General features: G+C 60.6%; 45 protein-coding genes, 3 tRNA genes and 2 pseudogenes (2 of these 50 only partly in view). 35 read left to right on the top strand and 15 right to left on the bottom strand.

Going from position 1 to position 57,671, the window contains the following annotated elements:
* Positions 1-15, top strand: partial view of a ketol-acid reductoisomerase gene (gene ilvC / locus CAQUA_RS06525; protein WP_196823994.1) — the 3' portion only. 1,002 nt of this gene lie to the left of the window's left edge; 15 of the gene's 1,017 nt are visible here — the last part of the coding sequence; the start codon falls outside the window, past its left edge; its stop codon occupies positions 13-15.
* Positions 16-227: 212 nt separating this feature from the next.
* Here the strand turns inward: ilvC and CAQUA_RS06520 are convergent, their stop codons facing one another.
* Both CAQUA_RS06520 and CAQUA_RS06515 read right to left on the bottom strand, forming a co-directional pair.
* On the bottom strand, positions 228-758 hold the full coding sequence (locus tag CAQUA_RS06520; RefSeq protein WP_196823995.1) for a hypothetical protein: 531 nt from the start codon (positions 756-758) through the stop codon (positions 228-230).
* A 192-nt stretch (positions 759-950) separates the two neighbouring features.
* Complete coding sequence (locus CAQUA_RS06515; protein WP_196823996.1) at positions 951-1,475, bottom strand: hypothetical protein; 525 nt, start codon at positions 1,473-1,475, stop codon at positions 951-953.
* Positions 1,476-1,858: 383 nt separating this feature from the next.
* Here CAQUA_RS06515 and CAQUA_RS06510 point away from each other — a divergent pair, with 383 nt between their 5' ends.
* The 8 genes from CAQUA_RS06510 (at position 1,859) to CAQUA_RS06475 (ending at position 12,446) form a co-directional block, all read left to right on the top strand.
* Positions 1,859-2,716 (top strand): cation diffusion facilitator family transporter, encoded by an 858-nt coding sequence (locus tag CAQUA_RS06510; protein WP_196825541.1) that lies wholly within the window; start codon positions 1,859-1,861, stop codon positions 2,714-2,716.
* 17 nt (positions 2,717-2,733) lie between these two features.
* Positions 2,734-4,473 (top strand): DUF262 domain-containing protein, encoded by a 1,740-nt coding sequence (locus tag CAQUA_RS06505; protein ID WP_196823997.1) that lies wholly within the window; start codon positions 2,734-2,736, stop codon positions 4,471-4,473.
* A 59-nt stretch (positions 4,474-4,532) separates the two neighbouring features.
* The gene (gene serA / locus CAQUA_RS06500) at positions 4,533-6,116 is read left to right on the top strand and encodes a phosphoglycerate dehydrogenase (protein ID WP_196823998.1); all 1,584 of its coding nucleotides are present in this window, start codon (positions 4,533-4,535) and stop codon (positions 6,114-6,116) included.
* A 194-nt stretch (positions 6,117-6,310) separates the two neighbouring features.
* On the top strand, positions 6,311-8,617 hold the full coding sequence (locus CAQUA_RS06495) for a carbon starvation CstA family protein (protein WP_196823999.1): 2,307 nt from the start codon (positions 6,311-6,313) through the stop codon (positions 8,615-8,617).
* Positions 8,617-8,871: a YbdD/YjiX family protein gene (locus CAQUA_RS06490; RefSeq protein WP_196824000.1), complete on the top strand. Its 255-nt coding sequence runs from the start codon at positions 8,617-8,619 to the stop codon at positions 8,869-8,871. The genes CAQUA_RS06495 and CAQUA_RS06490 overlap by 1 nt, the downstream gene beginning before the upstream one ends.
* Before the next feature lie 10 nt (positions 8,872-8,881).
* Positions 8,882-9,910 carry a 3-isopropylmalate dehydrogenase gene (locus tag CAQUA_RS06485; RefSeq protein ID WP_196824001.1) on the top strand — a complete coding sequence of 343 codons (1,029 nt, stop codon included), beginning with the start codon at positions 8,882-8,884 and terminating at the stop codon, positions 9,908-9,910.
* A complete protein-coding gene (locus CAQUA_RS06480; protein ID WP_231375358.1) occupies positions 9,910-11,544 on the top strand; it encodes a cell wall-binding repeat-containing protein in 1,635 nt (544 codons plus the stop codon). The genes CAQUA_RS06485 and CAQUA_RS06480 overlap by 1 nt, the downstream gene beginning before the upstream one ends.
* Positions 11,545-11,648: 104 nt before the next feature.
* Positions 11,649-12,446, top strand: coding sequence for a fumarylacetoacetate hydrolase family protein (locus tag CAQUA_RS06475; protein WP_196824002.1), 798 nt, complete (start codon positions 11,649-11,651; stop codon positions 12,444-12,446).
* 99 nt (positions 12,447-12,545) lie between these two features.
* Here the strand turns inward: CAQUA_RS06475 and CAQUA_RS06470 are convergent, their stop codons facing one another.
* Entirely contained in the window at positions 12,546-13,667 is a 1,122-nt protein-coding gene (locus tag CAQUA_RS06470; RefSeq protein WP_196824003.1) for an isochorismate synthase, read from the bottom strand.
* A gap of 172 nt (positions 13,668-13,839) precedes the next feature.
* Here CAQUA_RS06470 and CAQUA_RS06465 point away from each other — a divergent pair, with 172 nt between their 5' ends.
* The 12 genes from CAQUA_RS06465 to leuD all read left to right on the top strand — a co-directional run bounded on the left by CAQUA_RS06465 (position 13,840) and on the right by leuD (position 25,627).
* Positions 13,840-14,880, top strand: a complete 1,041-nt coding sequence (locus tag CAQUA_RS06465; RefSeq protein ID WP_196824004.1) for a CE1 family esterase — start codon at positions 13,840-13,842, stop codon at positions 14,878-14,880.
* Between the two features lie 92 nt (positions 14,881-14,972).
* Positions 14,973-16,469 carry a glutamate--tRNA ligase gene (gltX, locus tag CAQUA_RS06460; RefSeq protein WP_196824005.1) on the top strand — a complete coding sequence of 499 codons (1,497 nt, stop codon included), beginning with the start codon at positions 14,973-14,975 and terminating at the stop codon, positions 16,467-16,469.
* Positions 16,470-16,590: 121 nt separating this feature from the next.
* Positions 16,591-16,662, top strand: a tRNA-Gln gene (locus CAQUA_RS06455).
* A gap of 49 nt (positions 16,663-16,711) precedes the next feature.
* Positions 16,712-16,784 (top strand) — tRNA-Glu (locus tag CAQUA_RS06450).
* Between the two features lie 87 nt (positions 16,785-16,871).
* A tRNA-Glu gene (locus CAQUA_RS06445) sits at positions 16,872-16,944 on the top strand.
* A gap of 212 nt (positions 16,945-17,156) precedes the next feature.
* Entirely contained in the window at positions 17,157-17,726 is a 570-nt protein-coding gene (locus tag CAQUA_RS06440) for a DUF6230 family protein (protein ID WP_196824006.1), read from the top strand.
* Positions 17,716-18,168 (top strand): DUF6114 domain-containing protein, encoded by a 453-nt coding sequence (locus tag CAQUA_RS06435; RefSeq protein WP_290178000.1) that lies wholly within the window; start codon positions 17,716-17,718, stop codon positions 18,166-18,168. The genes CAQUA_RS06440 and CAQUA_RS06435 overlap by 11 nt, the downstream gene beginning before the upstream one ends.
* Entirely contained in the window at positions 18,165-19,007 is an 843-nt protein-coding gene (locus tag CAQUA_RS06430) for a hypothetical protein (RefSeq protein ID WP_231375363.1), read from the top strand. The genes CAQUA_RS06435 and CAQUA_RS06430 overlap by 4 nt, the downstream gene beginning before the upstream one ends.
* A gap of 592 nt (positions 19,008-19,599) precedes the next feature.
* Positions 19,600-20,613 (top strand): pyridoxal-phosphate dependent enzyme, encoded by a 1,014-nt coding sequence (locus tag CAQUA_RS06425; RefSeq protein WP_196825544.1) that lies wholly within the window; start codon positions 19,600-19,602, stop codon positions 20,611-20,613.
* On the top strand, positions 20,610-23,492 hold the full coding sequence (locus tag CAQUA_RS06420) for an FAD/NAD(P)-binding protein (RefSeq protein WP_290177997.1): 2,883 nt from the start codon (positions 20,610-20,612) through the stop codon (positions 23,490-23,492). Before CAQUA_RS06425 ends, CAQUA_RS06420 begins: the two co-directional genes overlap by 4 nt.
* A gap of 88 nt (positions 23,493-23,580) precedes the next feature.
* Positions 23,581-25,011: a 3-isopropylmalate dehydratase large subunit gene (leuC, locus tag CAQUA_RS06415; protein WP_196824007.1), complete on the top strand. Its 1,431-nt coding sequence runs from the start codon at positions 23,581-23,583 to the stop codon at positions 25,009-25,011.
* 28 nt (positions 25,012-25,039) lie between these two features.
* The gene (leuD, locus tag CAQUA_RS06410) at positions 25,040-25,627 is read left to right on the top strand and encodes a 3-isopropylmalate dehydratase small subunit (protein ID WP_196824008.1); all 588 of its coding nucleotides are present in this window, start codon (positions 25,040-25,042) and stop codon (positions 25,625-25,627) included.
* A 116-nt stretch (positions 25,628-25,743) separates the two neighbouring features.
* Here leuD and CAQUA_RS06405 read toward each other — a convergent pair whose 3' ends face one another.
* Positions 25,744-26,745, bottom strand: a complete 1,002-nt coding sequence (locus tag CAQUA_RS06405) for an NUDIX hydrolase (RefSeq protein ID WP_196824009.1) — start codon at positions 26,743-26,745, stop codon at positions 25,744-25,746.
* Positions 26,746-26,891: 146 nt separating this feature from the next.
* On the opposite strand from CAQUA_RS06405, the gene CAQUA_RS06400 reads away from it, so the two are divergent.
* Together CAQUA_RS06400 and CAQUA_RS06395 are read left to right on the top strand one after the other, a co-directional pair.
* Positions 26,892-27,893 carry an NAD(P)H-dependent glycerol-3-phosphate dehydrogenase gene (locus CAQUA_RS06400; protein ID WP_196824010.1) on the top strand — a complete coding sequence of 334 codons (1,002 nt, stop codon included), beginning with the start codon at positions 26,892-26,894 and terminating at the stop codon, positions 27,891-27,893.
* A 49-nt stretch (positions 27,894-27,942) separates the two neighbouring features.
* Positions 27,943-28,968: a D-alanine--D-alanine ligase family protein gene (locus CAQUA_RS06395; protein WP_196825546.1), complete on the top strand. Its 1,026-nt coding sequence runs from the start codon at positions 27,943-27,945 to the stop codon at positions 28,966-28,968.
* 11 nt (positions 28,969-28,979) lie between these two features.
* On the opposite strand, the gene CAQUA_RS06390 is transcribed toward CAQUA_RS06395, so the two are convergent.
* A complete protein-coding gene (locus tag CAQUA_RS06390) occupies positions 28,980-30,008 on the bottom strand; it encodes a DUF3515 domain-containing protein (RefSeq protein ID WP_196824011.1) in 1,029 nt (342 codons plus the stop codon).
* A gap of 20 nt (positions 30,009-30,028) precedes the next feature.
* Between CAQUA_RS06390 and CAQUA_RS06385 the strand changes: the two genes are divergently transcribed.
* From CAQUA_RS06385 to coaD, 6 genes and pseudogenes are all read left to right on the top strand, one after another.
* Complete coding sequence (locus CAQUA_RS06385) at positions 30,029-31,027, top strand: thiamine-phosphate kinase (protein ID WP_196824012.1); 999 nt, start codon at positions 30,029-30,031, stop codon at positions 31,025-31,027.
* Complete coding sequence (locus tag CAQUA_RS06380) at positions 31,024-31,668, top strand: uracil-DNA glycosylase (RefSeq protein WP_196824013.1); 645 nt, start codon at positions 31,024-31,026, stop codon at positions 31,666-31,668. Before CAQUA_RS06385 ends, CAQUA_RS06380 begins: the two co-directional genes overlap by 4 nt.
* A gap of 11 nt (positions 31,669-31,679) precedes the next feature.
* Complete coding sequence (locus CAQUA_RS06375) at positions 31,680-33,329, top strand: DAK2 domain-containing protein (RefSeq protein WP_196824014.1); 1,650 nt, start codon at positions 31,680-31,682, stop codon at positions 33,327-33,329.
* A 15-nt stretch (positions 33,330-33,344) separates the two neighbouring features.
* Positions 33,345-35,495 carry an ATP-dependent DNA helicase RecG gene (locus tag CAQUA_RS06370; protein ID WP_196824015.1) on the top strand — a complete coding sequence of 717 codons (2,151 nt, stop codon included), beginning with the start codon at positions 33,345-33,347 and terminating at the stop codon, positions 35,493-35,495.
* 27 nt (positions 35,496-35,522) lie between these two features.
* Positions 35,523-36,086 (top strand): annotated as a pseudogene (gene rsmD, locus CAQUA_RS06365) (16S rRNA (guanine(966)-N(2))-methyltransferase RsmD); the annotation flags it as partial.
* A gap of 136 nt (positions 36,087-36,222) precedes the next feature.
* Positions 36,223-36,708: a pantetheine-phosphate adenylyltransferase gene (gene coaD / locus CAQUA_RS06360; RefSeq protein ID WP_196824017.1), complete on the top strand. Its 486-nt coding sequence runs from the start codon at positions 36,223-36,225 to the stop codon at positions 36,706-36,708.
* Between the two features lie 961 nt (positions 36,709-37,669).
* On the opposite strand, the gene CAQUA_RS06355 is transcribed toward coaD, so the two are convergent.
* From CAQUA_RS06355 to CAQUA_RS06330, 6 genes are all read right to left on the bottom strand, one after another.
* Positions 37,670-38,455 carry an amino acid ABC transporter ATP-binding protein gene (locus CAQUA_RS06355; RefSeq protein ID WP_269208570.1) on the bottom strand — a complete coding sequence of 262 codons (786 nt, stop codon included), beginning with the start codon at positions 38,453-38,455 and terminating at the stop codon, positions 37,670-37,672.
* A 3-nt stretch (positions 38,456-38,458) separates the two neighbouring features.
* Positions 38,459-39,436 carry an amino acid ABC transporter permease gene (locus tag CAQUA_RS06350; protein WP_196824018.1) on the bottom strand — a complete coding sequence of 326 codons (978 nt, stop codon included), beginning with the start codon at positions 39,434-39,436 and terminating at the stop codon, positions 38,459-38,461.
* 3 nt (positions 39,437-39,439) lie between these two features.
* Positions 39,440-40,324 carry an ABC transporter substrate-binding protein gene (locus tag CAQUA_RS06345; RefSeq protein ID WP_196825548.1) on the bottom strand — a complete coding sequence of 295 codons (885 nt, stop codon included), beginning with the start codon at positions 40,322-40,324 and terminating at the stop codon, positions 39,440-39,442.
* 125 nt (positions 40,325-40,449) lie between these two features.
* On the bottom strand, positions 40,450-40,818 hold the full coding sequence (locus CAQUA_RS06340; RefSeq protein ID WP_196824019.1) for a hypothetical protein: 369 nt from the start codon (positions 40,816-40,818) through the stop codon (positions 40,450-40,452).
* Positions 40,819-40,862: 44 nt separating this feature from the next.
* Positions 40,863-42,428, bottom strand: coding sequence for a phytoene desaturase family protein (gene crtI, locus CAQUA_RS06335; protein WP_196824020.1), 1,566 nt, complete (start codon positions 42,426-42,428; stop codon positions 40,863-40,865).
* Positions 42,425-43,267, bottom strand: coding sequence for a phytoene/squalene synthase family protein (locus tag CAQUA_RS06330; RefSeq protein WP_196825549.1), 843 nt, complete (start codon positions 43,265-43,267; stop codon positions 42,425-42,427). Before CAQUA_RS06330 ends, crtI begins: the two co-directional genes overlap by 4 nt.
* A gap of 202 nt (positions 43,268-43,469) precedes the next feature.
* Between CAQUA_RS06330 and CAQUA_RS06325 the strand changes: the two genes are divergently transcribed.
* Positions 43,470-44,300: a cutinase family protein gene (locus CAQUA_RS06325; RefSeq protein ID WP_196824021.1), complete on the top strand. Its 831-nt coding sequence runs from the start codon at positions 43,470-43,472 to the stop codon at positions 44,298-44,300.
* Positions 44,301-44,518: 218 nt separating this feature from the next.
* On the opposite strand, the gene CAQUA_RS06320 is transcribed toward CAQUA_RS06325, so the two are convergent.
* Positions 44,519-45,787 (bottom strand): dicarboxylate/amino acid:cation symporter, encoded by a 1,269-nt coding sequence (locus CAQUA_RS06320; RefSeq protein ID WP_231375764.1) that lies wholly within the window; start codon positions 45,785-45,787, stop codon positions 44,519-44,521.
* Between the two features lie 364 nt (positions 45,788-46,151).
* Here CAQUA_RS06320 and CAQUA_RS06315 point away from each other — a divergent pair, with 364 nt between their 5' ends.
* Positions 46,152-47,375, top strand: coding sequence for an amidohydrolase (locus CAQUA_RS06315; RefSeq protein ID WP_196824023.1), 1,224 nt, complete (start codon positions 46,152-46,154; stop codon positions 47,373-47,375).
* Positions 47,376-47,423: 48 nt separating this feature from the next.
* Here the strand turns inward: CAQUA_RS06315 and CAQUA_RS06310 are convergent, their stop codons facing one another.
* Together CAQUA_RS06310 and CAQUA_RS06305 are read right to left on the bottom strand one after the other, a co-directional pair.
* The gene (locus CAQUA_RS06310; protein WP_196824024.1) at positions 47,424-48,740 is read right to left on the bottom strand and encodes an MFS transporter; all 1,317 of its coding nucleotides are present in this window, start codon (positions 48,738-48,740) and stop codon (positions 47,424-47,426) included.
* A 159-nt stretch (positions 48,741-48,899) separates the two neighbouring features.
* Positions 48,900-50,009: pseudogene (locus CAQUA_RS06305) on the bottom strand (IS3 family transposase).
* Positions 50,010-50,392: 383 nt separating this feature from the next.
* Between CAQUA_RS06305 and CAQUA_RS06300 the strand changes: the two are divergent.
* From CAQUA_RS06300 to CAQUA_RS06285, 4 genes are all read left to right on the top strand, one after another.
* Positions 50,393-52,390, top strand: a complete 1,998-nt coding sequence (locus CAQUA_RS06300; protein ID WP_196824025.1) for a hypothetical protein — start codon at positions 50,393-50,395, stop codon at positions 52,388-52,390.
* 194 nt (positions 52,391-52,584) lie between these two features.
* On the top strand, positions 52,585-54,312 hold the full coding sequence (locus CAQUA_RS06295) for an alkaline phosphatase D family protein (protein WP_196824026.1): 1,728 nt from the start codon (positions 52,585-52,587) through the stop codon (positions 54,310-54,312).
* Positions 54,313-54,560: 248 nt separating this feature from the next.
* Complete coding sequence (locus CAQUA_RS06290; protein ID WP_196824027.1) at positions 54,561-54,989, top strand: cupin domain-containing protein; 429 nt, start codon at positions 54,561-54,563, stop codon at positions 54,987-54,989.
* Positions 54,990-55,149: 160 nt separating this feature from the next.
* The gene (locus CAQUA_RS06285) at positions 55,150-56,544 is read left to right on the top strand and encodes an NAD-dependent succinate-semialdehyde dehydrogenase (RefSeq protein WP_196824028.1); all 1,395 of its coding nucleotides are present in this window, start codon (positions 55,150-55,152) and stop codon (positions 56,542-56,544) included.
* Between the two features lie 507 nt (positions 56,545-57,051).
* Here CAQUA_RS06285 and CAQUA_RS06280 read toward each other — a convergent pair.
* On the bottom strand, positions 57,052-57,671 hold the 3' portion of the coding sequence (locus CAQUA_RS06280; protein ID WP_196824029.1) for a hypothetical protein. 346 nt of this gene lie beyond the right edge of the window; only the last 620 of its 966 coding nucleotides appear in the window; the start codon falls outside the window, past its right edge — the gene reads right to left on this strand; the stop codon is at positions 57,052-57,054.

Genomic DNA, 57,671 nt, shown 5'->3' with positions numbered 1-57,671 from the left:
GACACCGCTCACTAAACCCAGCTGGCCCAAATCAAAAAATTGGCCCGAACCGGTAGATTCGCCGGTTTCGGGCCAATTCTTCTTTTATCGGCTTCCCGCTGCCCCGGGGTCTGTGAAAACGTTTAATGATTTCCCGCTGCAAGGAAAACTGACCTGGGAAAACGAGGGTTTGGCGCGAGCAAAACGCAAACGTTTTCACAGAGCGTCATGGGGTAAGGTCAGCTCGGCTACTTGACGTCCTGTTCCTTGATCGGCGTCTGCGCCTGATCCTGGACGACGAGCTTGTTGATCTTGTCGCCCCATGCCGGCGGGTTGTTCTTCAGGGCGTCACCGAACAGGGTTGCCAGGGTGGAGGCGTCGCCGAGGCCCTCGTTGGCCTCAGTGTTGAGGTTCGTGGTGAGGAACAGGGTGCCGTCTTCCACGGTGACCGCACGGACGCTGGCGCCAGCGGTCGGTGCGTTCGGATCTTCGGCGGCGTCGCCGAACTGCTGGGTGAGGCCCAAGCCGAGGACATCCTTCGCCCACTCGTCGAGCTCGGTCTGGTTGATGCCGGCACCGGTGGTGGCGCCGTCTTGGCTGTCGGCTGAAGCTTCGTCGCTAGGCGTAACAGTGTTAGTGACAGTTTCGCTTTCCGTGGCCTCCACAGAGCTGGTTTCGGTGGCGGTGCCATCGGTTGCGTCGTCGTTGGAGCACGCGCTCAGGCCAGCAAGTGCTAGGGCAGCAGCAGCGGTTGTTGCGATGATCTTTGTGTTCTTCATTGTGTGTCCTTCTTTTTGTCGGTATTTATCGGTATTTGTCGTCGATCGGCACGGCGAAAGAGGGGCGCCGCAGATTGCTTCTCAAGCTGGGGGATAATGTGCAATGCCCCGCACCCGATGACGGGGTACGGGGCGAATAGCAAGCGGAGCCGCGCCGTGATTAGGCGCTAGGCCGCGGGCTTTGGCCAAGTATTACTGGACCGGAGCCTCAGCGGGAGCTTCCTCGACCGGAGCAGCCGGGTTCTCGGCAGGAGCCTCAACCGGTTCTGCGTCTTCAGCCGGTGCTTCGCCCTCAGCCGGGGTAGCAGGCTCAGCCGGAGCAACAGTCTCTTCCTCAGTGACCTGGACGGTGGAGGTGCCGGTGATGGACTCCTCGGTGACGGTCTCGGTGTTGTCGGACTCGCCGTTGTTGTTGTTCATCAGGGAGTAGATCAGGAAGCCGAGCAGCAGCAGAGCCAGAAGGCCGAGCAGCCACTTCCACCAGCCGCCGTTGTTGTCGCTCTCCTCGGCAACGGTGGAGCCGCCGGTGGTTGCCGTGCGGGACTCGGTGCGCTCAACGGGCTCGACACGCTCAACGCGGGTCTCCGGGTCGCGGATAACTTCGTCGTTGTTAACGCGCTCGCCGTGGCCGATGCGGTCAGCGCCGTCAACGTCCAGGTTGTCAAGGTTGTCGAGGTTCGGGTCCTGCGGATCGCGGGGGATGCGGTTGTCAGCCATTGTTATGAGCCTTTCTAAATAATTTGTTCGTTTGAACGTCAGGTGCACCAAGTCGGTGCAACACTGAAGCCACAGTAACAACGTTCACGGGTCCACTATCGCGGCGTGTCGTTCCGCAACCACGTCGGGGACGTCCATGGCGGCGGTGTTTTCGCAGCGCAATGCCGCAATCGACACGAAGCACGTTTTCAATACGTTGTCATTAAGAGCCAAAGTGTCATAGAATAGTGACCATGACTGAACACAATTACGCGTCGAGAAGCCAGGGGAGAGGTCGTCGGGCCGCTCACGGGAATGGGCACGGGCATGGTCATGCCCACGGCAATGGACGCGATCATGCCCACGGCAATGGACGCGATCATGCCCACGATCATGACGCGCCGATGTGGGCGCTGGGCACGGCGCTGGCGATTACGGCGGTGGTGTTCGTGGCGGAGCTGGTCGGTGGCTGGCTGTCGGGTTCGATGGCGCTGATGGCGGATGCGATGCACATGTTGTCGGATTCAACGTCGTTGGCAATTGCGTTTATAGCGGTGTTCATCGGTTCCCGGGTGAGGTCGGCGCGGGCAACCTATGGTTACCGCAGGGTTGAGGTGCTTGCGGCGGCGCTGAACGCGGCGACGGTGCTGCTGGTGTCGGTATGGATTGTGTACCAGGCTTTCGGGCGGTTTGGTGCGGGCGCGGAAGTGGACACGCGCACGATGATCATCGTCGCGGTGGTCGGTCTGATCGCTAACGTCGCGTCCGCGTGGGTGCTAAACGCGCAGCGGGAAAAATCGCTCAACGTCGAAGGCGCTTTCCTGCATGTGATAGTGGACCTTTTCGGGTCGGTTGCGGTGATCATCGCTGGTGGGGTGATTGCGCTCACTGGCTGGCAGGTAGCGGATGTCATCGCTTCGCTTTTGATTGCGGCACTGGTGGTGCCGCGTGCATGGCAATTGCTGAAGTCGTCGACAAGCGTGTTGCTCGAGCAGGTACCTGAGGGCATTGACCCGCGCCAGGTGCAAGAAGAGCTGGAAGGGCTAAGCGGGGTCGAGGCCGTGCATGATCTCCACCTGTGGTCAACCAACGGGAGTGACGCGTTGTGCACCGCGCACTTGATTACCCGGCTCGCTGAGCCATTTAGGCTGCTTGACCTAGCGCAAGAGCGGCTCACCGCCTTAGGAATCGCCCACGCGACGATTCAGATCGAGCGCCCAGAGCACTCCGCGCACGAGACGTTCTGCGAGCCTGGCCAGTAGACCTTAGAGTTGGTGCCATGGCTTTCACCACGCCGAGTTACTCACTGACAGATCTCTTTACGCGCGCGGAGCGGGGCGAACTTCAGCTCCCGGATTTTCAAAGGGGATACATCTGGGATGTTGATCGCACGCGAGCGCTGATTTCCACCGTGCTGCGTGGCTACCCCGTCGGCGCGTTCTTGGCGCTGGACACGCGTGGGGTGGAGCCACGGTTCAGGCCGCGGCCCCTACCGGGCGCCCCCAGTACGGACGCGGAGCCAGGGCTTTTGCTTCTCGACGGTCACCATAGGCTCGCATCCCTGTACCGCGCGTTCCGTGGCGATGGCTTGGTGGACGTGCTTGACTTCCGCGGCGGGCGCATCAAGCGTCACTTTTACGTGGACGTGGCTGCGGCGGTGTCGACGGACCCGATGCCGGAGGAAGCCGTTTTCGCGGTGGATACGGATGGGATCGTGCGGTCCCACTTCGGGCCGGAGATTGAGGGCGGGCTGTTTGACCGTGAGGCGATGATCCGCCACCGCGTGGTGCCTGTGAATTCCTTGCTGGGGGACAAGGGTTCGGACTTGTTGTTCGACATGGCAGCGGCATGCAGTGATGCGCAGCTGCGTGAGCAGATCAAGGAATTCCACAACCGTATCGTGCGACCGCTGGCCGGATACACCATTCCGGTGACGCGCTTGGACCGCCGGACGTCCCAGATCGGTGTGGGCCAGGTCTTTGCGCAGGCCAATAGTGCCGGGGTCAAGATGGACGTCTTTGAGCTGCTCACCGCCAGCTTCGCGTTGGAGGACCCGCAGTTCATCCTCCTGGATCACTGGGAAGCCATTGCGAAGGAGCTCTACGCCCGACCCGCGCTGGCGAAGATCGACAGGATTGATTTCCTGCGCGCGGTCTCGCTTCTGGTGAGCAGTAGTAATGGCCCGGCGCGTGGTCACCGCGGTGACATCTTGAATCTTAAGCTGGGGGATTACCTGTGGGCAGCAGACCGGATGCGTGATGCGTTCATCCAGGCCGCGGAGTTTTTGGAGGAGCGCTGCATTTTCACGGTGGAGCAGGTGCCGTACACGGCGCAGCTCGTTCCACTGGCGGTCATTCTTGCCCGTTTGACGGATGCTGGTGTGTTGACTGGGGACGACACCACGGCGATTGACCGTGTCAACTGCTGGTTCTGGAGCGGCGTGTTTGGGGAGCTCTACGGGGCGCACGCGCCGTCGATACGCGCGGGCACAGACGTGGACCAGGTCACGGACTGGGCGGTGGGACAAACCGAGGATGTGCCGAAGACGATCCAGGATGCGGAGTGCACCACGGAGAGCCTGTTTAGCGCTGATGAGGATTCGGGGATCTACCGCGGGTTGTTCGCGCTGCTCATGGCGCGCGGCGCGCTGGATTGGCGCACGGGTAAGGCTTTTGACGCCGCGACGGTGGATGAGCTCGAACCCGGCTTCTACCCGGTGTTCCCGCCGCAGTTCTGCCACGCCAACGGCGTGGATGATCGCCTAGCGCATTCCGTGTTGAACCGCACGCCTTTGGGGCGCCGGACCGAAGCGGTGATGGAAGGCGGCGACCCGAAGCGCTACCTGTCGCGCCTCCAGTCGAAGGCGATCATGGAGGATGAGGAATTTGATTCACTGCTTTCCACGCACGAGCTTGTGCCCGAATACCTGTTTAGTTCCAACTGGCAGGCGTTTTTCGACGATCGCCTGACGCGTTTCCGCGGGATGATCGAATACGCAATGGACAAGCCGGTGCGCTAGTCTTTGCAGGGTATCAACCCGATCGCATTAAACACGCTAATTTTAAGGAGTGGATCGAAGTGTCCAAACCCGTCGTCCTTATCGCTGACAAGCTTGCGCAATCTACAGTTGACGCGCTCGGTTCTGAAGTGGAGGTGCGTTGGGTAGACGGTCCGAACCGCCCCGAGCTGCTCGCCGCAGTACCGGAGGCGGATGCGCTTCTGGTTCGCTCTGCGACGACCGTCGATAAGGAAGTGCTTGAAGCCGCTCCGAACTTGAAGATCGTGGGCCGCGCGGGCGTGGGTCTGGACAACGTGGACATTGAGACCGCGACTGAACGTGGCGTGATGGTTGTCAACGCCCCGACCTCCAACATCCACTCCGCATGTGAGCACGCGATCGCTCTGCTGCTGGCCACCGCGCGCCAGATCCCGGCGGCTGATGCGACTCTGCGCGACGGCGAGTGGAAGCGCTCCTCGTTCAAGGGTGTGGAGATCTTTGGCAAGACGATCGGCATCGTTGGCTTCGGTCACATCGGCCAGCTTTTCGCCCAGCGCCTGGCTGCGTTTGAGACCACGATCATCGCGTACGACCCCTACGCGAACCCGGCTCGTGCCGCACAAATGGGCGTCGAGCTCGTGGAGCTGGAAGAGCTTGTTTCCCGCGCTGACTTCGTGACCATCCACCTGCCCAAGACCAAAGAGACGCAGGGCATGTTCAATGCTGAGCTGCTGGCGAAGGCGAAGGAAGGCCAGATCATCATCAACGCTGCGCGTGGCGGGCTTGTCGACGAGCAGGCGCTTGCCGACGCGATTACCAACGGCCCGATCCGTGGCGCTGGTTTCGATGTCTACGCTTCCGAGCCGTGCACCGATTCGCCGCTGTTCGCCCTGGATGAGGTCGTTGTGACCCCGCACCTGGGTGCGTCCACGGCTGAAGCGCAGGACCGTGCGGGTACGGACGTTGCGTACTCCGTGCTCAAGGCACTGGCTGGCGAGTTCGTTCCGGACGCTGTCAACGTCGTTGGTGGCCAGGTCGGTGAGGAAGTCGCATCCTGGCTGGATCTGTCCCGCAAGCTCGGCCTGGTTGCCGGCAAGCTGCTGGAGGAGGCTCCGGTGTCCGTTCGCGTGACCGCACGCGGCGAGCTGTCTACGGAAGAGACTGACACCCTCACCCTGTCCGCTGTGCGCGGCCTGTTCTCCGGCATCGTGGAGGAGCCGGTGACCTTTGTCAACGCGCCGGCAATTGCCAAAGCCCGCGGCCTTGAGGTTGATTCCGCGAAGTCCAGCGAGTCCCGCGACCACCGTTCCTCGCTTGAGGTGCAGGTTGCGTCCGCTACCGGCGACACCGTGACGCTGGAGGGCGCCCTGACCGGCACGGAGCGCGTGGAGAAGTTTGTCCGCCTCGGCGGCCGTGGCCTGGATATGCGTGCCGAGGGCCGCAACCTCTTCCTCAGCTACACCGACAAGCCGGGCGCTCTGGGCGAGGTCGGCTCCAAGCTGGGCCAGGCTGGCATCAACATTGAGGCTGCAGCCCTGACCCAGGCGTCCAAGGGCGACGGCGCGTACCTGATCCTGCGCGTTGAGTCCGAGATTCCGGCTAACCTGGAAGAGCAGATCGCCGCCTCCATCGACGCGAAGAGCCACCAGCTCGACCTGGATTAATCCGCTGATTCTGATTTGTTAATCCGCTGATTCCGACTTACGGCCTGCCCGCGAACGGCAGGCCGTTTTTCGTACCCTGAAGGGACTTGTGAATATAATTCAGCCAATATGACCTAAAACACTCTTTTCGTAACCAAAATCATGTGAAGATTACCGCGACCACACGATGAACAATCGAACATGAAGGGGTACGAATGAGCACAGCTGTCAATGACGCTCGCACGCCATCGTCCGGTGATGAACCGGACGTAGTGCCGCGTGAGCGCTTAGAAGTCACGGTAACGCCCGATGGCGTTGAACACGTCGTTGGCGTGAAGCCCGCGAAAATCATCGGTACAACCGAGCGCATCGTCATCGGAATTCTTTCGGTCCTTGGCGCGTTTGGGTGGGGCGCGATCGCTTTGAACCGCGGGGAGACCATCAACTCAGTGTGGCTGGTCCTCGCCGCGATTGGTACCTATGCAATCGGCTTCTCCTTGTATGCGCGGTTGATTGAGTACAAGGTGGTCAAGCCGCGTAACACCCGGGCGACTCCTGCGGAGTACGTCGATGACGGCACGGACTTCGTGCCCACGGACCGCCGGGTGCTTTTTGGACACCACTTCGCAGCGATCGCCGGTGCGGGCCCGCTGGTGGGTCCGGTGATGGCCTCGCAAATGGGCTACTTGCCCGGCACGCTCTGGATCATCATCGGTGTGGTCATCGCCGGTGCGGTGCAGGACTATCTGGTGCTCACGATCTCCTCTCGTCGTAAAGGTCGCTCGCTGGGCCAGATGATTACAGATGAAGTGGGCAAGGTTGGCGGCTTCGCCGGCACCCTGGCCACGATGATGATCATGGTGATTGTGATCGCCGTGCTCGCGCTCGTGGTGGTCAACGCCTTGGCCGAATCCCCGTGGGGTGTGTTCTCGATCGCGATGACCATTCCGATTGCCCTGTTCATGGGCGTCTATACCCGTTTCTTCCGCCCGGGTCACGTCGCGGAAGTGTCTCTGATTGGCTTCGTGCTGTTGATGGCCTCGATCATTGGCGGCGGCTACGTAGCGGAGACCAGTTGGGGTGCGGACGTGTTCACGCTGTCGAAGACAACGCTGGCCATCTGCGTGCTGGTCTACGGCGTCATCGCTGCGGCGCTGCCGGTGTGGCTGCTGCTTGCACCGCGTGATTACCTCTCCACCTTCATGAAGGTCGGCGTGATCGTCATGCTGGCTATTGCGATCCTGATTGACCGCCCAGAGATTAAGATGCCTGCGGTCACCGAGTTCGCGCGCAACGGTGAGGGACCGGTGTTTTCCGGAAACCTTTTCCCGTTCCTTTTCATCACTATTGCCTGCGGCGCGCTGTCTGGTTTCCACGCTTTAATCTCCTCCGGAACCACGCCGAAGCTCATGGAGAAAGAAACCCATGCCCGCGTCATCGGATACGGCTCCATGCTCATGGAATCATTCGTGGCCGTCATGGCTCTGATTACCGCAACCATCCTGGATCCGCACCTTTACTTTGCGGTGAACTCCCCGGCGGGCCTGACGCAGAAAAGCCCGGATACTGCCGCGGAGTTTGTCAACGGCCTCCCGATCCCCGGTGACGGGATTACGGCTTCGGAGCTGACGTCGATGGCGCAGGCCATTGGCGAAGAGACCGTGATTTCCAAGACCGGTGGCGCGCCAACGTTCGCGATGGGTATGTCGCAAATCATGACGGACGTCATCGGTCACCCGGGTCTGCAGGCCTTCTGGTACCACTTCGCCATCATGTTTGAGGCGCTGTTCATCCTCACCGCCATCGATGCCGGCACCCGCGTGGCCCGTTTCATGATGGGCGACATTTTGGGCACCGTTCCTGGTCTGAGCAAGTTCAAGGATCCCTCCTGGCGCGTCGGCGGTTGGATTGCAACTCTGGCCGTGTGTGCGATGTGGGGTGCCATCTTGGTGATGGGTGTTTCTGACCCGCTGGGCGGCATCAACGTGCTGTTCCCGCTGTTCGGCATCGCCAACCAGCTGCTCGCTGCGATGGCACTGTGTCTGATCACCGCGGTCGTGTTCAAGAAGGGGTTATTCAAGTGGGCATGGATTCCGCTCATCCCGCTGGTCTGGGACCTGGTGGTTACCATGACCGCCTCCTGGCAGAAGATCTTCAGCGACAACCCCGCGATCGGCTACTTCGCGCAAAACGCCGCCTTCAAGGACGCCCGCGCACAAGGTCTGCAGGAGTTCAAGACAGCTAAGACTCCGGAAGAAATCGACATTGTCATCCGCAACACGATGATCCAGGGATGGTTGTCTGTATTCTTCGCCGTGCTCGTGCTCGTCGTCGTCATCGCCACAGTCGTCGTGTGCCTCAAGGCCATCCGCGCTCACTCCGCGGGCCACCCGCCCCAACTTTCTGAGGAAGAGCCGATCCCGTCGACGTTGTTCATCCCGCGAGGCCTCGTCGCAACGCGCGAAGAGAAGGCGGTTGCCAAGGCCTACGGGCTTGATCTCGCGTCCTCTGGGGGGCACTGATGGCACTTCGCTTATCGACGGCACCCCAGCCGCGAACAACCACCCGTCATGCCCGGGGCTGGGCGAGCGCTACCGTCAAAGTGCTGGCTTCCGTGCGGTGGTACGTCAAGGAACTGATGGGGGACAATGATTACGCGAAGTACTGCGATCACTTCCGCGCACACCACCCGGGAGAGGAACCGCTGAGCGAGCGCGAGTTCTGGAAGGCACGCTGGGCGCACCAGGACGCGAATCCACAGGGGCGCTGCTGCTAGGCTCGCACTCATGTCAAACGCCTTAAAAATTGCTGTCATTGCCGGCGACGGCATCGGACCCGAGGTCATGGAAGAAGGCCTTCGTGTCCTTCGTGCCGTCCGGAACGATGTGGAGTTCACGGACTACGACCTCGGCGCGCGCCGTTACCTGCGCAACGGGGAGCTGCTTACTGACGATGACTTGGCGAGCCTCCGTGAGCATGACGCGATCCTGCTGGGCGCCATCGGTGATCCGGATCGCGTCGCGCCAGGCGTTTTAGAGCGTGGGCTGCTGCTGCCCCTGCGCTTCAAGCTTGACCACTTTGTCAACCTGCGCCCGTCCAAGTTGTACCCGACGGCCGTGAGCCCGTTGGCGAATCCGGGCGACATTGATTTCGTGGTGGTCCGTGAAGGCACCGAGGGCCTGTACTGCGGCAACGGAGGCACGTTGCGCCAGGGCACCCCGCACGAGGTTGCTAGCGAGGTCTCCCAGAACACCCGCTTTGGCGTGGAGCGCCTAGTGCGCCACGGTTTTGCAACCGCCATGGCGCGGCGTAAGAAGCTCACGCTCGTGCACAAGACCAACGTGCTGGTGAACGCCGGTGGCTTGTGGCAGAACACCGTCGATGACGTGGCAAAGGAATTCCCGGAGGTCGAGGTGGATTACAACCACATCGATGCCGCCACCATCTACATGGTGACGGACCCTGGCCGCTACGACGTGATTGTGACGGACAACCTCTTCGGCGACATCCTCACCGATCTCGCTGGTGCCGTTGCAGGCGGCGTGGGCCAGGCGTGCTCCGGCAACATCGACGCTTCGCGCGCCAACCCGTCTATGTTTGAGCCGGTTCACGGTTCCGCACCGGATATCGCGGGCAAGGGCATCGCAGACCCGACCGCGATGATTCTTTCCGTTGCGATGATGCTTCGCTGGCTTAACGACGAATCCAATGCCGTGCGCATCGAGGACGCTGTGTCGGCTGACGTGTCCGAACGCGGCGGGGAGCCGATCTCCACGACCGAGGTCGGCCAACGCATTGCATCTAGGCTCGCGTAATGGACTCCGTTCCCAGCGCTAGCCCACACCCGACGCCTAGCCCACGGACCACGCCCGGCAGTGCGTCGTCGCGCCGCGATAAAGCCCGCGCCTTGCTGGCGGGCATGACGGCGGCGGGGCTGTTGTCGGCGGCTACAACAGCAGCGACGGGGACATCGCTGACGGAATCCTTGGGGCTCTCCGGGACACGCGGTTCAGCGCAGTCAACCGCCAGTGATGACAAGGTCGCGCGCGGCAGCGAAGTCATCGCTGATGCGGACGGCTCTGGCGTTGAGGTCTCGCAGCGCTTCTTCGAATCCTCAGACACGGTCGTTGTGTCATCCCCGGCGCGTGAGGACCAGCTACGCGCCGCGGCGATCGCAGTGGAACTGGGAGCGCCCATGCTCACCCGGTACCCGGCTAAAGAAGCCGGTTCTAATCCGGGACAAAAAGCCAGTCCCGGAACGGGGGAGGCAGTCGATGCCGAAATCGCGCGTCTTGGGGCAACGAACATCATCACCGCGCCGCTTTCCGACGATGCGCCGGGCACGGTACGCGGGGTCACCATTGCCGATGTCGAACCCGTGCGCGCGGGAAAGGGATCGCAGGTGCAAGGTGTCGTCGATAAGCGGCACGGCGGCCGCGATGCTGTAGCGATCTTTGCTACGGAGACCACGTCCCTTGCTGCGGCCGCGACGACGACCGCCAGTGGGCGCGCGGTGAGTGTCCTCCCACATGCTGATCCGCGCGCCACGGCTGAGTCGATGAAGGCCGTTGGGGCGAAGAGCTCGCTCGCGCTTGGCCGGCAATTTGGAACCAATGAGGATTACGCCGACCGCGTGAAACTCGCCAGCAACGGCGAACTGCCCGGCGGTGGCGGACTAGTGTTTCCTGGTCGACGGATGATCGCGCTGTACGGTCACCCGTCCGGACCCGCGCTGGGAGCGATGGGGGAGCAGCCGCCAAAAGAAGCCGTCGAGAGGCTGAAAGGGCTCGTCGATGAGTACCAAAAACTCACCCCTGAGCCGGTGATTCCAGCCTTTGAGATCATCGCGACGGTGGCGTCGGAATCTCCTGGGGACGACGGCAACTTCACTAATGAAACCGACCCGAAAGAACTGATCCCGTACATCGACGCGATCACTGAGGCGGGTGGCTACGCTGTGATCGACCTGCAGCCGGGGCTGGGGCGGTTCATCGAGCAGGCGAAGATCTACGAGAATCTGTTGAAGCGACCCAACGTGGGGCTGGCGCTTGATCCAGAGTGGAAACTCAAACCCGGCCAGCGACCCGCCGAGCAGATCGGTTCTGTCCAGGCCGAAGAAATCAATGAAGTCACGGCGTGGCTGGCCAAGTTCACGCGCGACAACAACCTGCCACAAAAGGCGCTTTTGATCCACGAGTTCAACGTGGCCATGTTGCCTGACCGCGAAAACATTGACACGAGTGCGCCCGAGCTGAGCTTCGTCCTCCACGCCGACGGCCACGGCACCGCCCACGACAAGTTCGCAACGTGGGACGTTCTGCTCCAAGGGCTGGACCCAGCGTTCTTCGTGGCGTGGAAGAACTTCTTCGACGAAGACCAACCGATGTTCGACCCCACCCGAACCTTCACTGAGGTCAAACCCCGCCCGTGGTTTGTCAGCTACCAATAAGGCGGGCCTGACCCAACCACCTTCGCGTTTGTCAGTTCAGCCGTACTGATAGGGCGGTGCTACCTATAGCTGAGTGCCGATAGGCGTGGCGTATGCTCTTCTGCATGCGTTTTGGACGAATTGCCACACCAGAGGGAATGGCCTTTGCGGTCATCGAAGGCGACGGCGACGCAGCCGTTGCAAAGCAGATTGCAGGCACTCCTTTCACGGAGCCTGAGTACACCGGTAAAGAATGGAAGCTCACCGACGTGCGCCTGCTGGCGCCGATGCTTCCCTCCAAAGTGGTGGCAATTGGCCGTAACTACGCCGACCACGTCGCGGAAGTTTTCAAACAGTCCGCGGAACACCTGCCGCCAACGATGTTCCTCAAACCGGCCACTGCCGTGATCGGTCCGGATGCAGCAATCAAAATCCCCGAGTTTGCCACCAAAGTTGAGTTTGAGGGTGAACTGGCACTGGTCATCGGCCAGACGTGCAAGAACGTCAAGGCTGAAAACTGGAAGTCCGTCGTCCGCGGCGTCACCATCGTCAACGACGTGTCCTCGCGCGATCTACAGTTCGCCGACGGCCAGTGGGCACGCGCCAAGGGCATTGACACGTTCTGCCCGCTCGGCCCATGGATTGAAACCGACCTGGACAAGTTCGATTTCTCCGACCTGCCGATCAAGGCGCACCTCACCCACGACGGTGAAACCGCCACCAAGCAGGACTCCAACTCCAACCAGATGATCTGGGATCTTGGCACCATCATCGAGTTCATCACCCAATCCATCACCCTCCTGCCCGGCGACGTCATCTGCACCGGCTCGCCCGCCGGCACTGCCGAGATGGTCCCAGGCGACCGCATCGAAATCGAAATCGCCGGAATCGGAAAACTGAGCAACCCCGTCGAGCGGGCGTAGCTCCTCGTAGCTCCGCTTCGCTTCGCTATCGCGGAGCTACGAGGGGGGTGCTTCGCTAGCGCGGAGCTACGAAAAGCGGCGAGTTACGCGAGGGGGGGCTTAGGCTTCGAGGCCTAGCGCGCGCAGGATCGTGCGCAGTTTCGCGGTGGTCTCTGCTAGCTCGCTCTCTGGAGACGAGGAGGCCACCAGACCGCCGCCGGCCCAGGCGCGGGCGGTCGTGCCGTCGCCGGAGACTTCTGCACAGCGGATGGCCACCATGTATTCGCCGTCGCCGTCAGCGTTGCACCACCCCACGGCCCCGGCATAAAACGAACGGTCCGACTCAGCCGTCGTGATCAGTGCTTCGGCAGCGTGCTGCGGTGAACCGCAGACGGCGGGGGTGGGGTAGAGGCGGGCGGCGAGATCAAGGGCATTGGGGGAGTCGTCTTTTAAAACACCCGTGATCGGCGTGGCTAGGTGCCACATCTCATTGGTGTGAGTCAGCACCGGTGAATCGGGGACGTTGAGTTCAACGCATAAGGGAGTGAGAACCGCACGGATGTGGTCGACAACGTAGGCGTGTTCTTCCAAGTCTTTCGCGGATTCCGCCAGAGCTTCGCCCGCGGCCTGATCCGCTTCCGCATCGTCGAAAATGCGCGGCGCGGACCCGGCTAGCGGGTAAGAGGAGATTGCCCTTCCCTGTTTGCGGATCAGCTGTTCCGGTGAAGACCCGACGAGCATCGCGCCGATCCGACCCGCGGGGCTCAGATCCGCGATGAACCCGTCGCGGGTGTACGACAGGTCAATGAGGCGTGCGGCGACTAAGCGTGGATCGACCGGTGGTGAAAACGCGATGTCTACCGCGCGAGCCAGGACCACTTTGTCCAGTAAGGATTCATTGATGGTCGCAACAGCTGCTTCAACGCGGCGCAGGTGCTCATGCGGGGATGGGTCCATCCCGATGATCTCTGCGTGAAGGACTGAGCCAGGCCCCATCCGATAATAGGGGTGAGGTTCCAGCGTGCCTGCCTCATGCAAAACGTTGGTGGGAACGGTCAGTGCCGCCGGTGCATCGCGGTCAAAGGGCAGCGCCCCAACTACGTATTCGACCTCGCGCCGCTCAAGCGCCGTGATTGCATCCCACGTGTCCACGAACGTCCGCTGAGATCCCTGCGAGCGCAGCGAACCGCTCGCGCGCGAGAGCAGGAAGTCCGGAGCGGTAGCGGGGCGGCTATGGGGCATGGGGGTCGATCTTAGCGCTCACACAATGCGCGCTTGCGGTTGGTTAGGACGAAAGCGCTGATTGGCTGTATTCTTCCTCATTGTTTCCTGTTGACCGTCGCGCTAAATGTAACTAATGTGACATGAGTTATTGATGTGACTAACCCCGGTCACCGCATCAAGTGAGGAACCCATGAACTTTAAAACCTTCGTACGTCGCGCGGCGATCGGTCTGAGCACCGCCGCTGTGGCTCTCGGCGTGGCTACTGCCCCTGCTGACGCGCAACAACTCCCGCCGCTTCCGCCGCAGGTTGTTGACGCAGCTCATGCATTCAACTCTGGCTGGAATGACATGGCCCGCCAGGTCAACGGCGCGTTGCCGCAGGGCTCGTCCGTTCCTGTGAACCCGATTCCGGTCCCGCCGCGTCACGTTCCGGCCCCGCCGACTGGCTGGCGTGCTCAGGCCCCGCAGCCGGTGGGCAACGGCCGCAACGGTGAGATCCGTGCAGCGGGCCGCTCCTACCTCATCTGGGTTCCGCCAGGGTACAACCCGTCCCGCTCGTGGCCGGTCATGGTCGGCTACTCCGCATTCGAGGACACCACTGAGAACTTCCGTAACTACTCGCGTTTGCGTGAGTCCAACGTCGGCCGTGACGCGATCATCGTCTACCCGCGCAACATTGGCCGTTCCTGGGAGGGTTCGCCCACCGCGTCGTCCCGCCCGGGCCAGGACATCGCGTACGTTCGCGCGATGATCAATGACCTGCAGCGCTACTACAACATCGACCGTGGCCGCATCTACGCCACGGGCTTGTCGACGGGTGGTGGCATGGCCGCCGTGACCGGCTGCCACATGGCTGACCTGTTTGCTGGCGTGGCGCCGGTGTCCGGTGCGTTCTACGCCCCGACCAACGCGAACTGCCAGAACATCCCGATCGCAATGGTGATCATGCACGGTACGCACGACACGCTGACCCCGTACCACGGCGGTAACCGCCGCGGCACCCGCCTCATCGGCGTCCCGGAACTGTTTGGTTCTTACGAGCGCCGCAACCGCTGCCAGGTGGGGCGCCTGCAGCACTCGCCGGTCCCGCCGAACGCCACGCGCGTTTCCTCTACCGGCTGCGTTAAGCCCACCCAGATCATCAAGATCAATGGTGGCTCCCACACGTGGTGGCACAGCCCGAACTCTGCGAACGAGATGTGGGCAGTGCTCTCCCATGTTCGCAAGTAAAGCGAGCTAGCCGATACGGTTTCAAACCTCCCGCGGGTGTGCGCAGTGCGCACACCCGCTCGTCGTTAAGCGGATGCTTTGGGCCATGTAGCATGGCTTTCATGACTGAAGCACCCGTACGCGTACGTTTTTGCCCCTCGCCGACTGGAACGCCCCACGTGGGATTGGTCCGGACGGCGCTTTTTAATTGGGCGCAGGCCCGCCACACGGGCGGAAAACTCATCTTCCGCATCGAGGACACGGATGCGAAGCGCGACTCAGAGGAGTCCTACCACGCGATCATTGACGCGCTGACGTGGCTGGGCCTCGACTGGGATGAGGGTGTGGAAAAAGGCGGCCCGCACGAGCCCTACCGGCAGTCCCAGCGCATGGACATCTACGCTGATGTTCTGCAGAAGCTGATTGATGCCGGTGAGGTCTACCCCGCGTACTCCACGGCCGACGAGGTGCGCGAGCGCCACATTGCCGCGGGCCGTGACCCGCAGTTGGGCTACGACAACTTTGACCGCGACTTGACGGACGAGCAGATCGCGGAATTCAAGGCCGCCGGCCGCGAGCCCGTCTGGCGCCTTCGCATGCCGGCGAAAGAGTGGGCGTGGCATGACCTCGTGCGCGGGGACATGGTGTTCAAGCCTGAAACCCAGCCGGACTACGTGGTGGCGCGCTCCAATGGTGCGCCGCTGTACACGCTGGTCAACCCCGTCGATGATGCGCTGATGGGCGTGACCCACGTGCTGCGCGGCGAGGACCTGCTCTCATCCACCCCGCGGCAGATTGCGCTGTATGAGGCGCTGCAGCGCATCGGCGTGGCGGAGCGCACCCCGGAGTTTGGCCACCTGCCGTTCGTGATGGGGGAGGGCAACAAGAAGCTTTCCAAGCGCGACCCGGAATCCAACCTGTTCAACCACCGCGAAAACGGCATCATCCCCGAGGGCATGATCAACTACCTTGCGCTTTTGGGCTGGTCTTTGTCCGCGGACCAGGACATCTTCAGCGTCGAGGAATTCATTGCTGCCTTCGATGTTTCAGACGTGCTGGGTAACCCGGCGCGCTTTGACCAGAAGAAGTTGGAGGCGATTAACGCCGATCAGATCCGTCTGCTTGACGCGGATGATTTCCGCGAGCGGCTGCGCGCCTACCTGAGCGAGTACACGGACTTCCCGGCTGATTACCCGGAGGATAAGTTCGCGATCGCGGCGGACCTTGTGCAAACGCGCATCAAGATGCTTGGCGACGCGTATGGGTTGCTCAAGTTCCTGGTCACCGCCGACGAGGACCTCGTGCTTGATGAGAAGGCGGCGAAGAAGAACCTCAAGGACGATGCCGTGCAGCCGCTGGATGTTTCGATCGAGGTTTTGGAAGGTCTTGAGGAGTGGAACACGGCCGCGATTGAGGCTGCGCTGTCCAAGGCGTTGATTGAGGACCTTGGTCTGAAGCCACGCAAGGCTTACGGCGCCCTGCGCGTGGGCATCTCCGGGGAAGCGATCTCGCCCCCTTTGTTTGAGTCCATGGAACTGCTTGGTCGCGAGTCCACGCTAACGCGCCTTCGCGCTGCCCGCGCGGTGACGCCGTACGTGCCTGAAGCCTAGACCATTTCCGGCATCCACCAGCGGATTTGGTTCTGCTTGCGGGTGCCGGTTATAGTAAACGACGTTGTTTTCAACCGGGTGAGTAAAGCAAAAAGCTTCACTTACAGGGTTAAGAACACGATGGCCTATGGTGTAATTGGCAACACTACGGTTTCTGGTACCGTCATTCTAGGTTCGAGTCCTGGTAGGCCAGCTGCAGAACAATCACCGCGGTGATTGAGCTGCATGACTAAAAAGTCCTTGCCCCGTTCGTCTAGCGGCCTAGGACGTCGCCCTCTCACGGCGGTAACACGGGTTCAAATCCCGTACGGGGTACAACGCTTCACTGTATTTTTAGTGACTGTAGTTATACGGTCCTAAGACGGTGCGGCGCAGATAGAAGCGGATTGTTCCGCTGTCCTTGCCCCGTTCGTCTAGCGGCCTAGGACGTCGCCCTCTCACGGCGGTAACACGGGTTCAAATCCCGTACGGGGTACAACACAGTAGGGCACCCGGATGGCACGTTCCATCCGGGTGTTTTGCTTTGCTCCATGTCACTTCAGCACCTCTGCTCTTAGAAAAATCTAAGAAATTCGCGGTTTTTCGTTTAAACTTCCTTCCAATCGTGGTAGTTTCCAACAGCAAACGGATTGCGCACATGCGTCAGTCCGCAACCCTGGAACGACTCTCAACTGGAGGATGGGCATCATGGGACACACGAAGCGTCTGCGTTTTGCGGGAATTCTTGGCGCGGGCCTGTTGGTTCTTGCCGGCGAAGGGGTGGCCATGGCGCAAAACGGCGTATCGGCGGGCATCTCATTGTCCAACACGATCTTCCAGCAAACCGTGGGGTCCATCAACGCGGAAGAGATGCAGCTGTTCGTCGATACCGAGTCAATGGCCAACGGCGACATCCCCGTCACGCGCCTGCGCATGAAGGAAGCAACAATCACTGACCTGTGCATGGAAGCCCCAGTGAGCCTTCCCGGTTTGGGGGAGAAGAAGTTCGTGATGAAGGTCGACGGCCCCAACACGCAGGCCACGAACCTGGTCATTGGTACCACCAGTCTTGACGGCACGATGACCCTGAAGAACCCGCAAATCGGCGTGGACGCCTCCACGATGTCCAACCGTGCGCAACCCGGTGCGTTTGGTATCCAAGCCGCCGGTCTGGATGCAGGCACGCAGCGGATCAAAGCGTCGTCGATTACCGCGGATGTGCTGACCGCGGCGGGCTCCAAGCTTCGTGTTGTGGGTGGCAATGAAGGTGGCTGCTAAAACCCAGAACCCACAGACCAACCTGAAGGCCAAAAACAAGCGCTTTTCCACCTGGCGCGGGAGCCGCCCGTTCGGTGCCGGTCTGTGCATGATCCTCGGCGGCACGGTGATTCTTACGCCCGCCTACCTCTCGCTGGAAGTCTCCAACATCCAGATCCAGATCAGCACGATCTCCGGCGTTTCCACCCTGCTCATCGGCGTCCTATTAATCACCTGCGGTCTGATGACCTGGTTCAAACCCGACGCTCGAATCCTCACCGGCATCACCGCCTTACTACTCGGCTTCGTCGCTTTGCCCACGTCCAACTTCGGCGGCTTTGTCATCGGCACCCTGTTCGCCCTCGTCGGCGGCGCCCTAGCGCTGTCATGGGCACCCGGTCGACGCGCCACACCTATCGACGAAGAACCTAACGGCCACACCCTCCCGGAGGATCACCCATGAAGCCCTCCCGCCAAATCGTCGGTACGCTAGGCGTGATCGCTTGCGGGCTGGGCCTTGTCGTAGGGGTGCCGCAGGTTGCGAAAGCGCAGTTCCCGAACATCCCCGGGGTTCAACTCCCGCAGCCACCCCATTTGGCGCCGCCACCGGCGAACCCCTTCCCGCCAGCACCCGACGTGTTGCCGCCGCCTGGCCCGCCGCTGCCCGCCCCACAACTGCCATTACCGCAGCTTCCCGCAGCTCCGCTCCCGCCGCCGGCACCTGGAATGGAGTGGTTGCCGCCGGAACTTCACGGCAAGGGGATTGAACCGGGCAAGATCGGTGGCTTTGATTTCACACCACCAGAACCCATCCCGGGCATGTTGACCCCCACCGGCAACCCGTTCATCATTCGTGCTGATTCGACGACTCTAGTGGGCAACGTCAAGCTGTCCTACGTCCAGATCGACACGCTGCAGGGGCCGCGACCAGCGATCCGAATCGACAGCGACCGGGTGATTTTGGACAACCTAAGCGTGCAGTTCCCGTCTAGTAATCCCGCTTTCCCGGCGATGTGGCAGCGCACCGGCAAAGGCGTAACCACAACGCTGAACGGCAACTTCCACATCATCGTGACCAAATTGACGGTGACCCCGCAGATCGCAGGAATACAACTGCCGATCCCAATCACCATCGACTCCACCTGGGCCCCGGAGCAGATTCGCGCCGAGCTAACGAAGGTGGGGTCCGGGCTACCCGACGAACTGTCCAAGCTCATGGTGATGAAGAACGGCGAAATGGAGACCTACTTCGTCTCCGCAGACGATCTGCGCGCGGAAGAAGCGATGACCATCTCTCCTTAGGGCCCAGGCCGGTCCCCACCACCCCCAACCGGGTCCCACCACGCCCACAACGGGTCCACCGGCCCCCACCACGCCCACAACCGGGGCGCCTGACGATGCTGACACAGCCGCGACCCATAAGGAAGATTGCAAGGTTTTGACCTGCAGGTTTCGAGTTTCCATGGCAAATAGTGCCGCGGAAGTGTCAGCATCGTCAGGACGCCACCGGTCGTAGAACACCGGCCCAAACCATGGCTGACGATGTTGACACTCCCACGACGCCGAACTGGGCTTTTACCCCTCTATGTCGGCCAAATCGTCAGGATCGTCAGGATCGTCAGTCGGAACCCAAATGCTCGTCTTCAAATGCTCGTTCTGGACCCCGGAAACCCAAATGCTCGTCTTTAAATGCTCGTTGTGCGAGTAGGTAAATGGCGCAAATGCTCGTTGTACGTGTTGTTGTAGCAATACGGGGCGGTCTGAAACGAGCATTTGCGGTTGGGACGGCCTGGAACGAGCATTTGCGGTGGGTGGGACGAGCATTTGCGGTGGTGGCGGGGACGAAGAAGACGGTGGCACCGGTGATGGCGGGACTTCGCATAAGCTGGACGGCATGTGTGAAAATTGCATCGAGGGGCCTGGCCTGCTCGATACTGTCGGTGCTACGCCACTCATCCGCATTGATGATGCTTTCCAAAATGGCCACAGCGATCCCGGCGTTCGCGTGTGGGGCAAGTTGGAATCCTTCAATCCGGGTGGCAGCGCCAAGGATCGCACAGCCCGTGCGCTGGTGCAGGCGGCGGTTGATCAGGGAATCCTTGGGCCCGGTGCAACGGTCGTGGAGTCCAGCTCAGGCAACCTGGGTGTGGCGCTTGCTCGTGAGGCTGCGATCGGCGGTTGGGATTTTCACTGCGTCGTGGACCAGCGAACGAATACCACGACGTTGGCGCACATCAAGGCGTTGGGTGCGACGATCCATCCGGTCACGCAGCCAGACCCGGAGACAGGGGACTGGCTGGCAGCACGGCGGAAGAAGGTCGCCGAACTCATCGATGAGTTGGGGGCAATCAACCTCGATCAATATTCCAACCGGGCGGCGTTCACGGCGCATAGCCAGGGCACGATGAAGGAGATCGTGGATACGCTTGGCCACGCGCCCGATTACCTGCTGGTTGCGGTGAGTACCACGGGGACGGTGGGCGGCTGCCTGCGTTCCATCGCGGAAAACGGGTTGGACACCAAGGTGATAGCCGTGGACGCGGAGGGTTCCGTGCTGTTCAACGGTGCGCGCGCCGACCGGATTCTGCCCGGCTTTGGTGCGGGCGTCGTGCCGGATCTGTCGCGTGAGGTTACGCCGGACCGCGTGGTTCGCGTGGGCGCCCGGGACTGTATCACTGCGGCGCGAAACATGGCCGCGGCCACAGGCTTCTTGCCGGGTGCCTCAGGCGGCGCGGTGGCGAGTGCCGTGGCGGCGTTGTTAGATGATCTCGCGGGGCAGCCCGAGCGCGGCGCGGACCCAGTAGACCCAGTAGACCCAGTAGACATCGTGGCGATCTTCCACGATGACGGCCGCGCGTACCTGGATACGATCTATGACGATGATTGGGTGGAGGAGAACGCGCCGTGACTGACTCGCAGACGCTGAAAGTAGGAATCATCGGGGGCGGACCGCGGGCGTTGTGGGCGGCTGAAGAGCTCTTCGAACTCGCGCGTCAGCGCAGCCTGAGCATCGACCTGACCGTTTTCAACGACGGTATTTTAGGCGCGACGGGCCCCTATGCGTTGAAGCAACCGCAGCAGTGGCTGGTCAACGTCCCACACGACGCGATCACCACGCGATGCGGCTCGTTTGCCGAATGGACCGATGCACCCCACCCCGCCCCGCGTACGGAGGTCGGTCGTTTCCTCGTCGAATCGTGGCGCGCACTCATCGATCACACCCCGCGGCGGTGCACGTTTGAGTGGGTCGTCGGCACTGTCGCCAGTGTCGCGCCGGACGGTGACAGGTGGCAGGTTTCAGTCGCTGATGAGAGCATGCTTTTCGACGAAATCCTCCTCGCCACCGGCCACGCCCACGACTGGCCGGGGTCGCTAGCGCACTCCGGTGTTTTCGGTTCACTTCCAAGCGCCGGTGAAAGGAATACTCCGCGCCTAATCGCCCCGGCAACCGTAAAGGATCTGCGCACCGTTACCAGCGACGATGTCGTGGTAGTTCGGGGCGCAGCGCTCACCTTCATTGATATTGCGCGGGTGATCGACGCCGCCGCGATCTACCCCGTGAGCCGGTCGGGGCGGTTCATGGAGGTCAAAGCGGACCCGGGCGTGGAGATAGAGGATCTGCTGGACGTCGCTATGGATGCGATCAGGAACGCCAGCGACCTTACACAGGTGATCGCGGCGATCGAGACCTTCGCGGTGGGCATCCTGGCGCGGGCGGCCGAGTCCGCCGGGCAAGGCGCTGCGAGCACTGCAGCGAGCACAGTCGCGAGCACAGCCACGAGCACTGCTGCGGTCCGAAGCGTCCTTGCCGGCACCGATAAAGGCGACCCAGTGGAGGATCTCCGAGCCTCCGTTGCAGGTGCTACCGGGCGCGGACCGCTCACTGCGGGACAGGCTGTGGGTTTGGCGTTCCGCAAGGCGTACCCGGCGCTGATCGAGCGCGCGTCCTTTGGCGGGCGCGACAGCCTGGCAGGTGCGGGCCCGGAAGATGAATTCGCCGTGTTCACAAGGCGGATGGAGCGAGTTGCATTCGGTCCGTTCGTCGAACCAGCGGCGGACCTGCTGTCCCGCATCGATGCCGGTGTCATTCGCCCCGACCTGCTCGGGCGCGGCGGAAGTGACGAAGATCTTCTCGCAGCAGCACACAACGTCGGTGCCACAGTCGTCATTGATGGCGTCATCGCCCCGCCAGGAGTAATCCCGGGAACGCTCGTCCATGCGCTCGTGGACGCGGGGATTGGCGTCACCGATCCGTCGACACGCGCGCTGCGCATCGAGCGCGACGGCACTCTGGCCGGGCAGCGGCACATCGCTGCGGTGGGACGCGCCACCGAGGGTGTTGTCTTAGGCCTCGACACGCTCAACCGCACCCAGCACGATGAGATTCCGCGCTGGGCGCGCCGGGTTGCCGCCCGCGCGGCGCAGGGAACCCCCGCGGCGGACACACAACCAGCGCACGGGATTCCGCCGCTGACAGCACGCACGGAACCGTGGGTGGACCAGCTGGTTGCCGACTACTTAGAATGCGATCGGCTTCTCACCGAGTTTTCCAGCCCCATCAATGTACTCAACCCGGGGCCGATGCTGGCCAACGTCGATGAACTCGTCACCGCCGGTGCCGACTGCGGAGTTGAGGTCAAAGTTTTCTTCGCCCGGAAGGCCAACAAAGGCCTAGTCTTCGTCGACACCGTGCGCGATGCTGCCCACGGCGTGGATGTGGCCAGCTTCAACGAGCTGTCGCAGGTGCTTGGCCGCGGCGTGCCGGGGGAGCGGATTATCGTCTCGGCGGCGGTGAAAACCGACGCGTTGCTGCGCCTCGCCATCGACAACGGCGTGGTCATTTCCGTGGACAATGCCACTGAGTACCACCGCGTCGTGGCGCTCGCCCGCGAGGCAGACCGAGTCGCCCTGATCGCTCCGCGTCTCGCCCCCGATCCCGCCACGATGCCCCCGACTCGCTTCGGGGAACGCTCCGACCAGTGGCGATCGACGCTGCGTGAGACGGATCCGTCGATAAGCGTGCGCGGCGTTCACGTCCACCTCCATGGATATGCGGCAGCGGATCGCTCGGCCGCGCTGCGCGAATGCATGGTGCTTATCGACGACCTTCGGTCCAGCGGCCACATCCCAAAGTTCATCGATGTAGGTGGGGGTGTGCCGATGAGCTACCTCGACGATGAGGAGCAGTGGCGTGATTATCACGACGCGCGGGACGCGTTTCTGTATGGTTACGCCGATCCGTTCACGTGGAAGTCTGATCCGTTAAATAACACCTACCCGTTTTATCAGCGGCCTACGCGTGGGCCGTGGCTGAAGGATGTGCTCAGCGGTGGTGTCGCAGAAGACCTGCGCGCCCGCGGCCTGCGGCTGCATCTTGAGCCGGGTCGGAGCCTGCTTGACGGTTGCGGTGTGATTCTGGCGCGCGTCGAATTTGTGAAAACTCGCAGCGACGGGCTGCCACTCGTTGGCCTGGCGATGAACCGGACTCAGTGCCGTACCACTTCCGATGACTACCTGGTGGACCCGATCCTGATCCCCCGTCCGGACGTCGAACCTCGTTCGGACGAGGTTGAAGCCTTCCTTGTCGGCGCGTACTGCATTGAAGACGAGCTGATCTTGCGGCGCCGTATTCGTTTTCCGCAGGGGGTGGCGCCGGGGGATATCATCGCGATCCCGAATGCGGCTGGGTATTTCATGCACATTTTGGAAAGTGCGTCGCACCAGATTCCGCTGGCGAAGAACGTGGTGTGGCCCCCGGGTGAGCTTGACGCGATCGATCGTTTGTAAAGGTGCGCGGGCCGCTTTGTATAATTTCTGCAGTGCGGACGCGATGCGTCCCATGCGCGACAAATTGATCATGTTGGAAAGGTGAGCAATGGCGGAGCACACAGACCAGCCTTTAACCCTGGCGGAAAAGGTGTGGCGTGACCACGTAGTGAAGAAGGGCGAAAATGGAGACCCGGACCTGATCTACATTGACTTTCAGCTCCTCCATGAGGTGACGTCGCCGCAGGCGTTCGATGGTCTGCGCCTTGCTGGGCGTAAGATTCGCCACCCAGAGCAACACTTGGCGACGGAGGATCACAACGTTCCCACCGTTGGAATCAAGTCCGGCAACCTGCTGGAAATTGAAGAGCTGACGTCGCGGACTCAGGTCTCCACGCTGCGCAAGAACTGCGAAGAGTTCGGAATTCGCCTGCACTCTATGGGCGATTTGCAGCAGGGCATTGTGCACACCGTGGGCCCGCAGTTGGGTATCACGCAGCCGGGCATGACGATCGTGTGTGGTGACTCGCACACGTCCACCCACGGCGCCTTCGGTTCCATTGGTATGGGTATTGGTACCTCCGAAGTGGAACACGTTATGGCCACGCAGACGCTGCCGCTCAAGCCGTTTAAGACGATGGCGATTGAGGTCTCCGGCGAGCTACAGCCGGGCGTGACGTCGAAGGATCTGATTCTGGCGATCATCGCGAAGATTGGCACCAACGGCGGCCAGGGCCACATCATGGAGTACCGCGGCAGCGCTATTGAGAAGTTGTCCATGGAAGCCCGCATGACCATGTGCAACATGTCCATTGAGGGTGGCGCACGTGCCGGCATGGTGGCGCCGGATGAGAAGACCTTTGAATACGTTAAGGGCCGCGAGTTTGCGCCGAAGGGTGCGGACTGGGATGAGGCCGTGGCGTACTGGAAGACCCTGCCGACGGATCCGGGCGCGAAGTTTGACAGCGTTGTGGAAATCGACGGTTCCGCGCTGACGCCGTTTGTCACCTGGGGTACTAACCCGGGACAAGGCTTGCCGTTGTCCGAGTCCGTGCCGGACCCGGAGTCCTTCACCAACGATACGGAGAAGGCCGCTGCGGAGAAAGCTTTGAAGTACATGGCGCTTGAGCCTGGAACCCCGCTGCGTGACATCAAGATCGACACCGTGTTCCTGGGATCGTGCACCAACGCCCGCATCGAAGACCTGCGCGCCGCCGCGGAGATTCTCAAGGGCAAGAAGATTGCGCCGGATACACGCATGATGGTCGTGCCGTCCTCGGCGCTGGTCAAGCAGCAGGCCGAAGAGGAAGGTCTGGACCAGATCTTCCGCGACTTTGGTGCTGACTGGCGCACTGCTGGTTGCTCCATGTGCCTGGGCATGAACCCGGACCAGCTGGGTCGCGGCGAGCGGTCCGCATCTACCTCCAACCGCAACTTCGAAGGCCGCCAAGGCCCGGGTGGCCGCACGCACCTGGTGTCTCCGCTCGTGGCAGCAGCCACCGCGATCACTGGCCACCTGGCTAGCCCCGCTGACCTCTAATCCGCCGCACGACCACTAGGAGAAACTCATGGAGAAGTTCACGACCCACACCGGCGTCGGCGTGCCGCTGACCCGTTCCAACGTGGACACTGACCAGATCATTCCTGCCGTCTACCTCAAGCGCGTGACCCGTACCGGCTTTGAGGACGGCCTGTTTTCCAACTGGCGCGCGAACGAGGAAGACTTCGTTTTAAACCAGGAAGCGTTTAAAAACGGCTCTGTTCTTTTCGCTGGCCCGGACTTCGGTACCGGTTCCTCGCGCGAGCACGCTGTCTGGGCGCTTATGGACTACGGTTTCAAGGCCGTGTTCTGCCCCCGCTTCGCCGATATCTTCAAAGGCAATACATCTAAAGCTGGCCTGCTCGCGGGCATCATGACCGAATCCGACATCGAACTGATCTGGAAGACCCTGGAAAACAACCCAGGCATGGAGGTCACCGTCAGCTTGGAGGACCGCACCGTCACCGTCGGCGACAGCGTCTACACCTTCGACATCGACGACTACACCCGCTGGCGGCTCATGGAGGGCCTCGACGACATCGGACTCACTCTCCGCGACGAAGACGTCATCGACAACTTCGAAGCCAACCGGCAGTCCTGGAAGCCGCGCATCTAGTCCCCCAGAGGACGCGGTATACTTCGATGAAAATCGCGGGCGGGCCAATTCTATTTGCGCAGGTCACGGGCTTGAGGGATTGAGCCCATTTCATCGAAGTATACTGCATCGAGTGACTAGCGAACGGGGAGCGCGGAGGGCATGTAGTCAGCGCCGGTGAGTTCACCGTTGTTGAAAGACAGGACCCAGACGGAGCCCTTTTTGGAAACGATGTCCTCATCGGCGATGGGGAGGCGCCCGTTGGCGGAGAGCCAGGCGATGATGCCGGGGATGACCCCGCCTTGGCCGATGATCACGCTGACACCGCCGGCTTCGATGACTTCGGTGAAGGCTTTTTGGGCGCTGACCATGTTGTTTTCCCAGGCTTTGTCCCCGAAGCGTTCGTCGACGGTGATGGGCATGTTCAGTTCGTCGGCAAGCGGTGCGATGGTGCTTTGGCAGCGGTCGGGCTCGGCGGAGTAGAGCCGATCGGGGTGGAACGGGGCCAGCATGGGAACGAGCATCTCTGCTTGGCGGCGGCCCTTCTTGTCCAGGGGGCGCTTGTTGTCGTCGCCGTGCCACTTTGAGCGTTCGTGGGCGCGGGCGTGGCGGACGTAGAGGATGCGTGAGGTGGCTGGGAGGCGGAAGCGCTTTTCGGCTTTCTCCAGCACTTGGCGGTCGAGGTCGTAGGACATGATCTCTTTGGCGTTGGTGAGTTTCAGCCAGCGGATCTCATCGACTTCATCGTTCGGTGTGAACTCGCCGGCGGTGACTTCGCCGGTCCAGTAGTAGACCACCTTCGTGGTGTCGCCGACGGGGTAGACGGTTTTGCCCAAGAGTTTGCCCAGGCGTGCGTCGTAGCCAGTTTCTTCCTTGATTTCACGCACGGCGGTGCAGACCAGGGACTCGCCCGGATCGACTTTGCCTTTGGCCAATGACCAGTCGTCGTAGTGCGGGCGGTGGATGCAGGCCACCTCAAGATTGTCCACGTCCGCAAGGTCGCCGCGCCACAGAACAATGCCGGCGGCCAGGGTTGTGGAATCGAATTCCTTATCCGGGTGGCGCGGGATTGCTTGGTGGCGCCCGGTGAGGAACATTTCGCCCTGGACGTCCTTGTCGGTCTCGTGGAGTTTAGCCATGCCCTCATTGTGTCGCAGTTTTGAGTCGAACACCTACTTTTTGTGCCGGTGTCGCCTGCAGAACGGCGAAGGTGTTTTACACTGGGCACACTTTGAAGGGGCTTAGAACCCCGACTCGAGTACACGGACGGGAAGGAATGCCAGGCATGAGTGCAAAGGTCGCGGTGATGGGTGCGGGATCGTGGGGCACGGCGCTGGCCAAGGTGTTTGCGGACGCCGGTAATCAGGTCGCGTTGTGGGCGCGGCGGAAGGAGCTGGCCGACACGATCGCTGAAACCCATGAGAACCCGGACTATCTCCCGGGGATCGAGTTGCCGCACGCGATCGCTACGACGGACTCGGCGCAGGAAGCATTGGCGGGTGCGGACATCATTATCCCCGCGGTCCCTAGCCAGACGATGCGGGACAACGTTGGCCGTTGGGCTCAGTACTTCGGCGAAGACTCTACGGTCGTGAGCATTTCCAAAGGCATCGAACAAGGCACGTACAAGCGGATGTCCGAGGTCATTGCGGAAGTATCCGGCGTGCCGGAGAACCGCATTGCGGTGTTAAGCGGACCCAACCTCGCCCGTGAGGTCGCGCTGGAACAACCGGCGGCCACCGTCATCGCGTGCTCGGACATGGAGCGCGCGACTGATGTGCAGCACGCGGCGGCGACGCACTACATGCGCCCGTACACCAACGTGGATGTCCTTGGCTGCGAAATCGGCGGGGCCTGCAAGAACGTCGTTGCACTCGCGTGCGGAATGGCGTTCGGTCAAGGGCTCGGGGAGAACACTCGGGCTACGTTGATCACGCGCGGTCTCGCCGAAATCACCCGCCTAGGCGTGAAGCTCGGGGCTGATCAAAAGACCTTCGCGGGTCTCGCCGGACTGGGGGACTTGGTGGCCACGTGCAGTTCGGAGCTGTCCCGTAACCGCACGTTCGGTGAGCGCCTGGGCCGCGGGCACACCCTTGAAGAGGCGAAGGAAGCCACGCATGGGCAGGTCGCGGAGGGAGTCGTGTCGTCGAAAAGCATCTTTGAGCTCGCCCAGATTTCCGGGGTGGACATGCCGCTGACGCAGGCGGTTTTCGCGGTGTGTCACCAGGGGATGAGCGTGGATGACATGGTGGTCGCGTTGATGGGGCGGAAGAAGAAGGCGGAATAGTAATCTTTTCTGCGTGAGTAGAAAGCGCGTAGCCGTCATTTACGGCGGGATGTCCACGGAACACTCGATCTCGTGCATCTCCGCCTCAGCGATCATGGGGGAGCTCCCAGCTGAAAAATTCGAGGTCATCCCCATCGGCATCACCCGCGCGGGCACGTGGGTCGAGGGAGTCGTAGACCCTAAAGGCGACGCGGAGCTGCCAGAGGTCCCCGAAGGTCGCGAGGTCGCGCTCAGCGTCAATCCGCAAAGCCGCGGTGAGATCACGGACGTCGCCACCGGTGAGGTGCTCGCCGTCGCGGATGTGGTCTTCCCCATCCTCCACGGCCCTTTCGGCGAAGACGGCACGATCCAAGGCCTCTTCGAACTCTCCGGCATCCCGTACGTGGGCTCCGGCCAATTCGCCTCCGCCGCCTGCATGGACAAGGAATACACGAAAAAGCTCGCGTCGCTCGCCGGCGTTCCCATCACGCGTGAGGTCATCTTCAAAGAAGAGCGCACGCTTAACGACGAAGAAAAGGCCCACCTTGGCCTTCCCGTCTTTGTGAAACCGGCCCGTGGTGGCTCATCGATTGGTGTGTCCAAGGTGGATTCTTGGGACGAGTTTGACGCTGCGATTGCTAAAGCGTTTGAAAGCGACACCAAGGCCGTGGTGGAAGCGGGTCTGGTTGGCGATGAGGTCGAGATCGGCGTGATGGAACTCCCCGGCGGCGAGCTGATTACCTCGCCTATAGCCAAGCTCAACGGAACCACTGATTCCGCCGAGGGTTTCTACGGTTTTGAGACCAAGTACTTGGATAACGTGGTGACGTCTACCATCCCGGCGGGGTATGACGAAGCAACCACCCGCGAGGTCGAGCGCTTAGCGAAGCTCACATTCCGTGCGTTGGAATGCCGCGGGCTCGCCCGCGTGGACTTCTTCATTACCGAATCCGGCCCCGTACTCAATGAGCCCAACACCATGCCGGGCTTCACCCCGATCTCCCAGTACCCGCAAATGTTCATCGCGGGCGGCATGACCTACGGCCAGATCCTGGAAACGCTGATTGACACAGCGCTTTCCATGACCCGCCGCTAGATGCCAGTGATCTAGTTCTGCTGTTTTGCCAGGGCGTCGCTGATTGTGGTGAGTCCTCCGTTGCCCGCGTCGCTGGGCCAGGACACCGCGATGACAGGCCTTTGGGCCGGCGAATCGGTCTCTTCGCGCAGGGCGTAAAGGACCGTGGACCCCGGCATATCTGACGCAGCGTTGTCTTCGAACCAGGCCACGTTATTGATCTGTGTGAGCTGGGCTCCAGGTGCGTAGGACTTCGGCGTTGCAACCCCGCAGCGGACAACAACGGGGTTGTGGCCAGGGCGGGTCCATGCGGCAGTGGTCTCGGGGTGGAGCGCACCCGCGACGGGGGAGTCAACGCGCTTGTATCCGCCGTCCAAGGACGCCGGCATGGATGCAAGAAACGCGCGGCAGGCATCACGCTGACCGGGTTCGTCTTCCACAGCATTAAGGGGAATGCCGCGCGGTTCTGCCGCAGATTCCGGGAGGAAGGATAGATCCAGCTCAGCAACCGGGGATGCGGCGGAATCACCGGTGTCGGCTTCGGCGGTCACAGCGACGATAGGGGAACGGTTCACGGTGAACCAGGTGGTCAGGGCGCTGGCGTCTGAACCCTCCGTGATGCGGATCCACTGTGTGTCGCCGTGCGTTTCAACGTCCGAAAGAGTTGTGTACTGCAGCGGCATGTCTACACCGCATCGCAGAGTGATTGCCCGTTGACCAGAAGACGTTCTCCACGCGGCTGCACCAGCAGGTACGGGTTCGGCGATCCGCGCCCTGTCAAAGCCGCCGAGTTTCTCCGGGGCGCGTTCCACCACTTCCATGCACTCCGGCGAGTCAGCGAGCGGCGCCGGCAGTTCAGCGAGTGAGACGGGTTGATCCTGGATGCGGTTGGTGAGGATCTTGGCGCCGACCAAGACACCGATCACTAAAAGGAGAGATAACGCGATCATGAGTGCCACGGCGCGCGTGCCAATTCCGCTTGCAGCCGTGGCGCCCGCGGCGGGCGTGGTCAGCGCGTCATCGTTGTGTGATCCTGGGCTGTCGTCGGTAGCCGTGCTCATGGGGCATTAGTCTAGTGGCCATGCCCAACACCGGTTTTCCCACGCAAGGTCCGACGCTGCGTGAGCTCGGGGAAAAGGAAGTCATCCGACGCATCACCCACGCCGCGCCGAGCGCAGTCAACGGTGATGATGCTGCGGTTTTGTACCCGGCCTCGCCGAACTCACGGGTGGTGGCCACCACCGACATGCTGGTGGAGGGACGGCACTTCCGCCGCGATCTGACGACCCCGCGGCTGCTGGGTCGGCGCGCAGTGACGCAGAACTTCGCTGACGTAGAGGCAATGGGGGCACGCCCGATCGCTGTGCTGCTGTCGCTGTCCGCACCGATGGATCTGCCCGTGGACGTACTCACCGAGTTTGCAGGCGGAATAGCGGAAGAGATTGACGGTTATGCGGCGGAGCTGGTCGGCGGCGACGTCACGGCGGGACAGAACCTGGTTATCTCGATCACGGCGATTGGGTCACTCGGCGGCAACCGGCCTCCGCTCACGCTCGACGGTGCCCGCGCCGGGCAGCAGGTCATCGCTCACGGGGCGATTGGTTACTCTGCGGCAGGCCTCGCGCTTTTGGAATCGGGGCTTGAGCTACCGGATGAGTTCGCCCCACTCATCGAGGGGTTCCAGACGCCCACGATTCGTCCGGGAAGCGGGGTGGTGGCCCGCTCAGCCGGTGCTAGTTCGATGACGGATAATTCCGATGGACTCATCGTGGACATCAGCACGCTCGCGGAACGGTCCCGGGTCAACATCGACTTGGATAAAGAGGCCATCGCCCCGGATGAGCTGCTTCTTGCCGCCGGTGAACTGGTAGGCATCGATCCGTGGAAATGGGTGTTAGAAGGTGGGGAGGACCACACGTTGATGGGAACCATCCACGGGGAAGCACCCGTTGGGTTCCGCGTCATTGGACAAGTGGCAAAAGATTCCAAGGACCACAAATCAAATGGGGAGCGCGCCGGTGTTGTCACCGTCGACGGCCAGCCACCGGCTTTCCGCCAAGGTTGGGAGTCGTTCGCATGAGCTTACCGGTGCATCCGTCGTGGCAAGAGCCGCTTTCGGTCGTCGAAAAGCGTGTGCATGAAATGGGTGATTTCTTGCGTGCGCAACCCGCGTTTCTGCCGCGGGGAAACGACATCTTGCGTGCGTTCCATGATCCCTTTGATGAGGTCAAGGTGGTCATCGTGGGTCAAGATCCGTACCCCACGCCGGGCCACCCCATGGGCTTGAGCTTTTCGACGCAGCCCGGTGTTGCCCCGCCGCGGAGCTTGGTCAACATCTACAAAGAGCTTCAGGATGATCTGGGAATTGCCCCGCGTAGCGACGGCGACTTGAGCAACTGGGCATCCCAAGGAATCCTGCTGTTGAACAGGGTGCTCACCGTGGCCCCGGGCAAACCGGCGTCCCATCGTGGCAAAGGCTGGGAGGAAGTGACTGAGGCCGCGATTAGGGCGCTTGTTGCGCGTGGTACGCCGCTGGTGGGGATTTTGTGGGGCCGCGACGCGCAATCCACCGCACCGTTTTTCGGTGATACCCCGCTGATCATGTCCGCCCACCCATCGCCGTTGTCTGCCAGCCGCGGTTTCTTTGGCTCGCGCCCGTTTTCCCGCGCTAATGCAGCTTTGGAACAACAAGGCGCAGACGGAGTCGACTGGTCACTGTAAGGTGTTCAACCATGACCACCCCACGAACGCAGCTTGACGGACCAGCCCTGCTGTCGTGGGCGCGGCGCGCAGCCGCATTATTGGATCAGCACCGCGTGGAAATAAACAACCTCAACGTCTTTCCCGTACCCGACTCCGATACCGGATCCAACATGGCGCACACCATGGCCGCGGCTGTGCGTGAGGCTGATCAGCGTGGCCTTGATACCTCATCCGCGCGCGCGGATGATGTGGCGAACGCACTGTCGGTGGGCAGCATCAAAGGCGCCCGCGGTAATTCCGGCGTGGTGTTATCACAGGTGTTGCGGGGTCTCGCACAGGAAGCGATGACCGGGGACATCGACGGGGAAACGTTCGTACGGGCACTACGCACCTCTGTGACGTTTGTGGAGCGCGCGATCGCCGTTCCGGTCGAAGGCACGATTATCTCTGTTCTGCGGGCGGCGGCGGTGGCTGTTTCCGATCACGATGCGGACACACACGCGGCCTCGTTGGAAGAGCTTGCGAGAATCGCGCTTGATGCCGCGTCGGATGCTCTGGAGAAAACCCCGTCCCAACTCGCGGAGCTGCGCGAAGCAGGCGTGGTGGATGCCGGCGGGATGGGGTTGGTCTTGTTGCTCCGTGCCCTCAATGAAGTGATCACGGGCGCCGAAGCGTCCTCCCGCGAAGCCAGCCACGATGAAAACGTGCCGCACGAGGAACAGGGGAACGCGCATACCCACGGTTCTGCGCACTGGCTTGAGGTGATGTTCTACATCACGGGGGATGTGGACGAACTAGAAACCCAGTTCGCACCCCTGGGGGAGAGCCTCGTCATCGCGCGCGCAACGGACACCGAAGCGACGGTTCATATTCATTCCCTCGATGCTGGCCGCGTGATTGAAACCGCCATGGGTCTTGGCGCACTTTCCAATCTCCGGATTGAGGTCTTGCCCCCGGTGATCGCTGAGGAACCGCGGGAAAGTGTCCAACGGCTCGTCATTGCCGTGACACCGCCGGGATCTGTGGCGGAGCTTTTTGAGCAAGCCGGTGCCGTCTGCGTGCCCCCAGGGCCACTGCTTGCCGACGACGTGGCGCGGGCCGCGCGAATGCACCAGCCCCGCGAAGTCATCGTCTTGCCCAGCAACGAGTTGAACGCGGACGAACTCGACGAAATTCGCGCGACCGTCATCAGCGCAGTCTGTGGTACCACAGACAGCTCTGCGACAAGCACCGATAATGCGGATAGCGAGGCTCCGCAGGTGGAGATCCTTTCTGATGTCGGGTTGATCAACGGTATTGCCGCAATCGCTGTGCATGATCCTGATGAGCCACTGGCCGCGGCGGTTGCGTCCATGAGGGAAGCTGCTGAGGAGATGGTGGTTGCTGAGTTGGACTCAACACCAACGATGGCTCCTCACCGTGACCATGTCGTCGATCCCGACATCGTGGTCACCTTGGAGGGCGAACGAATCGCGATGGGGCCCACTGTCCCCGCCGCAGTGTACGAAGGCTGCCGCGCGCTAATGGAACAGCGCAACGGCGAGTTGATCACCTTGCTGGTCGACCCGGAAGACGCCTATGACATCGACCCAGAGATCATCCGGGCCGACACCAGCGCGGACGTTGTTGTCTATCCGGCCGATGGGCTGCGCCACGTTGGCTTTATCGGTGTGGAATAGATCCCGGAGCGCTTAATGCTTGGCCTGAGCTATCCAACACCGCTGAACCTGCTGATCCCGGTCAAGCAGGCAGCGGCTATTGCGCGCCACTTAAAAATCACCACTGCGGAAGAACTCCTGGAGCATTTCCCGCGGAGGTATCTCCACTATGGCTCCGCCAATGATATTGAGAACTTAGAAGACGGCGATGAGCTCAGCGTCATCGGAACCGTGCGGACAAGCAACGTGCAGTACACGTCCACCGGCAAGAGGATGCTCAAAGTCGACGTGACCGACGGCCACACCACGTACCCACTCACGTTTTTCAATTCGAAGTACGCAGAGCACGTACTCAAACCCGGTGTACGCGCTATGTTCACCGGCAAGATTAAAGAATTCAATAAACGCCCAAGCCTGACCCACCCCAGCTTTGTCATCTTGGATTCCGCGGGTATCACCGAGAAACCCGCGACAGGAAAAGGCACGAAGTCCAAGGGTAGTTCCAAGAACGCGACGGGATCGTTGCGTCAGCTCAGCCATTTTGGCGAGCCCGAGGAAATCCTGGCTGGCAAAGAGTGGTTGGCAGTTTACCGCGGGACAAGCAAGGCGTCTTCATGGATGGTGTACGGGGCGGTGGACACCGTGCTGAACACGCTTCCGCGCTTGCTGGAGCCGTTTGGTGAGACACCCGAGGGGTTCATTAGCTTTGACCGCGCAGTGCGTGAAGTTCACCAGCCGAGTACGGAAGGTCCCCAGCCAGCAATTGACAGGTTGAAGTACAACGAGGCGCTGTCGATGGCGCTTTTCATGGCTTTACGACGAGCGGAGGCGCTCACCCAAGTCGCGGAACAGTATCCGGCCACGCACGACGGCTACCGGGAAGCACTGCTGAACGCTTTACCGTTCCCGTTGACTCAAGGTCAACAAGCCGTGTTGGACGATATTGAGCGCGACTTAGCAAAAGATCACCCGATGAGCCGGCTCCTCCAAGGCGAGGTGGGTTCAGGTAAAACCATCGTGGCGCTCATCGCGATGCTTCAAGCTATCGACGGCGGGGCGCAGGCTGCGCTTCTGGCACCGACAGAAGTGCTGGTGCAGCAGCACGCCCGTTCACTCCAAGACATTTTGGACCGTGCCGGCATCAACATCAACGTTGTAGCACTGACCGGTTCACTACCCGCAGCGCAGAAGCAAAAAGCGTTGCTGGACATCATGACCAATGACGCCCAGATTGTCGTCGGCACACATGCTCTGATTCAAGACAGTGTGGAGTTCTTCAACTTGGGTCTCATGGTTGTGGATGAGCAGCACCGTTTCGGCGTTGAGCAACGCGAGCGTTTGCGCCAGAAGGGGAACTATTCCACCCCGCACCTTTTGGTCATGACGGCAACGCCGATCCCACGCACGGTAGCCATCACCGTGTTCGGTGACCTTGAAGTCTCCACCTTGAAGGAACTTCCCGGTGGCCGAAAGCCGATCAAGAGCCATATTGTGCCTGACTTCTTTGAAAACTGGGTGGAGCGTGCCTGGCAGGTGATCCGCGATGAGGTGGCTAAAGGCCATCAGGCGTACGTTGTCTGCCCCCGCATCGAAGGCGACGGGGGAGTCATGGCCGTTGGGGCGAAGCTCGCGGAAGAAATCTTCCCCGACCTCGCCGTAGAGATCCTCCACGGCCGCATGAACAGCGAAGACAAGGACGCGGTCATGACGGCGTTCGCGGACGGGCTGATTGACGTTCTCGTTTCCACCACGGTCATTGAAGTCGGCGTGGATGTACCTAACGCTACGGTCATGATGGTGCGGGAATCTGAACACTTTGGCTTGTCCCAATTGCACCAGCTGCGCGGTCGAATCGGCCGTGGCGGTAACCAGTCCATGTGTTTCTTCCACACGATGGCAGAGCGGAACACGCCCACGTTCAACCGCATTTACGAGGTGGAGAAAACCACTGACGGGTTTGCGCTAGCTGAATTGGACTTGCGGCTGCGCAGGGAGGGCAACGTCTTAGGCACAAGTCAATCCGGCCACACGAGCCAATTGAAGCTTTTGAATGTCTCCGATGATGTGGAGTTGATTACACGCGCCTACCACGACGCGGAAGCCATCGTCGCGCGCGACCCGGAGCGCGCCCGCGCCGTGATCTCCTACTTAACGTATGAGGATTTTGAATACCTCAATAAAACCTAGGCGTCACGCGGGCTAAAGTAGATCCCCATGAACCGGATCATTTCGGGAGAGGCACGCGGCCGCAAGATCAAAGTGCCGCCAGAAGGCACCCGCCCAACTTCAGACCGTGCTCGTGAAGGCCTGTTTTCCTCACTGCAAGTTCGGTTTGGGTTTGCAGGTCAACGCGTGCTTGATCTGTTCGCCGGTTCCGGCGCCTTGGGCCTCGAGGCCGCTTCGCGCGGCGCCGAGGAAGTCGTCTTAGTGGAAAACGACCCCAAGGCCATTGAGATCATCACCCACAACGCGCAGGTTGTCGGCCACCCCAACGTGCAGATTGAGCACACCAAGGCGTCGCTCTACCTGGCCCGTGCCCCGCGCGAGTACTTCACGATGGTGCTTGCAGACCCACCGTATGAGCTCGCGGACGAGTCAGTCGTGGAGATGCTCAACGCACTCATTCCCACGCTTGTCGACGGAGCAGCTGTGGTTGTGGAGCGCCACCGCGAAAGCCCAGAAACAGCCTGGCCCCCTCAATTCACACCGACCGGACAGAAGCTCAAAAAACGCACCTACGGCATCGCACGAATGGACATGGCGACCTACAGCGCAGATGAAAACACCGCGCACGCCTCTGAATCCGACACCAAATCCAACACTGAACCCAACACCAAATCCGACACCAAATCCGACACCAAATCCAACACCAAATCCAACACTGAACAACAAACCCTAGAAGGGGAGAACCCACATGACTAAGGCAGTGTGCCCTGGATCGTTTGACCCGATCACCAACGGTCACCTGGATATTTTCAAGCGCGCTGCGCGCAACTTCGATGAGGTGGTTGTTCTAGTGACCGGCAACCCAAACAAGCGAACCGGCTTGTTCACTGTGGCAGAACGCATGGACCTGATCCGCGAATGCACCGGCGATATAGAGAACCTGACCGTGGACACGTGGAACGGGTTGCTGGTTGACTACACCACGGAGCACAACATCACGGCACTGGTGAAGGGCCTGCGCTCCTCCCTGGACTACGACTATGAGCTGCCGATGGCGCAGATGAACCGCCGCCTGTCCGGGGTGGACACGTTCTTCCTCATGACCGATGAGAAGTACGGCTACGTATCGTCCTCACTGCTTAAAGAAGTGGTGAAGTACGGCGGTGACGTCCAGGGTCTCGTGCCCGATTCGGTGCTCAGCGCAATGAAACAGCGCTTCGCCGAAGACGCTTAAACCTTCAGAGCGCGTATCCCCGCACGCAGCCCCAAACATCTAGCCCCCGAACTCTAGCCCTCTAACATTGAACGCGCCGGTAGAGCCCCTCGGTGAAGGTTGAACGCGTCCCGGCTTGGGCACGGGTCATCGAAGTATACTGCCTGGAAGTAAAGTTGCCCCTGAAGGCCGAAAATTGCGTTTTTTCGGCAGTTTTGGAGCTTCCCGGCCAACTTTGCTCGGGGCGATGCGGTGCCGGGAGCGGGGGGTCAAAACCTGCCCCGCGGGGTGTTAGGGGAATGCCGCCGGTGAGGGTTGAGCGCGACCAGGATCGGTAACGGGTCCCGGCTTGGGCACGGGTCATCGAAGTATACTGCCTGGAAGTAAAGTTGCCCCTGAAGGCCGAAAATTGCGTTTTTTCGGCAGTTTTGGAGCTTCCCGGCCAACTTTGCTCGGGGCGATGCGGTGCCGGGAGCGGGAGGGGGTCAAAGCCTGCCCCGCGGGGTGTTAGGGGAATGCCGCCGGTGAGGGTTGAGCGCGACCAGGATCGGTAACGGGTCCCGGATTGGGCACGGGTCATCGAAGTATACTGCCTGGAAGTAAAGTTGTCCCTGAAGGCCGAAAATTGGGTTTTTTCGGCAGTTTTGGAGCTTCCCGGCCAACTTTGCTCGGGGCGATGCGGTGCCGGGAGCGGGAGGGGGTCAAAGCCTGCCCCGCGGGGTGTTAGGGGAATGCCGCCGGTGAGGGTTGAGCGCGACCAGGATCGGTAACGGGTCCCGGATTGGGCACGGGTCATCGAAGTATACTGCCTGGAAGTAAAGTTGCCCCTGAAGGCCGAAAATTGCGTTTTTTCGGCAGTTTTGGAGCTTCCCGGCCAACTTTGCTCGGGGCGATGCGGTGCCGGGAGCGGGGGGTCAAAACCCGCCCCGCGGGCAGGGCGGCCTGGAGGCCGAGTGGCCTGGTCGCCGGGTGGCTGGGTGGCTTAGAAGATCGAGCTCAGGAAGTCCTTGGTTCGCTGCTCTTGCGGGTTACCTAAGACTTCGTCGGGGGTGCCGTACTCCACGATCGCGCCGTCGGACATGAATGCGACTTTGTCGGCGACTTCGCGGGCGAAAGCCATTTCGTGGGTGACAACGAGCATGGTCATGCCTTGGTCGGCGAGATCGCGCATGACGCGGAGTACCTCACCGACTAGTTCGGGGTCAAGGGCGGAGGTTGGTTCGTCGAAAAGCATGAGCTTTGGATCCATTGCGACAGCACGCGCGATGGCGACGCGCTGCTGCTGGCCACCGGAAAGCTGCACCGGGTAGGCCTCCGCCTTGTGGGCGAGACCGACTTGGTCAAGGAGTTCCATGGCGCGTTCTTTGGCTACGTCCGGCTTGATGCCTTTGACCCTGATGGGGGCTTCGATGACGTTTTCCAGCGCGGTGCGGTGGCCGAAGAGGTTGAAGGACTGGAAGACCATGCCGATGTCCTGGCGTTGCTTGGCTGCGTCTTTCTCTGAGATTTCGTGGAGGACGCCGTCTTTTTCGCGGTAGCCGATGAGCTCGCCGTCGACGTAGAGGCGGCCAGCGGTGATGCGCTCAAGGTGGTTCACGCAGCGCAGGAACGTGGACTTACCGGAACCGGATGGGCCGATGAGGCAGGTGACTTCACCGCGGGCGACCTCAAGGTCGATGCCCTTGAGAACGTCGAGAGATCCGAAAGACTTCCAGACGTTATCGGCCAGAATCATGGGGCGGTGTGCGGAATCGCTAGGAGTGGTCATGGTTTAGCGTCCTTTCCTTGGACCGCGGGGAGCACGCGGGTCCTCGATGACGGTGACGTTGTGAGGGATGTCGCCTTCGGCGTCTGTGAGCGCGGCGAGCTGGCGGGCGGTGAGTTCGCGGGTGACGCCGCGGTCGAAGTAGCGCTCCAAGTAGTACTGGCCGACCATGAGCAGGGAGGTGACAATCAGGTACCAGGTGGCGGCGACAAGCAGCATTGGGACTGGCTCGAAGAGTGCTGCGGCGATGTCCATGGAGCGGCCGTAGAGCTCGAGTGAGTACGGAACGGCGACGACCAGGGAGGAGGTCTTCAAAAGGGAGATGAATTCGTTACCGGTGGGCGGGATGATGATGCGCATGGCCTGCGGAAGCACGGTGCGGCGCATGGTGAGCCCCCAGCCCATGCCGAGTGCCTTGGAGGCCTCGATCTGTCCTTCCGGAACGGAGTTGATGCCGGAGCGGACGATTTCCGCCATGTAGCCGGCCTCGTTGAGGCCTAGGCCGATAACGGCCAGTGCGAATGCAGAGGACGTGACGGCTTCGAGCGAAATTTCTGTGAATCCAAGGTTGATGGACTGGTAGATCGCGCCGATCAGGCCCCAGAACACTAACTGGACGTACACCGGGGTGCCGCGGAAGATCCACAGGTAGACCCAGGCGATCGCCTTGAACACGGGGTTCGGGCTCATCCGCATAACCGCGAGGATGACGCCCAGAACCACACCGATAACCATCGCGAGCAGCGTCAGCGCGAGCGTGTGGCCCGCTGCCGTGATGATGCGGGTGTCAAACAGGTATTGGCGGTAGGTACCCCAACCGTAGGCTTCGCGGCCGGCTGCATCCACGATGAACCATGCGAAAAGCGCGAGCAGGACCGCGGCTAGGATCCAGCGGCCGGGGTGGCGCAGGGGCTTGGCCTCAATGCGCTCGGGCGGAGTCGACTTCTGGGTGGTGCTCCCGGTCGAGATTTTCTTACTCCCCATGATCTACTTTCCTCCCACGGGTTCTTCATTAATCAGGCCTTGGTCAACCAGGCCGGTTTTCACGTTCCACTGCGCCAGAATTTCGGCGTACTTTCCTGTCTCGATGAGGTGCTGCATGGCCGCTGCCATCGCGGGGCCGAGCGTGGAGTCCTTCGGCACGGCGAAACCAAACGGAGCGGAATCAAACATGTCGCCGATCAGCTCAAGCTGTCCATCGGATTTCTCTACGGCCCATGCCGCGACGGGGGAGTCAGCGCTCACCGCATCCGCGCGGCCAACGAGTGCAGCCAGCGCGGCGTTGTCGGACGTGTCGTAGGACAAGATCGTGATGGGTTCTTTGCCGGCGGCGATGCACTCTTCATTCTTCGGCCGCACGTCATCTGTTTCGGAGTACGTGGTTTTCTGCACCGCGACGGTCAAGCCGCACGCGTTATCGGGGTCCACGTTGTTGCCGGGCTGTTGCGCCCATTGCACGCCGGCGTAGAGGTAGTTGACAAAGTCAAAGTTCTGGCGGCGTTCTTCCGTATCTGTAAAGCCAGAGATACCCGCATCCAGGGTGCCGGCTTGAACGGCGGGCAAGATCAGGGAAAAGTCCATGTCTTGCGGGGAAAACTCCAAGCCCATGACGGATGCCACGGCGCGACCCAAATCCATCTCCATGCCGATGATGTGCCCCTGGGAGTCTTTGAACTCAAAAGGTGCAAACGGCGGGTTGGTGCCGATGCTGAGTTTTCCGCTGGCCCGAATATCTTCGGGCACCATGGCGGCGATTTCCGGGACGGCTTCTGGGGTGACTGGCTCCCAGCCGTCGGGAGTGCCACCCTCGACGTTAGTAACGCAACCAGAAAGCATCGCTGCTGAGACGACGGCAGAAATCACTGCCGTCATCGGCGCGAGGAGCTGTGCCTTTACCTTTCTGGTCGCTGCGAAAGGTTTGTGCATGGACAAAGCATACAATGCTCCCGCGTGAAAATTTTAAATTAGCGCGACTCGCGGCCGTGGCCTACGTCGCATTAACCGCGGAACGCAGCCATAGCCAGCTGGATGATCTGGCCAACGACAGTGATGATTGCGGCGATGACAATGTAATTGATCACGTTGCGCGAGGAACCCTCGGCGCTTTGCTCAACCCTGCCCCGATCGTTGTCGGGGTTGAAGATCAGCTTGTACGGCTCAAAAGCCCACTCGAAGAAACCCTTGGCGCCTTCCTCTTTGGGCGTCCATGCTTCTTTACTGAACGCCCTATCCAGGCCGTTCTTGACCTGTTCGCTGGACGAGGTTTGGTTTGCTGGCTCCGCAGCCAGCGCGGCCGGGGTGATTGCGGGAACGGCGCTGAAGGTGACAGCGGCGGCGGTGGCAACGGCAATGATCTTTGTACGCATGCGCTGAAGTGTACCGTTTCCGTTCTGTTATAAAAAGTGTTCGCTTATATGGGCTCCGCTAGTGGCCCGGGTGAACGGTCGCCGCGGAGGCGTTTCACCACGTTCTCCGCGGAAATTAAACACATGGGCACACCCACGCCGGGCAGAGTGGTTGCCCCCGCGTAGTAGAGGTTCGATAGTTTTTTGGATTGGTTGCGCCCACGGAAAAACGCCGATTGCTTCAAGGTATGGGCTGGCCCAATCGATCCCCCGGACCAGGCGTTGTAGCGCCCAGCAAAATCAGCAGGCCCCAATGTCTTCCGAACTACGATGCGCTGCGGAAGATCCGGGATGTCGCACCACTGCGCGATCTGCTCAATTGCGGCGTCCGCGATCGCATCCACTGCTGGCGAGGCGGCCTCACGGTATGCATCGCCGTGGCCTAAGTCGATCGCGGCCGGCGTTGGCACAAGGATGAAGAGGTTCTCGTTGCCACAAGGCGCCGTCGAAGGATCGGTCGCGGAGGGTTTAGACACGTACACAGAGCGCGAGGCCCCCGTCGGTCGCGCCGCAATCGGCCCATCGAAGACGGCGTCGAAGTCAGGACCCCAGTCGCGGCTGAACAGCAGGTTGTGGTGATCCAATTGCGGGAGCGTTCCCTCCACACCAAGCATCACCAGCACCGTTCCAATGCCCGGATCGCGCGAGGCGAAATATTTCTCATCGTAGGTGCGAGCATCCGGGGGCAGCAGGCGCGTTTCCGTGAACTTCAAGTCGGCCGTGGAAACCACCACGTCAGCATCGAGGTCTACCACCTCGCCGTCGGCGGTTCGCACGGAAACCCCCGTCGCTAAGCGTGTGCGTGGGTCCGTGCGTATCGCGGTAACGTCGCAGCCCAGCTGTAGTGTCGCTCCTTCCTCGCGCGCGCACTGCGCAATCGCGTCCACGACCGCGGCGAATCCGCCCTGCGGGTACTTCACGCCGAGCGAAAGATCCGTGTGGCTCATCAAGTGGTACATCGACGGCGTTCGCGAGGGGTGAGACGAAAGGAACACCGCGGGGTACGTCAGCATTTGCTTCAACCGCACGTCGCAAAATCGCTTATCGACGAAAGCGTCTAACGGCCGCACCAAGAATTCAGCGAGTTTCTGGTACCGTGCCCGCACGTCCGCACTGAAAAACGGGAGGTACGAGCTGAACGTGGTGTAGAGGAACTTTTCCACGGCGATCTCGTAGGTATCCTCTGCGCTTTTGAGGTACTCCCTCAGTTGCGCACCCGCGCCCGGCTCGATCGATTCAAAAAGAGCGATCGCTTCCTCGCGTGTCGACGGCACGTCGAGCGGTTCTTCGTCTTCCGGGAACAAACGGTAGCCGGGATTGAGCGGGACCAGGTCTAAAACGTCGTCGGTGCGTTTGCCAAGGAGAGCGAAGAAGTGATCGAAAGCACCGGGCATGAGGTACCACGACGGGCCGGTATCGAAGCGAAAACCGTCAACGACCAGTTCACCCGCTCGGCCACCGACAGTGTCTAGCCGGTCCACAACGGTGACCGAATACCCTTCCTTGCCTAGTAGTGCGGCGGTGGCCAGGCCAGCAACACCCGCGCCGATCACGATGGCTGAAGAAATCATGGGTGCTGCTCCATTCTCGCCGCGTCGACAAGCGAGCGCGCGGTGATCGCTGCTTTTCTATGGGCGGGGACCCGGATGCGGGTTGAGGCAAGTGTGTGCGCGGGGGTGGATTCAATCATGTCCGTGAGTTCTTCGAAAAGGGCAGCTGCGGCGACGACGCCAACCCGCACTCGTCGGGGGAGAAGCGGCATCGCCGTACGCGCCACGCGCAGGTCGCGGCGAATATCCGACACGATCTCTGCTTTCATTTCATCGTTGAGGTCCCGGTGATTCAGCTGTGGGAAATACCGCCGTCCCAGGCGCGAGTGGTCGTCCCCAAGATCACGCAGAAAATTGACCTTCTGAAACGCGGCCCCAAGCGCCCGCGCCCCGGCCTCTAATGTCGAACGGTCGCTGTTCGGCACCACTTCACCCGCAAAGAACACGTTGAGGCACATCAATCCAATGACTTCAGCGGAGCCGTAGACGTAGCAGTCGAAGGAGTGCTCGTCGTGGTCAGTGGGGTCCAAGTCGCGGCGCATGGAGGCGAAGAAAGCCTGGATGTGTTCACGCTCGAGCTTGCACCGCCGCGCTGTTGTGGCGTAGGCGTGGATGATCGGATCAGTGTGAAACCGTGATTCAGGAGCCGCCACAATGGCCGCCTCGTAGTTGTTTAGTACATCCTCAACGTTATCTACACCGGCTGCATCGGATGTACCGTCAACGACCTCATCGGCAATGCGCACCACTGCATACACGTTGCGGATGTCTCGCCGCACCCCCTTGGGCAGAAGCGCCGTGGCCAAAGAGAAGCTAGTGGAGTATTCGTTGATCACCGCCGCGGCTGCGCTTTCGCTCATGGCGTCGTAGCGGCGCAGCTCATTCCGGTCAACGGTGTTCACGCGTCACATGCTACGCGGTGGGGTAAGGCGCACACATCAGACGTGAGCCTCACGCGTATAGACGTGATCCCGATAACTTAATGTGAGTCTAATTAGGCAAGGCGTCAACAACTGCCATATCCTTCTACGTGTTCGTGTCTTTGGAGTGGAAAGTGTGCCTATGTGGAAGAAGTTTGCTGCCGCAGCTCTAACAATCGCTATGACATTCATGGGCGTGGCTCACGCTGACGCTCAGCCGCGTTCGTTTGGTCAGCGCTCCGGCTGCGCAAGCGAGTACCTGATTGCTATCCCTGGCGGTGGAAACACACTTCCGGGGCTTCCCTCCGAAGCCCCAGTCGGTGACAAGGTCTACCACGTCTCCACGGGTGTCCGTGCCCGTTCCGGCGGCACTATCAAGACTGTCCGTATCGCATACGCGGCTGTGCCGTTTGCGGTTTTGTCGTATACCGATTCTGAGCGCTCGGGTTATGACGAAACGAATCGGACGATCTCCCGCCTCGCGCACCAGTGCCCTGAGGCAAACTTCAGCATCACGGGCTTCTCTGAAGGCGCTGGCATTGGCGCGAAGATCATCAACGACATCGCGTACGGCCGTGGTCCGATCCCGGCGCAGCGTTTCAGCTCCGCCGCACTGATTTCCAACCCGCGCCTGGGTGACAACGGTGGTGCTTTTGGCGGCGGCGCGTACGAGGTCCACAAGGGTGCATTGGAGGCCCTGCCGGGCGGCTACGGCAAGGTCGGCTCCCGCGTTCTTGATATTTGCCGCGTAGACGACCCGATCTGTGCGCTGCCTGAGGAACTTCGCAGTGGCGTCGACCCGATGCTTCGCGTAGCCGTCTTCCGCGGTCAGTTGCCTGTGATGGAGATCCTTGCGGCCACCGGCGTTCCCGTCATTCTTACGTTCCTGTTCGGCTTCGGAAACCACGGCAAGTACGGCCCGGACTCTTACAACCAGGCATCCCAGTGGATCGTTGATCGCTCCCGTCGATAAGCTTCCTCCCCCTCTAACTCGTCGATAAGCGTGCGCTTGATCGCAGCGTCAACGTCCCGGTAGGGGAGGTGGTAGCGCCTGTTCCATGTGACTGCGCCCACCTCAATTTCGCGGGCGATGCCTGGGATGACGGTGCGTGCCGCGCGCAGCCGCCCACGACAGCGCAGCGTTGTCTTCTACCCGCAGGTCATCGCGGAATCAGACCAGGGTTGGTGACGTCACGCGAGCTGCTTCCACTTCCGGTTATCCAAAATGCCCTCCCGCGACGCGACGATGGTAGCGACAAGGTTCTGACCCGTAACGTTCACGGCAGTGCGACCCATGTCGATGATGGGATCGACGGCTAGCAGAAGACCAACGCCAGCCAGCGGGAGTCCCAGCGTGGACAGCGTCAAGGTGAGCATCACGGTGGCGCCGGTGGTTCCCGCGGTCGCTGCGGAACCAAGTACGGAAACCACGATGATAAGCAGGTAATCGGACCAGCTCAACGGCAGGTTATAGAACTGCGCAACGAAGATCGCCGCGATAGCTGGGTAGATCGACGCGCATCCATCCATCTTCGTCGTCGCCGCGAGCGGCATGGCGAATGCCGCGTACTCGCGCGGAACACCCATCTCTTCTTCCGCCGTGCGCTGGTTCACAGGCAGCATGCCCATTGATGAGCGGGTGAGGAAGCCCAGCGACGTGACCGGCCAGACCTTCTTGAAGAAGCCAAGAACGGGAACGCGCGCATACGCCAGCACCAGCGGGTACAGGGCGAAGAGAACCACGGCCAAGCCGAGGTAGATGGCAAACACGAACTTGCCCAAAGATCCCAGCGCATCCCAGCCGTATGTGGCAACGGCGGTACCAATCAGCGCGGCTGAACCAATCGGTGCAAGACGGATGATCCACCACAAAACCACCTGGATGACGCTCAACAACGACTCTGAAACCTTGATGAAGGGCTCTGAGGATTTACCCGCTTTCACCGCGGCGATGCCGAACAGCAGTGAGATCACCAGGATCTGCAAGACGTTGAACTTCAGCGACACATCGCCATCGCTTGCCGACGCCCCAAGGCCCAGAATGTTGCTGGGCACAACGGAGTCCAGGAAGCCCAGCCACGACCCGGTCTTCTCCGGCTCGGCGGCAGTAGCGGCGTCGACTGTGGTTCCGATGCCCGGGCGAACGACCAGCGCGACGATGATGCCCACGATGACGGAGAAGAACGCCGTGATCATGAACCACAGAATCGTCTGACCCGCCAAACGCGCCGCGTTAGACACCTTCCGCAGGTTCGCAATCGACGTCACCACCGCCGTGAAGATCAGCGGCGGAATAAGCAGCTTCAAAAGCGCGACGTAAGTATCACCAATCCACGCGAGGGTAGTGGACAACCAGCCAACTTCATCCCCGGGCACCCCAGCGTCCATGTTGCGAGCAACAAACCCAAGGATCAGCCCGACGATCAAACCAGTGATGATCTGAACACCAAAGTTGGACATCCACCCCGGAATCCACGAATGCGCGCGCGAAGATTCCTGAGACTCATTCACGTCCTCAGCATCCACATCCCGAGCATCCACATCCCCAGAAACACCGGGGTCCTTCACCGAACTGGTCATCAAATCACGTCCTTAGCGAAAACTAGACTAAGCGGTTTGCTAATCCGCACATTTCGACCGTTACTACAGCACAATACACCCGGTGTTTTCAAGTTGACCGGCCCGCAATAACAGACAGAACAGTCTATAACCCAAGCGATCTAGGACGCGTTGCTCACCAACAGATCAATTTCACTGCATTTGGTCACCCAGCGTTCCTACACTGGTGGGCAGAACATCGATCCAGACCACAAGCGAGGCTGATATGAACCGCGAAGCCGCTGAAAAACTGCTAGCAACTTTGGAGCACTCCCGCGCTGAGCGTGAGGAGCTGTACAAGTGGTTCCACACCCACCCTGAGCTATCCATGGAGGAACACGAGACAGCAGCGCGCATTGAGGAGGAACTCAAGCGCCTGGGTCTTAGCCCTATCACGATCGCGGGTACGGGCAAGGTCGCCGTGATTGAAAACGGCCCCGGCCCCGTCATCGCGTTCCGCGCGGATACGGATGCCCTGCCAATCGAGGAATCCCCCGGGGTGGATTATGCAGTGCCCGCCAGTGAAGGCAAGATGCATGCCTGCGGCCACGATATGCACATCATGGGTTTGCTCGGCGCAACCGCGGCGCTGGTGAAGAACAAAGACGTCTGGTCCGGCACGTTCATTGCGCTTTTCCAGCCTGGTGAAGAGGCCGGCGGCGGCGCGCGCAAGATGGTGGAAGACGGACTCGTGGACAAGCTGCCGAAGCCTGACTACGTCTTCGGCCAGCACGTTATGGCGTGTGACCCGCCGTTTGGATTCTCCTTCACGCCTGGCCGCATGACCACCGCGGCGTCCAACTGGCGTGTGCGCATTCCTGGTGTGTCTGGCCACGGGTCGACACCGCACCGCGCGAAGGACCCGATCGTGACCGCCGCGGCGATCATCAACCGCCTGCAGGGGGTCGCGGCACGCGAGGTCGATCCGCTGGAGATCGGCGTGATCACCGTCGGCTCAATTCACGGCGGTGTCTCCACGAACTCGATCCCGGACGTGGTGGAGCTGGGTATTAATACCCGCGCGTCCACTGATGAGATCTCCGAATACCTGCAAGACTCCATCAAGCGCGTTGTCCGTGCAGAGTGCGAGGCAGCGGGAATCGAGGAGGAGCCGGAGTTCATCTACCTGGATTCTGTGCCGGTCATCTACAACGACCATGAACTCACCAACAAGATCAAGGCCACGTTTGAGGAATACATGGGTGAGGAACTCGTGGACTTCGGTCCGGGCTTCCCCGGCTCCGAGGACTTCCCAATCCTGCCCAACGCATGGGACGTTCCCTACGTCTTCTTCGCGTGGTCCGGTTTCAGTGACGGCAACGACGGCCCTGCCAACCACAACACCAAGTTCCGCCCGGAAATCCAGCCCACCCTAGACCGCGGATCCATGGCTGTGCTGCTCTGCGTGGCCTCTATCCTCGGCGCTGAGAACCAGGAGTCTGCTGACTAGTCCGTGGTCACGCACATAAAAAAAGTCCGCCGCCGCGGACTTTTTCTTTTATACGTCAACTGAGGATGCCCACCGTGGGCGGGTGTTGTTAATGGCGAACTGGAAGCCAAGGAGGAAGATCACGGTGACAAACGGCACGAGCACAAAACCCATCCCGTAAGACCCGAACTTCTGTGGGAACCATCCCCACAGCGGCGTGCCGACGGCGAGCCCGATCGGATACGCCATGCCCAGCACACCCCAGATCTTGGAGTAGTCCTTCAGTCCGTAGCACGCCTGGGCGATCAGCGGGGGAGAGACCGTACCGTTGGACGCGCCGAGCGCCATGAAGACAACCAGCACGAGGTACGGGATGAAGTACGTGACCCAGGTGGAAATAAACACCGCGATACCCGCCGCCATGAGCGTGATCCACAGCGCCTTCATCAACCCAAGTTTGTCAATCAAGTATCCGATCATCGGCTTGAACACTATCAACGACAACGTGCAGGTGATCACCACCGTTGAAATCTTCCCGGGTGAGACATCAATGCCCCACGGGGTATCGGACAGATACGCAACGAAGTGCTGGGTCATGGCGTACGTCATGCCGAACAGCAAGTAGGAGAACACCAAAACCACGAACCCGGGTGTGGTGAACGCTTCTTTTTGCGTTAGCCCCGGCTCAGCACCACTCGCCGCTGCGGCCTGATCAGCCGAAGACGACAACTCACCGTAGCCCGGGATCCCATGATCTACCGGGCTGTTTCGAACGAGGAAAATCCCCGGCAGGATCGTAAATGCCGCGAAGAACGCCGCGAGGAACAGAGCTGACGAACGCCAGCCGATTCCGCTGAGCAGCATCGGCATGACCACTCCCAGGATCACGCCACCAACACCCGATCCGGCGAGCACCACACCCATGATCGTTGCTTTGTTCTTAAAGAACCAACGGTTCACCACAACCACCGGTACGTACAAGGCCGAAAGCCCAATGCCAATGCCGATGACGATTCCCGCGGCATAAAACATCCACAGCGCCGACGAGAAACTGAAAAACACCAGCCCCACCGTCGCGATCGTTCCACCAATCACCAACAGGCCCTGCGCCTTGACCTTGTCAATCAACTGACCCGCCAGCGGCATCGCGAACGCGGAGAACGCCCCGAGCAGCGTGTAGTAAATCAGAAACGAGGAACTCTCAAACCCCTCAAAATCTTTAAGAATCACGGGGGTGAAGAAGCTCAGCGCTGTGAACGACACAGCCATCGCAATATTCACGAGCATCGCACCCAGCGCCACCCGCAAGTAAATCCCCGACATCTTTTCACTCGCGGCAGCATCCTCCGCTGAGAATCGCTCCGCGCTATTTGTAGCCGTAGTCATGGCCTACTCCCTTCGACACATCTGACGTTACAGCTCGCTGTGGTAGCGCACGGTAGTTTTAGAGCACTTGCTTAACGACGAACTCCACCGCGCCACTCCGAGGACCACATTTTTTTGTTTAAGATCCACGTTGAAGCGCCCTGGGTTCCGATCCGCTTACTAAACGCCCAGCGGCTGAGCGTCTGACTGTTGATAGTAGGCGTCCTCCGTTTCTTGTGGAGTGATATCCCAGGGATTCGTGGAGCCTCTGGTTGTTCCACCAGTGCACCCAACGAAGGGTGGCAATTTCGACTTCCCCAACCGATGCCCATGGACGGTGGGGATAAATCAACTCTGTTTTGTAGAGGCCGTTGACCGTTTCAGCCAACGCGTTGTCGTAGGAGTCACCGACAGTACCGACAGAAGGATCAATCCCAGCTTCGGCGAGTGCTTCACCGTACCGGATCGACACATACTGCGAGCCACGATCACTGTGGTGGACAAGCCCCTCAGCGCGAAGATCACCGGCGTGATACAGCGCGTGTTCAAAGGCCTCCAGCGGCAGTTCATCGGTGCGCACACTCGCCCGGGTCGCGACACCGACAATCTTGCGGGAATACACATCGGTGATGAACGCGGTATAAGCAAAACCAGACAGGGTGCGCACGTAGGTGATGTCAGCGACCCACAACCGGTGCGGTGCGCACGCAGTGAAGTCATGATTGACCAGATCAGGGCGACAATCCGGCACGTCGGCCCGAAGTGTTGTAGTCGGTGTGCGGCCCCGCCTGCGGCCTTGTATGCCGGCTTGTTTCATCAACCGCGCGGTCTGATCACGGCCGATATCCCAGTCAGCGCGCTGCATGGCTGCCCGATAGCCACGAGGAGTGATAAACCCACACTCTGTCTGCATCAAGGTGCGACAGATGGCCTCGACCCCGAAGCGATCGCGATACGTATTGATGTATTCGATCATCTTCTGGTGGGACGGTCGAGTTCCGCTGCGAAAAAAGCTGACGCGGTTTTGAGAATCTCGTTAGCCCTGCGCAGCTCTTTATTCTCTCGCCGCAGACGCTTTAGTTCATCGTCTGCTGACTCGCCGGTGCTGACCGAAGCGTCGGGCGAGGACCTATGAGGCTTCAACCAATTATTAAGCGTGTGTGCGGAGACGCCGAGCTTGTCACCGATCTCTTCTGCCGCACCCCACTTCGAGCACCCTTCAAGCTCAACAAGTTCCTCAGCCAGACGCACCGCCTTGGCCTTGAACTCATCACTGTACTTCCTTGGCATGATCCCAATCTTTCTCTAGAAACGATCGGAACCAAACCCAGGACGGTTCATTATCCGTCAGGCGGAGATCGTCCGTGAACCGGACGACCGTGACAACGTCGGTAGTTGCCGAGTGTGGAAGGTGCATTACGGCGAGTGTAGAAAACTTAATCAAGTTGTAATAGATCAGCGGGGGTGGTGTAAGGGGGTAAGGGGCCCTAACGCTGTGAATCCCTAGCAGGCGTTTTGGAGCAGATTCACAGCGCTCACAGTTTTATCCAGCGAAGTTTCTTTTCATCTGATTTAATCATCCCTAATTCCGCATGGTGTCCCAATTCTCTCGTCGTGCGGGCGTTCCTTGCAGCTCCACAACCGTGGGCAGTCACTTGATCCAAAGGATGTTCATGTCTGAGAAAATTCGCAATCGCCGCACAGTGATCGCGGCCGGTGTGCTCTCCCTCGCACTCGTCGCCCCGGCTACCAATGTCCCCGTCATTCAAGACCTAGCCCTACCGGTGGCGTACGCCGCAACGGACGCCTCGATATTCGGAGAGCGCTACAAGACCGATAACTTCTGGGATAAGAATGAGGCCAAAATCATTGGCCTTACCCTGGACGCGGGAGACAAAGTCGAACCGACCACATCAACAATTTTTAACTGGAATGTCCGTAACGATAACGGTGAGCTGGTTCTGATCCGCCCTAAGAGTAACACCGCATACAAGAAGGGCGATGTCGATATCCCCGTCAAAGTCACGCCCGCTGGTGGCGCGTCATTCAACACGACCCTGAAAGTCACCGTCATAGACGAGGCCGACACGACTTGGGTTAAGGATTTGCCTGATTTCAAAACCCGTCAGTCCGTGGACTTCTCCAACGGCCTAATCCAGGACATCCCGGGTTTAACTGTGCCGGACGATGCCACGGTTGAGAAGGACGGTATCGCACATCTGGGTTGGAAAGTGGTGAACAACAACGGTGTGCTCCGGGTGGAGGCTCCGGCAACTTTCTCCGGTTCCGTCCCCGAGAACAAGGACATCAATATCAAGATCACCAAGAATGGTCACACGGAACCGGTCACGCTGCTCCTTAAAGCCACCCCGCCGGAGAAATCAGCGGCCGGTGGCACCGCTGGGACGGTCGGTGGGGCCCTACTCCCGATTCTTGGGGGGATCATTGGGCTTATCCCCGGTGCCGGACCTCTCGGCAACGCGCTCGGTTCCCTCGGCAACCTGATCGGTGGCCTCGGCGGCGGCAACAACGGTGGCACTGGCGGCAACAACGGTGGTACCGGCGGTACTGGCGGTAACACCGGTGGTAGAGGCGGTATCTTTGACGGCATGTTCCGCGATGCCGTGAAGATCGAGGTCAAGGATAACGGTTCCCACAACGCCTCCAACAACACTGGCATTGCCCCGAGCGCTGTTGCCCCAAGCGCTGTCGTCGTCACTGACAACGCTTCCAACAACGGCTCCAACAACACCGGTGTGGCCCCGAGCGCGGTGAATGTCTCCGACAACGGTTCCAACAACACTGGCGTAGCCCCGAGCGCGGTGAATGTCTCCGACAACGGTTCCAACAACACTGGCGTAGCCCCGAGCGCGGTGAATGTCTCCGACAACGGTTCCAACAACACTGGCGTAGCCCCGAGCGCGGTGAATGTCTCCGACAACGGTTCCAACAACACTGGCGTAGCCCCGAGCGCGGTGAATGTCTCCGACAACGGTTCCAACAACACCGGTATTGCCCCAAGCGCTGTTGCACCGGGCGCGGTGAATGTGTCCGACATCGCCTCCAACAACACTGGTGTGGCGCCGAGCGCAGTCAATGTCTCCGACAACGGTTCCAACAACACCGGTATTGCCCCAACCGCTGTTGCACCGGGCGCGGTGAATGTGTCCGACATCGCCTCCAACAACACTGGTCTGGCGCCGAACGCAGTCAATGTTCTTCCGGAAGGCCTTGGTGGTAGCTCCGGCAAGAAGGACTCTGGTACCGCTGGTGGCGCGGGTGCGGCCGCGACGAACAGCAAGCTGAACGACCCGAAGTGCATTGCCAGCCTGGTTGGTGTTGGTGTGCCGTTGGCAATTCTGATTCCGGTTCTTGCGTTCAACGTGCTGCGTGTCCCGGGTGCAGAGGGCTTCCAGGATATGCTCAAGGCTGCTGCTTCGACGCTGCCTGGTCTGAACGTTTCGCCGGAGCAGCTTGGTGCTGGTATTGGCGCGTTCGCTGGTGCCTTCGCGGTACTTGGCATGATCGGCGCTATCACCCAGTGCGTCCCGGACAAGGCTGATGCGCAACCAAACCCGAGCCCGACCACGGGCGAGCCGGCACCGTCCGCACCGGTACAGCCGTCCGCACCGGCTTCCGAGCCGAGCCAGCCCACTACTACGACTCCGTAATGAGCTGCAGAATCTAGGCAGTTTAATTTCACGCCAAACCACCTGATCCCTGTTGGGGTCAGGTGGTTTGTTATTGGTGGCGGTTCATTGTCTTCGAGTGGGTCAGTTAACACTATGAGAAATCTTGTCAAACTTCTGTGCTTTAACTGGGATTCGAGTTGCGAACTGGTCGCGGAAGGGAGACCGTGGGAAGCATGACTACCCAGAACACTTCAGACTCTTCGTCCACTGGCGCAGGACACTCGCGTCGATCATTTTTGGCTGGTTCCGCAACGGTTGCTGGTGTTGCTGCCGCAGGAACGGTGGTAGGTGCCGCTCCGGCGTCGGCAAAGCAGTCCACGCCGATCGCTGGCGGGTTCCCGATGCCGCCGGCACCGGCGCCGGCGCCGTATGCCCCGTTCATGCATGGTGTGGCCTCCGGCGATCCGGTGCCGGACTCCGTGATTATCTGGACGCGCGTGACGGTGTCGCCGGAGGCGATGCCGGGTTCGGGTAAGGGAGCGCCGGTGGATGTGCGCTGGCAGATTGCAACTGATCGAAGCTTTGCCAACGTTGTCAGGTCGGGCACCTACCGCGCAACCGCGGAGACTGACCACACGGTGAAGATCGATCCGAAGGGGCTCAAGCCGCAGACGACCTACTACTACCGCTTCATTTGGGGCAGGGAAGTGTCCCCAGTGGGTACCACGCATACCGCACCGGCGTTTAACGCGGACATTGCAAAGTACAACATGGCAGTGACGTCGTGCGCGAACTATGAAGCAGGGTACTTCACGGCCTACGACCACATGGCTGGTCTGATGGAAAAAGGCGAGATTGACCTCGTTGTATTCTTGGGCGACTACATCTACGAATACGGAACGGGAGGGTACGCGGGCCGCAGTGGTGTGTCGCGCCCGCACTGGCCCGCGCATGAGATCGTGTCGCTGGCGGATTACCGGATCCGCTACGGGCGCTACCGCACAGATCCGCACCTGCAGCGCGCGCACGCAGCCGGGCCGTGGGTTGTTGTGTGGGATGACCATGAGACCGCGAACAACTCGTGGAAGGGTGGGGCAGAGAACCACACGGAAGGTAAAGAAGGCCAGTGGAAGGTCCGTGAGGACTACGGTCAGCGGGCGTACTACGAATGGTTGCCGGTGCGCGGCGTCCGGCCGTCGGCAGGCGGGCACATCTACCGCAGCTACCGGTTTGGAAACCTCCTTCAACTGACCATGATGGACCTGCGTACCTACCGCGACAAGCAGCCGCCGGTGATCGGCAAACTCAAAGATGACCCGAATCGTTCGATTCTGGGCACGGAACAGTTCGGATGGTTGCGCCGCCAGGTGGAATCCGCAACGACACGCTGGAACGTCATGGGTAACTCCGTCATGATCTCCCCAATGGAAATCGTGCGTCTGCCAGAGACGAACCAACACAACCAGCTGGTCAACCAGATGTTCGCGGAGCTCAGTGGCCCCGGCGGTGGGTTGGCAGTGAACACTGACATTTGGGATGGCTACCGCTCCGACCGTGCGAAGCTTCTAGAGATCCTGTCTAGGACCAAGCCGTACAACCTGTTCCTAACCGGTGACATTCACTCGGAGTGGGCGAACTCCATCCAGCACAAGGGCCGCGAGATCGGCTGTGAGATGGTGTGTACGTCGATCTCCTCGGCCAACGTCGATGACGTTTTGTCCCAGACACTGAAGACCTACTTCCCGGAGGTCAACCCGATCACGGACACGATGACGCAGGTGATTAAGAAGGTCAACCCGTGGGTGAACCACGTGAACTTCAGCTGGCATGGTTACGGCGTAGCGCGCCTGACCAACCACAACGTAACCATGGACTTCTACCGCGTGTCCAACATCGAAGACCCGCGGGCGCGAGTTAACCGCGCGCTCACGCGCACGTGGACGCCGGGTAAGGGCTTCTAGTTCTTCATCCAGGAAAGTACTTGTGGAACGCGCTGTTTAAACGGCGCGTTCTTTTCCTTTCGTCGATAAGCAACAAGCGCGACAGGCGCGATCTTCCGGTAGACGCGGGTGACACAGCTTCCCCGAGTGGCGCATTTGCGGTCCTACCAGCCGTATTCCAGCTCAGGTAAGCCAAAGCTGCCTGGGAAACCCCGCGGAAGGTGTCTACGGTGGATGGCACAGACTGGATAAGAAGAAAGGAAGCGATCATGCCAACCGGTAACGATCACGGACCTAACCCCTACGTAGTAGACATCGAAAAGGCGACGCTGGACAACGAGGCATTCCGCGACACGCTGTGGACGGGGGAGAACCTTCAGCTGACCGTCATGACCATCCCCGTCGGTGGCGAGATTGGTGCGGAGATCCACGACGACCACGATCAGTTCCTCCGCCTCGAGGCTGGCGAACTGCGCGCGATGATCGGCGCGTCCGAGACCGACCTTGAAGTCGACCAGGTCGTCAGTGCTGACTGGGTGGCGTTTGTCCCGGCGGGCAAGTGGCACAACTTTGTCAACGAGGGTTCTGAGCCCGCGAAGCTGTACTCCATCTACGCCCCGCCAGAGCACGCCCCGGGCACCTTCCACCAGACCAAGGCTGACGCCGATGCCGATGAGCAGGAGACCGACGGCGTGTAACGGCCGCTTCGTTTAAAGGCGTTGCCTTTAACCACTCCTTCCGGTTAAAGGCTCAGCCTTTAACCGCCGCCATTCCCGATGTAGGGTGTGGCGGTTTTTTTATGTGGACGTGACACAACGTTTGTGGCATGGCTTCTTGTACGTCCGTACCGTGGTGTGCATGGCAACAAAATTCCGTGTACAAAATCCGAAAACCAACGAGATCGTTGAAAGCTTCGACTTCATCACTGACGATGAATTAGAGCAGGCGCTGACCACCGCGCACGAGACGTTTACGCAGTGGCGCGAGAAGAGCTTCTCAGAGCGCGCCGAAGTGCTCCACAAGGTCGCATCGCTTTTCGACGAACGCCGTGACGAGCTGTGCCGCATCATCGCTGAAGAGATGGGCAAGTCGATCACCGAAGGCGACGGCGAAGTCGACGACGTAGTGGAAATTTTCAATTACTACGCCGACAACGGCGCTGAGTTCGGCGCCGACGAGGAGATCCCGAACAACCAGGGTGGAACGTCCATCATGCGCAAGGTCCCGTTGGGGATCATCGTGGGCATCATGCCCTGGAACTTCCCCTACTACCAGGTCGCACGCTTCGCGGCGCCGGCACTTATGGCTGGCAACGTCGTCATGGTGAAGCACGCAGAGATCTGCCCGCGTTCCGCCGCGGCGATTGAAAAGATCTTCGACGAAGCTGGGGCACCGAAGGGCCTGTACACGAACGTGTACGCGCAGCACTCCCAGATCTCCACCATGATTGAAGATGACCGCGTGCAGGGCGTCTCGCTGACTGGTTCTGAGGCCGCTGGCCGCACCATCGCCTCCCAGGCTGGCCAAGCATTGAAGAAGTGCGTGCTTGAGCTCGGTGGCACGGACGCCTACGTTGTGCTGGACTCTTCCGACGTGAAGTCCGCCGCAAAGACGGCATGGAACAAGCGCGTCAGCAACGTCGGCCAGGCATGCACGGCGAACAAGCGCATCATCGTCATGGAGGACATCTACGACGAATTCGTGCAAGCGTTGGTCGAGCTCGCCTCGTCGTATAGCGAAGGCGACCCCCTGAACCCAGGCGAGGGCCGAGAGTACTACCCGCTGTCCTCGCGCGATGCCGCGGAGAAACTTGCTCAGCAATTGCGCATTGCTGTGGATGAGGGTGCGAACCTGCACGTCGGTGGCGACGTCACCGGCAAGGGTGCCTACATCACCCCGGCCGTGATCACCGACATCCCCGTGGGTTCTGATTCCTACTACGAAGAGTTCTTTGGCCCCGTCGCTGAGGTCTACAAGGTCTCGACTGAAGAGGAAGCGATCAAGCTCGCCAACGATTCCCGCTACGGCCTCGGCGGTGCTGTCATGTCCGAGGACGAAGAACGTGCGAAGAAGGTCGCCGCGAAGATCGACACCGGAATGATCCACGTGAACATCCCGCAGGCCCGCGGCGCCGAACTGCCCTTCGGTGGTGTCAAGGCCTCCGGCCTCGGCCGCGAGCTCGGCCCGCTGGGCATGGACGAGTTTGTGAACAAGCAGCGCTACTACATCGCAGGCTCCGACTCCAAGGTCTAGCCTCACGGTCCTGGGAACTTATCCCGCTACAAAAAGACCCTCATCACTATGCACGTGATGAGGGTCTTTAGGGGGGTCGGAAAACTCTCTGACCACCACCAACGCGGCCTTGTTTCAGCCCTAGTTCCACGGCGATTTTGGTTTAGTTCCAAACCTCAGCGTAGTCGGACGATTTTGCCACGCATTAAACGGGGGCCTTGGCGAGCGGGGCTTTTTTCCACCTGTCGTCATAAAATGTTAGACAGGTAACGTAACCCACGGAATGTCGAAGGAGACACCATGAACCTCGGAATCGGTGAAGTTCTTATCATCCTGCTAATCATTGCCCCGTTCGCCGCGCTGGGCTACGCCCTCTGGAAGATTGTGAGTTCCGCAAGTCAGAAATAGCCCGCCGGCACCACGGAGTCCGTTTGCCCGCCGGGGTTGCTGCGCTCGCTATTTTGTTTCCCGCCGTCCAAGGACTGGCGGGGTTATTCACGCCAGCTCGGCCTTCGCTGACGGCCCTTTTCAGTGCGCCTCTTTGGACCGTTCTCTCCTGTGCTTCTGCAACTCGGCTTCCAGCACGTCGCCCGCGCCGACAAACTTCTCGGTGAACGATTCGACAAGTCCTAACCAAACGGACTGCGCGCTCAAAATGTCGGCCTGGTCAAGGTCGCCCCGCTTTTTCCACTTCGCAAGTTTCTTTTCGAAGTCGCTGTCACGCATCGGCTTGCGTTTGATGACAAGCGATTGCGGAAGCATAAACCGAAGCATCGAGTATCGTGCCGCCTCCTTTTCACTGGCAATGTCTTTGCCGATAGTCCAGTCGCCATGGACTAACATGTTGCGGATTTTCAGAGCCTCCTCGAGGCCGCGCGCCGTTTCTCTGCATGTTTCACACTCAGACCTTTTGGCTATAGCCTCTCGCATGGTGCTGACCTTTTGCTCGGCCTCAATGGTTGCCCCGAAATGCTCATCCCTGCTGAACTCCACATCGCAGAGGTCGGCAAGCAGGTTTTCTACTCGTCCTGAGGCAAGGAGAAACGAACCGTACGCGACAAGGAAGTCGTTATGAAACCGTTCGAGAAAAGGCAGCGGGTCGTCAAGTTTGAATGCCTTTCCGATGTAAGACTCGGCTGACGAGGTCG

This window comes from Corynebacterium aquatimens (assembly GCF_030408395.1).
In the GTDB taxonomy this organism is placed as follows: Bacteria; Actinomycetota; Actinomycetes; order Mycobacteriales; family Mycobacteriaceae; genus Corynebacterium; species Corynebacterium aquatimens.
The sequence above is the reverse complement of the archived record's forward strand: the minus strand, read 5'-3'. Positions and strand labels throughout refer to the sequence as shown.

Bases quoted from the DNA above. Each gene is read 5' to 3' on its own strand.
- CAQUA_RS06325 (WP_196824021.1), top strand. From the start codon at position 43,470: ATGTGGAAGAAGTTTGCTGCCGCAGCTCTAACAATCGCTATGACATTC.
- CAQUA_RS06490 (WP_196824000.1), top strand. From the start codon at position 8,617: ATGGCACTTCGCTTATCGACGGCACCCCAGCCGCGAACAACCACCCGT.
- CAQUA_RS06505 (WP_196823997.1), top strand. From the start codon at position 2,734: ATGGCTTTCACCACGCCGAGTTACTCACTGACAGATCTCTTTACGCGC.
- CAQUA_RS06440 (WP_196824006.1), top strand. From the start codon at position 17,157: ATGGGACACACGAAGCGTCTGCGTTTTGCGGGAATTCTTGGCGCGGGC.
- CAQUA_RS06350 (WP_196824018.1), bottom strand. From the start codon at position 39,436: ATGGGGAGTAAGAAAATCTCGACCGGGAGCACCACCCAGAAGTCGACT.
- CAQUA_RS06395 (WP_196825546.1), top strand. From the start codon at position 27,943: ATGTCCACGGAACACTCGATCTCGTGCATCTCCGCCTCAGCGATCATG.
- CAQUA_RS06370 (WP_196824015.1), top strand. From the start codon at position 33,345: ATGCTTGGCCTGAGCTATCCAACACCGCTGAACCTGCTGATCCCGGTC.
- CAQUA_RS06315 (WP_196824023.1), top strand. From the start codon at position 46,152: ATGAACCGCGAAGCCGCTGAAAAACTGCTAGCAACTTTGGAGCACTCC.
- CAQUA_RS06430 (WP_231375363.1), top strand. From the start codon at position 18,165: ATGAAGCCCTCCCGCCAAATCGTCGGTACGCTAGGCGTGATCGCTTGC.
- CAQUA_RS06340 (WP_196824019.1), bottom strand. From the start codon at position 40,818: ATGCGTACAAAGATCATTGCCGTTGCCACCGCCGCCGCTGTCACCTTC.
- CAQUA_RS06310 (WP_196824024.1), bottom strand. From the start codon at position 48,740: ATGACTACGGCTACAAATAGCGCGGAGCGATTCTCAGCGGAGGATGCT.
- CAQUA_RS06300 (WP_196824025.1), top strand. From the start codon at position 50,393: ATGTCTGAGAAAATTCGCAATCGCCGCACAGTGATCGCGGCCGGTGTG.
- CAQUA_RS06385 (WP_196824012.1), top strand. From the start codon at position 30,029: ATGCCCAACACCGGTTTTCCCACGCAAGGTCCGACGCTGCGTGAGCTC.
- CAQUA_RS06475 (WP_196824002.1), top strand. From the start codon at position 11,649: ATGCGTTTTGGACGAATTGCCACACCAGAGGGAATGGCCTTTGCGGTC.
- CAQUA_RS06425 (WP_196825544.1), top strand. From the start codon at position 19,600: ATGTGTGAAAATTGCATCGAGGGGCCTGGCCTGCTCGATACTGTCGGT.
- CAQUA_RS06400 (WP_196824010.1), top strand. From the start codon at position 26,892: ATGAGTGCAAAGGTCGCGGTGATGGGTGCGGGATCGTGGGGCACGGCG.
- CAQUA_RS06390 (WP_196824011.1), bottom strand. From the start codon at position 30,008: ATGAGCACGGCTACCGACGACAGCCCAGGATCACACAACGATGACGCG.
- CAQUA_RS06375 (WP_196824014.1), top strand. From the start codon at position 31,680: ATGACCACCCCACGAACGCAGCTTGACGGACCAGCCCTGCTGTCGTGG.
- CAQUA_RS06290 (WP_196824027.1), top strand. From the start codon at position 54,561: ATGCCAACCGGTAACGATCACGGACCTAACCCCTACGTAGTAGACATC.
- CAQUA_RS06465 (WP_196824004.1), top strand. From the start codon at position 13,840: ATGAACTTTAAAACCTTCGTACGTCGCGCGGCGATCGGTCTGAGCACC.
- CAQUA_RS06510 (WP_196825541.1), top strand. From the start codon at position 1,859: ATGTGGGCGCTGGGCACGGCGCTGGCGATTACGGCGGTGGTGTTCGTG.
- CAQUA_RS06470 (WP_196824003.1), bottom strand. From the start codon at position 13,667: ATGCCCCATAGCCGCCCCGCTACCGCTCCGGACTTCCTGCTCTCGCGC.
- CAQUA_RS06295 (WP_196824026.1), top strand. From the start codon at position 52,585: ATGACTACCCAGAACACTTCAGACTCTTCGTCCACTGGCGCAGGACAC.
- CAQUA_RS06345 (WP_196825548.1), bottom strand. From the start codon at position 40,324: ATGACGGCAGTGATTTCTGCCGTCGTCTCAGCAGCGATGCTTTCTGGT.
- gltX (WP_196824005.1), top strand. From the start codon at position 14,973: ATGGCTTTCATGACTGAAGCACCCGTACGCGTACGTTTTTGCCCCTCG.
- CAQUA_RS06285 (WP_196824028.1), top strand. From the start codon at position 55,150: ATGGCAACAAAATTCCGTGTACAAAATCCGAAAACCAACGAGATCGTT.
- CAQUA_RS06480 (WP_231375358.1), top strand. From the start codon at position 9,910: ATGGACTCCGTTCCCAGCGCTAGCCCACACCCGACGCCTAGCCCACGG.
- CAQUA_RS06355 (WP_269208570.1), bottom strand. From the start codon at position 38,455: ATGACCACTCCTAGCGATTCCGCACACCGCCCCATGATTCTGGCCGAT.
- crtI (WP_196824020.1), bottom strand. From the start codon at position 42,428: ATGATTTCTTCAGCCATCGTGATCGGCGCGGGTGTTGCTGGCCTGGCC.
- CAQUA_RS06380 (WP_196824013.1), top strand. From the start codon at position 31,024: ATGAGCTTACCGGTGCATCCGTCGTGGCAAGAGCCGCTTTCGGTCGTC.
- CAQUA_RS06320 (WP_231375764.1), bottom strand. From the start codon at position 45,787: ATGTCCAACTTTGGTGTTCAGATCATCACTGGTTTGATCGTCGGGCTG.
- CAQUA_RS06515 (WP_196823996.1), bottom strand. From the start codon at position 1,475: ATGGCTGACAACCGCATCCCCCGCGATCCGCAGGACCCGAACCTCGAC.
- CAQUA_RS06330 (WP_196825549.1), bottom strand. From the start codon at position 43,267: ATGAGCGAAAGCGCAGCCGCGGCGGTGATCAACGAATACTCCACTAGC.
- CAQUA_RS06495 (WP_196823999.1), top strand. From the start codon at position 6,311: ATGAGCACAGCTGTCAATGACGCTCGCACGCCATCGTCCGGTGATGAA.
- leuD (WP_196824008.1), top strand. From the start codon at position 25,040: ATGGAGAAGTTCACGACCCACACCGGCGTCGGCGTGCCGCTGACCCGT.
- coaD (WP_196824017.1), top strand. From the start codon at position 36,223: ATGACTAAGGCAGTGTGCCCTGGATCGTTTGACCCGATCACCAACGGT.
- leuC (WP_196824007.1), top strand. From the start codon at position 23,581: ATGGCGGAGCACACAGACCAGCCTTTAACCCTGGCGGAAAAGGTGTGG.
- CAQUA_RS06485 (WP_196824001.1), top strand. From the start codon at position 8,882: ATGTCAAACGCCTTAAAAATTGCTGTCATTGCCGGCGACGGCATCGGA.
- CAQUA_RS06520 (WP_196823995.1), bottom strand. From the start codon at position 758: ATGAAGAACACAAAGATCATCGCAACAACCGCTGCTGCTGCCCTAGCA.
- CAQUA_RS06405 (WP_196824009.1), bottom strand. From the start codon at position 26,745: ATGGCTAAACTCCACGAGACCGACAAGGACGTCCAGGGCGAAATGTTC.